Raw genomic sequence first — 55261 nt, forward strand, 5'->3', positions numbered from 1 at the left:
CCCGCTGATCCCCGTCGCACCACGCGACCTGTGCAGCGCCGCGCTCCCGAGGTCGCGCGGCGCTGCACATGGCGCTCGTTGCGACGCCCTACGGCGAGCGGGCTACTTCTTCCCGGTGTAGTCGGCCACGCAGGCGTCGAACTTGTCGGTGAGCGAGAGCGGGTTGTCGATCAGGCCGTCCAGGGCGCACTGCAGCAGCGCCTGGCCGAGGGTGAGGACGTCGTCGACGGGCTGCACGCCGGTGGCGGGCAGGTCGGGCAGGTCGACCTGGGGGAGCGGACCGGAGCCGCCCTTGCCGCCGTCCTTGCCGCCGTCGTCCTTCCCCTCGTCCTTGCCGGGGTCGTTGGCGCCGCCCTGGTCGGTGGGCTCGGGGTCGGTGGTCGGCTCGCTCGGGGCGGGGGCGACGTCGGCCTCCTGCGCGGTGTCCTTGCGGCCCTTGTCCTTGCCCTTGTCGCCGCGGTCGGTGGGCACGACGGGGGTGAGGTAGCCCGCGGCGCGGGTGGAGTCGGGCACGGCGAGGAAGTCGCCGGCCTCGTAGTTCTCCATCAGGTCGAGCACGAGGTCGACGTAGGCCTGGGAGTGGTTGTAGCGGAACACCGCGGCCCGCTGGCCGGCCAGGGTGCTGAGGTCGTCGCTGCCCGAGCAGAGGTAGACGGCGGTCGCCAGGGCGGCGTCGTCGATGTCCTGGGGGTTGCGGGCGCCGTCGTTGTCGCCGTCCACACCCACCGCCGACCACGTGGCCGGGATGAACTGCATCGGGCCGACCGCGCGGTCGAAGACGGTGTCGTTGTCGAGCTGGCCGGCGTCGGTGTCGCTGATCGAGGCCGTGGCGCCCGAGCCGTCGAGGCGCACGCCGTAGATCGGCGGGGTGGCGACACCCTCGGCGTCGAGGGAGGAGGTGCCGAAGCGGCCGTGGTCGGACTCGACGCGACCGATCGCGGCCACGAGCTGCCAGGACAGCCGACAACCCTTGTCGGCGGCGTTGATGACGGTCTCGGCGCGCTGGTAGGCCGCGAGCGCCGAGGCCGGGATGCCGTTGGTGGAGGAGGTCGAGACGATCTGAGCCGCCTCCTCGGCGGTGCCGTCGAACGTGCCGCCCTGCCCGGTGCTGCCGGGCTGGGAGAGTGACGCCGGGGCCTCCAGCGGTGCCGCGGGCACGGCGGTGCCGTCGGGCAGCGTCGGCGTCGGCTCGGGCGCGGCGGTCTGCACCGCGGCGGGCGAGGCGCCGGCCAGCGACGCCGTCCAGGCCGCGGACAGGATGGCCAGCGGCACGAGCGTGCCGGCGCGGTGCAGCCGGGAGCGCGAGCGCCGCGCGGGCGTGGTCGGCACCGAGGTGCTCGTCTCAGGCATGGGTTCTCCTGGGGTGCGCACGGCCGGTGGGCTCCCTTCCCCATGGCCCACCGTGGATCACCGTGTGACCTGTCTAACGGGACAGGCGTGACCAAGGTTACGACAGTGTTGCGGACCCGGACGGGGGAATCCTGAATTCGCGGGGTGGCCCGACCGTGTCCGGAGCGCTCCGCGGGCGCCGCGCACGAGCTCGCAGCGGCCCGCCGTCCCCGGTGTGAGGTGTTCCTCGTCCCGGCCCCACCCCTCCGGCTGTGGATGTTGGAACGGCTCGGCGACAATGGAGGGGTGATCGACGACGCTCCCGCCTCGCAGGCCCTCTTCGACCGGGCGCGCCGGGTGATCCCGGGCGGGGTGAGCAGTCCGGTCCGGGCCTTCAACGCCGTCGGCGGGACCCCGCGCTTCATCGCCCGCGCCGAGGGTCCCTACCTCATCGACGCCGATGGACGCCGCCTGGTCGACCTGGTCTGCTCCTGGGGGCCGATGCTGCTCGGACACGCCCACCCGCAGGTGATCGAGGCCGTGGGCGCCGCTGCCGCCCGCGGCACCTCCTACGGCACGCCCACCGAGCCCGAGGTCGCCCTGGCCGAGGAGATCACCGCCCGGATGCCGGTGGAGCGGGTCCGGTTCACCTCCTCGGGCACCGAGGCCACGATGTCGGCGATCCGCCTGGCCCGCGGCGCCACGGGCCGCGACGTCGTGGTGAAGTTCGCCGGCTGCTACCACGGCCACGTCGACTCCCTGCTGGCCAGCGCGGGCTCGGGCCTGGCCACCTTCGCGGTGCCCGGCACCCCCGGCGTCCCGGAGTCCTCGACCGCCCTGACCCTCGTACTGCCCTACCACGACCGTGACGCCGTCGCTGCGGCCTTCGCCGAGCACGGCGACCGGATCGCGTGCCTGATCACCGAGGCGGCGCCGGGCAACATGGGCGTCATCACCCCCGACCCCGGCTTCAACGCCTTCCTGGCGCAGACCTGCCGCGAGCACGGGGCGCTGTTCATCAGCGACGAGGTGATGACCGGTTTCCGCGCCAGCGCGCAGGGCTACTGGGGCCTGGAGTCGCACGAGGGCTGGACCCCGGACCTGTTCACCTTCGGCAAGGTCATGGGCGGTGGGTTCCCGGCCGCGGCCTTCGGTGGTCGTGCCGACCTCATGGAGCAGCTGGCCCCCCTCGGTCCGATCTACCAGGCCGGCACGCTCTCGGGGAACCCGGTGGCCACCACCGCCGGTCTCGCGACGCTGCAGCTGGCCACGCCCGAGGTGTACGCCCACCTCGACCGGGTGGCCACCACCATCAAGGACGCCGCCTCGGCCGCGCTCGCCGCCGCCGGGGTCGCGCACCAGGTGGCCAGCGCCGGCACGATGTTCTCGATCTTCCTCACCGACGCACCCGTGCGCGACTTCGCCGGCGCCCAGCGCACCGACGTCGCGGCCTACGGCGCGTTCTTCCACGCCATGCTCGAGGCGGGGGTCTACCTGCCGCCCTCGGCGTTCGAGGCCTGGTTCGTCTCCGCCGCCCACGACGACGACGCCGTGCAGGTGGTGCTCGACGCCCTGCCGGGCGCGGCCGCGGCCGCCGCCCGTGCGCAGCAGGGAGGTGCGGCATGAGCACCCCCGGCACGCCCGGCACCCCCGACACCATCGTCCACCTGCTGCGCCACGGCGAGGTGCACAACCCCGAGGGGGTGCTCTACGGCCGGCGCGACGGGTTCCACCTCTCCGCACTCGGCCGGCGGATGGCCGAGCGGGTGGCGGGCGTCCTGGCCGAGCGCGACGTCGTGCACCTGGTCTCCAGCCCGCTGGAGCGGGCCCAGGAGACCGCGGCGCCGCTCGCGGAGGCCACCGGCCTGACGGTCTCCCTCGACGAGCGGGTGCTGGAGTCCACGAGCAAGTTCGAGGGTCAGCAGTTCGGCCACGGCCGCAACGCGCTGCGCAACCCGCTCACCTGGCGCCACCTCTGGAACCCGCTGAAGCCGTCGTGGGGAGAGCCCTACAAGGACCTCGTGGAGCGGATGATGACGGCGGTGCACGACGCCCGCGACGCCGCTCGCGGCCACGAGGCGGTCGTCGTCTCCCACCAGCTGCCGATCTGGACCACCCGGCTGCACGTGGAGAAGCGCTCCTTCCTCCACGACCCCCGCAAGCGCCAGTGCACGCTGTGCTCGATCACCTCCCTGCACTTCTCCGGCGACCGCATCACCCAGGTGTCCTACAGCGAGCCGGCGGGCGACCTGATCCCGGTCGCCGACCGATCGGCCCCCTTCTCGGCGGGCGGCACCACCGAGGACCCCGCCCCGGGGGAGCGATGAGCGCCCGACGCCGGCGCGCCGGTCGGATCGCCGCGGCCGCGCTCGTGCTGGCGGCGCCGGTCGCGCTGACCGGCTGCAGCGACCTCGGCGGCACCGGCGACCAGAACTTCGTCACCGGCGACGGCACGATCGTGGCGATCCCCGCCTCCGAGCGGGAGGCGCCGGTGGAGGCGTCCGGCACGAGCCTGCAGCAGGAGCCGATCGACGTCGCCGACTACCGGGGCCAGGTCGTGGTCATCAACTTCTGGGGCTCGTGGTGCAACCCGTGCCGCGACGAGGCCCCCACGCTGCAGACGGCCTCGCAGGAGTTGGACGCGGTGTTCCTCGGCGCCCAGCTGCGCCCCGACAGCACCGACGCCGCGCTGGCCTTCGAGCGCGAGTTCGGCATCACCTACCCCACCATCGCCGACCAGGGCGCCACGCTGCTGGCGCTGGGCCGCTACGCGCCGCGGGCCAGCCCCGGCACCGCGATCCTCGACCGCGAGGGCCGGGTGGCCGCGGTCATCAACGGCCCCATCACCTCGGTCGTGACGCTCGCCGACCTCGTCGAGGACGTCGCGGGCGATGGCTCCTCCGGTGACTCGTCGGACGGCGCGTCGGGGAGCCCGTCGGAGGGCGCGTCGTCGTGACCTGGTTCCAGGAGCAGGCGCTGTCGGGGTCGCTGGCGCTCGCGCTGCCGGTGGCCCTGCTCGCCGGCCTGGTGTCCTTCTTCAGCCCGTGCGTGATCCCGCTGCTGCCGGGCTACCTCTCCTACGCCACCGGCCTGTCCGGCGCCGACCTCGCCGCCGGTGAGGCCGCCCACCGCCGGGGCCGGATGCTGGCCGGGTCGGTGCTGTTCGTCCTCGGGTTCACCGTGGTCTTCGTGCTCATCGGCGCCACCACCGGCGGTGCCGGGCGCTGGCTGCGCGAGTACCGCGGCGAGATCCAGGTGGGCATGGGGGCGCTGGTGATCGTGCTCGGCCTGGTCTTCGCCGGCCTGCTCCCGATCCTGCAGCGCGAGTGGCGCATCCACCGGCTGCCCGCCGTCGGGCTGGGGGCAGCGCCGCTGATCGGGGCGCTGTTCGCCGTGGGCTGGACGCCGTGCATCGGCCCGACCTACGCGGTGATCGCCACCCTGACGCTCACCGACGCCACCGCCACGCGGGGTGCCCTGCTCTCGGCCGTCTACGCCCTCGGCCTCGGCGTGCCGTTCATCCTGGCCGGCCTGTTCTACCGCCGCACCCTCGGCGCCCTGGCGTGGGTGCGGCGTCACCAGCTGGCGGTGATGCGCACCGGCGGGGCCATGCTCGTGCTGGTGGGGGTCCTGCTGGTCACCGGAGCGTGGGACAGCGCGGTGCAGTGGGTGCAGTTGAAGTTCGTCGGTGGATTCGAGGTGGCGGTATGACCCAGGCTCCGGAACGCCCCGAGGCCAGCGGCGCCCCGGCGCCCGACACCCGGCGCCCGGGCGAGCTGACGGCCCGCGAGCTGCTGCGCTGGACCTGGCGGCAGCTGACGTCGATGCGCACCGCGCTGGTGCTGCTGCTCCTGCTCGCCCTCGCGGCCGTGCCCGGCTCGGTGATCCCGCAGTCGGGGGTCGACGCCCTCGCCGTGTCGCGGTGGAAGGACTCCCACCCCACGCTGACACCGATCTACGAGCGGCTGCAGCTGTTCTCGGTCTACGACTCCACCTGGTTCGCCGCGATCTACCTGCTGCTCATGGTGAGCCTCGTGGGCTGCATCCTGCCGCGACTGCGGGTCTACCTCACCGCCCTGCGCGCCCAGCCGCCGGCCGCCCCCTCGCGGCTCACCCGGCTGCCCGACCACCGCGTGCTGCAGGTCGACGCCGCTCCCGACGTCGTCCTCGACCGGGCCCGGGCGCACCTGCGCTCGGGGCGCTACCGGCTGCGCCGCGACGACGCCGACCCCGCGCGCCGGCACGAGGTCGCGGCCGAGAAGGGCTTCCTGCGCGAGGCCGGCAACCTGCTCTTCCACGCCTCGCTGCTGATCGTCCTGGTGGGCTTCGCGATGGGCGGCATGCTCGGCTACCAGGGCGGGGTGATCGTGGTGCAGGGCCAGACGTTCTCCAACACCTCCAGCGCCTACGACGACTTCGACCCCGGCAGCCTGTTCGGCTCCGAGGACCTGGACCCGTTCCAGTTCACCGTCGACGACTTCACGGTCGACTGGATCACCGAGGGCTCGGCCTTCGGCACCGCCCGCGGCTTCAACGCCCGGCTCTCCTACCGCGACCGGATCGGCGCCCCACAGGACTCCTACGACCTGCGGGTCAACCACCCGCTCACGATCGACTCCACCGACGTCTTCCTCATCGGCCACGGCTACGCGCCCCGCATCACCGTGCGCGACGCCGAGGGGAACATCACCTACTCCGGACCCACCGTCTTCCTGCCGCAGGACCAGACGTTCCTCTCTTTCGGCGTGGTCAAGGCGCCGGGCGGATCGGGCGGCGCGGTGGGGCTCGAGGGCCTGCTCTACCCGACCTTCGCGCTGCAGGGCGGCGACCCGACCACCGTCTTCCCGGCGCTGGGCAACCCGCTGATCTCGATGTCGGTCTTCACCGGCGACCTCGGCCTGGACAACGGCGTGCCCCAGTCGGTCTACGCCCTCGACACCGACAACGCCACCCAGGTCATGCAGCCCGACGACCCGAGCAAGCCGGTGCGGCTGGACCTCGAGCTCGGGGAGACCGAGATGCTGCCCGACGGCCTGGGCTCGGTGAGCTTCGACGGCGTCGACGAGTGGGTGCGCATCCAGATCAGCAAGTCCCCGGGCAAGGAGATCGCCCTGCTCGGCGTCGTCCTGGCGCTGGCCGGACTGCTCGGGTCGCTGTTCGTGCGTCCGCGCCGGGTGTGGGTGCGCACGCGCGACCAGGACGGTGTCACCATGGTGGAGGTGGCGGTCCTCGACCGCTCCGGCGGTGCCGATCTCGGCGAGGTCCTCGACGACCTCGCGGCCGCGCTGAGCGGCCATCCCGATCCCGTCACGCAGGGCACGACCGGGTCCGCGGCGTCGCGCCGCGACCAGAAGGAGGAGGCATGAGCAACGCGGCATGGGAGTCGCTGAGCAACCAGGCCATCGCGGCCGCCGGAGTCGTCTACTTCCTGGCGCTGCTGGTGCACCTGGCCGAGTGGGCCTCGCTGCGCCAGCCCGGCACGAGCCGGGCGGGCCGCAAGGCCGAGGCGCTGGCGCTCAGCACGGCCGGCGGGGTGTCGGACGGGCCGGTCCTGACCAAGGTCGCCGAGCACGGTGCCGGCGACGGGCAGGACGCCGTCGACGAGCACCGGGTGGCGCTGCTGGGCCGGCTCGGCGTGCTCCTCACGATCGTGGCCGCCGGCGTGCACTTCGTGGCGCTGCTGGGGCGCGGCATGGCCGCCGACCCCAACCGCGTGCCGTGGGGCAACATGTACGAGTTCACGATCTCGGGCACCTTCTTCGTGACCGTCATCTACCTCGCGATGCTCAAGCGCCACCAGCTGCAGTGGATGGCTCCGCTCGTGGTCGGCTTCGTCGTCGCCACGCTGATGGTCGCGGTGATCTGGCTGCACGCCGCGGTCGCTCCGCTGCGCGAGGCGCTCAACAGCCCCTGGCTGGTGATCCACGTCGTGTCGGCCGTCATCGCCACCGGCGCGTTCACCGTGGGCGGCATCCTCTCGGGGATGTACCTGGTCAAGGCCCGCACCGGCGAGCGCACCACCGGCCCGCTGGCGCGGGTGCCGTCGCTGGTGGTGCTCGACCGCACGGCCTACCGGATCCACGCCTTCGCCTTCCCGGTGTGGACCTTCGCGGTGCTCATCACCGGCCCGATCTGGGCCCACGAGGCCTGGTCGCGGTACTGGAACTGGGACCCCAAGGAGGTGTGGGCCTTCATCACCTGGGTCGTCTACGCCGCCTACCTCCACGCCCGCGCGACCGCCGGCTGGAAGGGCCGCAACGCCGCGATCCTGGCGCTGGTGGGTCTGGCCACGCTGTGGTTCAACTTCATCGGCATCAACTACTTCTCCACCACCTCGATGCACTCCTACGCCGCTCCGGCGGTCGAGGTCGTGGTCACCGCACCCGCGGTCCCCGGCGGGGCCTGACCCCGCCGAACCCGGCATCGCCGCGAGGGGCGTCCCCGTCACCGGGGGCGCCCCTCGCGCCGTCTCGGGACGTGGCGGGTCGGGTGCAGGCGTCTCGTGACGCTCGCTTCGCTCGCTCCTCGACGACCGTGGGGCCCCACGTTCGTCGAGGAGGCGCCCTGGCGCCGTCACGATCCGCGGTGAGGTGGGGGTCGGCGTCCGGGAAGGTGGTGTGACGGGTGCGGGCGCGTCAGCGCCCGGAGTGTTACTCCTGGCCGTCCTCGGGGTCGCGGTGCTTGCGACGGCGCTTGCGGTCGAGGTCGCGCAGGAAGTCCTCGTCGTCGTCGGGGGCCACGATGCGCGGCGGCTGCGGGCGCCGACGCGGGGCGGCGGAGGGGCCGCGGCGTTCCTGGGCCATGCGGACGAGCAGGTAGATCGCCACGGCCGCGAGGATCAGCACGAACAGCACCTTGAGCACACCTCCACTGTAGGTGGGGCCCTGAAGCCGAACGGGTGGTCGATCCCGGGGTGGGGGCCGGGTCGCTCGCGGGGACTAGGCTGGCGGGGTGAAGGAGTTCGTCGTCTACACCGCCCTGCGCCTGCTGCTCTTCGCCGTCACGTGGGGTGCGGTCTCCGGTGCCTGGGCCCTGGCCGCCGACGACGTGCCGCTGGGCCTGACGTTCCTCATCGCCTTCGCGCTGTCCGGCGTCGGCTCCTACTACGCCCTGCGCCACCAGCGCGAGGCCTTCGCCCAGCGCGTCGAGGCCCGGGCGGCGCGAGCCACCGAGCGCTTCGAGGAGCTCAAGGCGCGCGAGGACGTCGACGACTGAGGCCGACGCCTGGAACCCGCGTCGGGCGCCCTCAGGCCCCGACGACGAGCAGCGGCACCGCGACGCCGACCGCCCACACCAGCTCGGCCACGCCGGTCGACTGCAGCACCGGGATGAGGGCGGGCCCGGTGGCGCCGCCCAGGACCCGCCGCAGCCCGGGGAGCGCCGGGAGCAGGAACACCAGCCCGCACAGCGCCCAGCCGGTGGTGAGCAGCGCGACGCCGCCCACGCAGGCGGCGGCACCCGCGACCATCCCCGCGTAGAGCTGCCGGGTGCGGGCGTCGCCGAGCCGCACCGCGAGGGTGCGCTTGCCGGCGTCGGTGTCGGTCGGGATGTCGCGCAGGTTGTTGACCACGAGGATCGCGCACGCCAGCAGCCCGACCCCGGTGCCGGCGACCCAGGCGGCGGCCGGCAGCTCCTCGAGCTGCACGTAGGTCGTGCCGACCACGGCCACCAGGCCGAAGAAGACGAACACCATCACCTCGCCCAGCCCGAGATAGCCGTAGGGCTTCGCCGTGCCGGTGTAGGCCCAGGCGGCGACCATCGAGACCGCGCCCACGAGCACCAGCCACCACGACGTCGAGACGGCCAGCACCAGTCCGGCCACCCCGGCCACGCCGAAGGCGAGGAACGCCGCGCGCTTGACCGCCGCGGGCGCCGCGACCCCGGAGCCCACGAGCCGCATCGGCCCCACCCGGACGTCGTCGGTGCCGCGCACGCCGTCGGAGTAGTCGTTGGCGTAGTTCACCGCCACCTGCAGCGCCAGGCTCACCACGAGCGCGAGCAGGGCGGCGCCGAGGCCGACCCCGCCCTCGAAGCCGGCCACCCCGGTGCCGGCGAGCACCGGCGCGACCGCGGCCGGGAGGGTGCGGGGACGGGCGCCCTGCACCCACTGAGAAGCCGTTGCCACGTCGCGATTCAAGCACCCGCCCGCCCCGCCCTCGGGGGAGGGCCACCGGGGTGACCGTCGGCGTCGGCGCGCGCACTAGCCTGGGGAGGTGGACCTGCGCGCGTGGCTGGCGGCCGAGGACCCGGCGCCGCTGGTGATCGCGACCTCCGGCTCCACCGGCGCCCCCAAACGGGTCGTGCTCCGGCGCGAGGCGGTGGTGGCCTCGGCCCGCGCGAGCGCGCAGCGGCTCGGCGCGACCGGCCCGTGGGTGCAGCGGCTGCCCGAGGGGTACGTCGCCGGGGTGCAGGTGGCGGTGCGCTCCCTGCTGGCCGGTCGTGCGCCGCTCACCGACTGGCCCGAGCCCGACACCGGCCCGTGGTTCACCAGCCTGGTGCCCACCCAGCTGCACCGCGTGCTGACCGCCGCGCCCGACGACCGTGCGGCCGCCGTCGACCGGGCCGCGCTCGCCCGGGCCCACACGGTCCTGCTCGGCGGCGGGCCGATCGACCCCGCGCTGCGGGCGCGCGCCGAGGCCGAGGGCATCCGGGTCGTGGCCACCTACGGCGCCGCCGAGACCGCGGGCGGCTGCGTCTACGACGGCGTGCCGCTGGCGGGGGTGGAGGTCCGGCTGGGCGAGCGCGGGCGCATCGAGCTGCGCGGTCCGGTGCTGGCCGAGGGCTACGAGGACGACCCGGGGCTCACCGCGGCCCACTTCGTCGACGGCTGGTTCCTCACCAGCGACGCCGGCGAGCTCACGACCACCGCCGAGGGCGGCGTGACGCTGCGCGTGCTCGGCCGGCTCGACGACGTCGTGGTCAGCGGCGGGCTCAACGTGCCGGGCCCCGCGGTCGCCGCGCGCCTGCGCGCGCACCCCGGCGTGGCCGCCGCCGAGGTCCTGGGCGCACCCGACGAGGAGTGGGGCCAGCGGCTGGTGGCCTTCGTGGTGCCGGTCGACTCCCCGCCGTCGTCGACCGAGCTGCGCGACTGGGTGGCCGCCGTGCACCCCCGCGCCTGGGCGCCGCGCCAGGTCGTCGTGCTGCCCGACCTGCCGCTGCTGGCCAACGGCAAGCCCGACCGGCGGGCCCTGCTCGCCGCGGTCGGCGCCGAGGACCCCCGTGGCTGAGCGGCCGGCGGAGGCCGGGCGTCGCGAGCCGCTGGTGCTCGCGGTGCCGATGCGCGCCCGCTTCCGCGGCATCACCACCCGCGAGGTCGTGCTGCTGCCCGCGGCCGACGGCGGGTGGGCGGAGTGGAGCCCGTTCGTGGAGTACGACGACGCCGAGGCCCGGTCCTGGCTCGACGCCGCCCTCGAGGCGGCCGCGCAGGACCGGCCCGCACCCCGGCGCGACCGCGTGCCGGTGAACACCACCGTGCCCGCCGTCGACGCCGCCACCGCCCACGCGATGGTGCGCGCCTCGGGCTGCCGCACCGCGAAGGTGAAGGTCGCCGACCCCGGCCAGACCCTGGCCCAGGACCAGCAGCGGCTCGAGGCCGTGCGCGACGCGCTCGGGCCGCAGGGCCGGGTGCGCATCGACGTCAACGGGTTGTGGGACCTCGACACCGCCGTGGCCGCCATCCCCGTGCTCGACCGGGCCGCCGGCGGCCTGGAGTACGTGGAGCAGCCCACGGCCACGGTGGAGGACCTGGCGCGGGTGCGGCGACGGGTGGAGGTGCCGATCGCGGCCGACGAGTCGATCCGGCGCGCCGAGGACCCCGCGCGGGTGCGGGCGCTGGAGGCCGCGGACGTCGCGGTGCTCAAGGTGCAGCCGCTGGGCGGGGTGCGGGCCTGCCTGCGGGTGGCCGAGGACCTCGGGCTGCCCGTCGTGGTGTCCTCGGCGCTCGAGACCTCCCTCGGCATCGCCGCCGGGGTGGCGCTCGCCGCCGCCCTGCCCGAGCTGCCCCACGACTGCGGGCTGGCCACGGTGAGCCTGTTCCACGACGATGTCGCCGTGCACCCGCTGCGCCCCGAGGGCGGCTCCCTGCCCGTCGGCGTCCCCGCGCTCGACCCGGCCGCGCTCCACCGGCTCGCCGCGCCCGCCGAGCGCCGCGACTGGTGGCTGGCCCGGCTCGCCCGCGTGCAGGCGCTGCCCCCCGTGCGGTGGCGTCCGTGAGCGGCCCGGCATCCCGGCCCGGCACCGGTCCGGCCACCGCCACGGCGCTCGCGCGCGCGGTCGTGCAGGCCCTGCTCGACGCCGGCGTGCGCGAGGTCGTGCTCGCCCCCGGCAGCCGCAACGCGCCGCTGTCGGTGGCCGCGTTCGACGCCGCGCAGGCGGGGCTGGTGCGGCTGCACACCCGCACCGACGAGCGCAGCGCCGCCTTCCTCGCCCTCGGCCTGACCCGCAACCACGCCCGCGCCGCGGTGGTGTGCACCTCCGGCACGGCCGTGGCCAACCTCCACCCGGCGCTGCTCGAGGCCGTGCACAGCGGGGTGCCGATGATCGCGGTCACCGCCGACCGCCCCGCGCGGCTGCGCGGCACCGACGCCAACCAGACCACCGACCAGGTCGGCGTCTTCGGGCCGTTGCTGGCCACGGTCGACCTCGCCGCCCCGGGCGATCTCGCGCTGGGCCCGCCGACGGCCGCCGACACGGCGCCGCGCCACCTCAACGTGCAGCTCGACGACCCGCTGCTCCCGGAGCCGGGCGACCGCTGGGTGCCGCGCGTCCCCGAGCTGCCGGCCGCGCCGTCGAGCAGCGCGCGCCCCGACCCCGCCACCACCGTCGAGCACCCGCTGCTCCCGGGGCCGCGCACCGTCGTCGTCGCCGGCGACGACGCCGGCCCGCAGGCGCGCCGCATCGCCGAGGCCGGCGGCTGGCCGCTGCTCGCCGAACCCTCCAGCGGGGCCCGCACCGGCGAGCACGCCCTGCGCTGCTACCGGCTGCTGCTCACCACCGACCTCGCCGCACGGATCGAGCGCGTCGTCGTCGTCGGACACCCCACGCTGTCGCGCCCGGTGATGCGCCTGCTCACCCGTCCCGACGTCGAGGTCGTCTCGGTGCCCCACCGCGCCGGCTTCGCCCGGCCGTACCCCGTCGCGCTCAGCCACCCCCACCCCTGGCCGGCCGCCACCGACGCACCCGACTGGCTGGAGGAGTGGCGCGAGGCCGACCGGGCCGTCGGTCGACGCCTCGACCGGCTGCTCGCCGCCGAGCCCGGTCTCACCCCCTACGAGGTCGCGGGGGCGGTGCACCGCGCGCTGCCCCGCGACGGCCTGCTCGTCGTGGGCCCCTCCAGCCCCGTGCGCGACCTCGACCTCATGGCCCGCCCCACCGGGGTGGGGGAGCGGCGCAAGGTCGTGGCCAACCGCGGTCTGGCCGGCATCGACGGCCTGGTCTCCACCGCCATCGGGGCCGCGCTGGCCCGCGCCGGCACCAGCCGTGCGATCGCCCTGCTCGGCGACGTCACCTTCCTCCACGACTCCGGCGGACTGGTCCTCGGCCCCGGCCAACCGGTGCCGGACCTCACCCTGGTCGTGGTCAACGACGACGGCGGCTCCATCTTCCACGTCCTCGAGCAGGGCGCCCCCGCCTACGCCGACCGATTCGAGGCCCTCTTCGGCACCCCCCACGGCGTCGACCTCGCCGCCCTCTGCGCCGCCACCCGCACCCCCCACTGGCGGGTCGACAGCCTCCCCGAGCTCGAGCACGCCCTGGCCTCCCCACCCGGCGGACTCGACGTCGTGGAGGTGCGGGTGCGCCGCGACGACCGTCGCGACCTCGACGCCCGGATCCGCGCGCTGGCCTGACCCGGCTCGCTCCGCGTCGGGGGTCGCACCAAGCATGCGGCAGGCGATCCGGCCCGGAACGGCTGCGGAATGCTTGGTGCGACGTCGGACCGGACCCGCGGGATGCGGGAGACTGGGGCGCGTGGAGGTCGCCCTGCTGCTCGTGTCCCTGGCCGTGAGCGTGCTGCTCGTCACCGCGGTCGCGGAGCGCCTGAACCTGCCCGCGCCGCTGCTGCTCATCGTCGTGGGGGTCGCGGCCTCCGCGGTGCCGGGAGTGCTGGAGATCGAGCTGAGCGCCGACGTCGTGCTGCTCGGGCTCCTGCCGCCCCTGCTCTACGCCGCCGCGCTGTCGACGTCGCTGGTGGACTTCAACGCCCAGCGGCGACCCATCCTGCTGCTCTCGGTCGGGCTGGTCATCGCCACGACGCTCGGCGTCGGGGCGGTCGTGCACGCCCTGATCCCCGGCATCGGCTGGCCGGTCGCGTTCGCCATCGGCGCGGTCGTGGCGCCGCCCGACGCGGTCGCCGCCACGGCCATCGCCCGGCGCATCGGCCTGCCCCGCCGGCTCGTGACGATCCTGGAGGGCGAGTCGCTGCTCAACGACGCCACGGCGCTGGTCGCGCTGCGCACGGCCCTGGCCGCCGGCGGCCTGACCGTCGGCCACGGCGCCGAGGAGAGCGCCGGGCACGGCGCCGGTCAGGGGGCCGGGCACGGGGGCTCCGGCGGCATCTCGGTGGGCGAGGTCGCCCTCGACTTCGTCGTCGCCGCCGGCGGCGGGGTGCTGGTCGGACTGCTGGTCTACGCCGTCGTCGGCCGGATCCGGGCCCGCCTCGAGGACCCCGTCATGGACACCGCGCTGTCCCTGGTCGTGCCCTTCGGCACCTACGTCGCCGCGGAGGAGATCCACGCCTCCGGGGTGATCGCCGTCGTGGTCGCCGGGCTGCTGCTCGGCCACCAGGCCCCGGTCCTGCAGAGCGCGCAGTCGCGGATCGCGGAGCGGATGAACTGGCGCACCCTGGCCTTCGTGCTCGAGCACGCGGTGTTCCTGCTCATCGGCCTGCAGGCCGCCGGTCTGGTCGCCGACGTCGGCGACAGCACGCTGGGCACCGGTCGGATCATCGGCGTGTGCGCAGCGGTGCTGTTGGCCGTGATCGTCATCCGGCTGGCCTGGGTGTTCCCCTCCCGGTTCCTCATCGTCAAGCCCACCGCCGACCGCCACACCGGCCTGGTGCCGCCGGTCAGCCACACCTTCCTGCTCGGCTGGGCCGGCATGCGCGGCGTCGTCACGCTCGCGGCGGCCTTCGTGATCCCGGAGGGCACCGAGCACCGCGAGGTGCTGCTGCTCATCGCCTTCACGACCGTGGCCGGCACCCTGCTGCTCCAGGGACTCACGCTGCCGGTGCTCACCCGCCGGCTGCGGGTGGAGCCGCCCGACCCGATGGACGACGCCCTGGCCCGCGCCACGCTGCTGCACCAGGCGGGGCTGGCCGGGGAGGCCAAGCTGGCCGAGCTCGACGTCGCCGACACCCACGGCGTCGTGGAGCTGATCCGCCAGCGCGTCGAGCAGCGCAACTTCGCCGCCTGGGAGCGCCTCGGCACCACACCGGGGGAGGAGAGCCCCAGCGACCTCTACGCCCGGGTGCGCGGGGAGATGATCGACGCCGAGCGGGCGCGGATCCTCGAGATCCGCGCGGGCGGCACCGTGCCCTCGGAGGTCGTCGCCGACGTCCTGGCCCTGCTCGACGTCGAGGAGTCGATGCTCGACGTCGCCACCGAGGAGCGCGCCGAGCTGCGCGAGTCCACGAGCGGACGCCGCCCCGGCGAGCAGTGCGACCACCTGCTGTCCCACCCGGTGGTGGCCACCGCGACCGACGGCACCTGCCCGGGCTGCCTGGAGGAGGGCACCCGCTGGGTCGCGCTGCGCCAGTGCCTGGAGTGCAGGCACATCGGGTGCTGCGACTCCTCACCCGGGCGCCACGCCACCCGCCACTTCCACGACACCGGCCACCCGGTGATGCAGTCCGCCGAGCCGGGCGAGGACTGGCGCTGGTGCTACGCCCACCACCTCACGGCCTGACGGCACCTCAGGCGTCGTCGCCCAGCAGCGCCTGCTCCAGGGTCCGCGCCGGGTGCCCGGTCAGCCGGGCGACGTCGTCGGTGACCTGCGCCACCGACCCGTCCGCGATCGCGGTGTAGGTGCTCACCCACGCCTCGACCTGCCACTCCGGGGCCTCGGGCCAGCCGGCGCGGCGCGAGGCCCGGGCCTGCTCCAGCGTCTCGGGCTCGTAGCGCAGCCGGCTGCCCAGCGCCGCCCCGGCGCGCGCGGCGACCTCGTCCAGCGAGAGCGCCTCCGGGCCGGTGAGGGTGGCGGTGAGGCCGCGGTGGGCGACCGGGTCGCGCAGCACCGCCTCCACCACGTCGACGACGTCGCGTCGCGCCACCGCCGCCACGCGACCCTCCCCGGGGGCGCCGGCCGGGCCGCGCAGCACGCCGTCGGGTCCGGCGAAGTGGGGCAGCAGGTCGAGGTAGAAGTTGTCGCGCAGCACCGTGACGTGCGGGATCAGCTCGTGCAGCTCCGCCTCGGTGTGGGCGTGGTCGTGGGCGAGGGTGAAGGTGGCGCCGGGGCTGGCGCCGGCGAAGGAGAGGTACACGACGTGCCCCACCCCGGCGCGCGCGGCGGCGCGCACGAAGCCGGCCTGCTCCTGCGCGCGGGTGGGCGACTCGTGACCGGAGACGAAGAACAGCACGTCGACCCCGCGCAGCGCCTGCACGGCGGCGTCGGTGTCGCCGTAGCTGCACGGCCGGCTGGCCAGCCCCAGGTCCGGGGCTCGCGCGGGGTCGCGCACCAGGAGCAGCGGAGGGAGGTCGCGTACCCGGCGGGCGACCGCGCCCCCGATCACGCCGGTGCTGCCGGTGAGGGCGATCGTGGCGGCGTCCATCCTGTGATCATGCCGGGCGTGCCGCTGCGCGCGGAAGCCGCCACCGGGGGCCGCGGTGGTGGCACACTCGGCACATGCTGCAGTTCCGGGCCGCCGCATCCAGCCACGTCGGACTGGTGCGCTCCCACAACGAGGACTCCGGGTTCGCGGGGCCCTACCTGCTCGTGGTCGCCGACGGCGTGGGCGGTGCCGCGGCCGGTGAGGTCGCCTCCGCCACCGCCACCTACGTCGCCACGGCGCTGTCGATGCTCAGCAACCCGCCCGGCGACCCGGTCGACCTCCTCGCCACCGCGGTCGACCAGGCCGGCGCCCAGCTGCGCGCCGGCATCGCGACCGACCCCTCCCGCTCGGGGATGAGCACCACCCTCACCGCGATCGCCACCGACGGCACGCGCTGCGCGGTCGCCCAGGTGGGCGACTCCCGGGCCTACCTGCGTCGCGACGACGTCGTCACCCAGCTCACGACCGACCACACCCTCGTGCAGGCGCTGGTCGAGTCGGGCCGGCTCACCGCCGCCGAGGCCCGGGTCTCGCCGCACCGCAACATCGTGGTGCGCGCGCTGGGCGGGCAGTCCCTGCCCGAGCCCGACCTCGCGCTGCTCGAGCTGGCCCCCGGCGACCGGCTGCTGCTGTGCAGCGACGGCCTCAACGACTACACCGAGGACGACGTCATCGCCGACCTGCTCGGACTGCCCGACCGGGAGGAGGCGGTGGCGGCCCTCATCGAGGCCGCGCTGCAGGGCGGCGGGCGCGACAACGTGACCGTGCTCGTGGCCGACGTCGTCGACGCCGATCCGGTCGACAGCCGCGGCACCCTGGTGGGCGCCGTCCGCGACGCCTCCCAGGTGCTCGACCCCACCGCCGTGCGCTGACCGGAGGGCGCCGGGGCCGCGTGGCTAGGGTGAGCGGGTGCGGATCACCAAGTACGGCCACGCCTGCGTCCGGATCGAGCACGACGGCGTGCGCGTCGTGCTGGACCCCGGTGTGTTCACCGAGCCCGAGGCGGTCGACGGCGTCGACGCCGTGCTGATCACCCACGAGCACCCCGACCACCTCGACGTCGAGCGGCTGCGGCGCGCCGACGCCCCGATCCACACCATCGCCGCGGTGGCGACGGCGATCGGTGCCCAGGCCCCGGACCTCGCCGAGCGGGTGCACGTGGTCGCCCCCGGGGAGCGCCTCGACGTGGGGCTGCCGGTGGAGGTGGTGGGGGAGAAGCACGCGGTGATCCACCCCGACTACCCGACGCTCGACAACTCCGGCTACGTCCTCACCTGTGGGGAGCAGCGGGTCTACCACCCCGGCGACTCCCTCACCCTCCCGCCGGGACCGGTGGACCTGCTGCTGGCCCCGATCAGCGCCCCGTGGCTGGCGATCGGGCCGGCGGTGGACTTCGTGCGCGCCGTCGGCGCCCCCCGCACCCTCGGCATCCACGACAAGGTCTACAGCGACCTCGCGCTCGGCATGGTCGACGCCCACATGGCCGCGCTCGTGACGCAGCCGCTGGGGTTGGCCTTCACCCGCCTCGCCGCGGGCACCGACCTGGCCTGAGGCACGACGTCCGGCCGCGCCGCGTCAGGAGTCGAGGGACTCCCGCACCGGGAGGAACTTCGCGGCCGCCTCGGCCAGCTCGGCGGCGGGGTCGGAGTCACCGACGATCCCGCAGCCGGCGAACAGGCGCACGACGTCGCGCTGCTCGCCCACGAGCTCGGCCGAGCGCAGGGCGATGCCCCACTCGCCGTCGCCGCGGGCGTCCATCCACCCCACCGGTGCGGCGTAGCGGCCGCGGTCCATGCCCTCGATCTCGGCGATGGTGTCCACCGCGACGTCGGTGGGGGTGCCGCCCACCGCCGCGGAGGGGTGCAGGGCGGCGGCGAGGGCGAGGGAGGAGGCCGACTCGGCCACCGGCACCACGCCGGTGACGTCGGTGGCCAGGTGCATGACGTTGGGCAGGTGCAGCACGAACGGCGCCTCGGGCACGTTCATCGACGTGCAGTGCGGCCCGAGCGCCTCAGCCACCGAGCGCACGGCGTACTCGTGCTCCTCCAGGTCCTTCGACGACCGCGCCAGCGCGGCCGCCAGGGCGAGGTCGCGCAGGTCGTCGCCGGTGCGGCGGATCGTGCCGGCCAGCACCCGGGAGGTGACCAGGCCGCGCTCGCGCCGCACGAGCATCTCCGGGGTGGCGCCGAACATGCCCTCCACGTGGAAGGTCCAGCAGGTGGGGTAGCGCTCGGTGAGTCGCCGCAGCGGCCACCGCACGTCGATCGGTGCGCCGGCGCGCGCGATGAGGTCGCGGGCCAGGACGACCTTCTCCAGGCGTCCGTCGCCGATGCGCGCCACGGCCTCGGCCACCGCCGCGGCCCAGGCGTCGTCGTCCAGGGCCCCGGGGCCGACGACGAGGTCGACGGGGGCCGGCGGGGCGGCGGTGGGCTGTGGGGCCGTCTCGTGGCGCCCGAGCGTGCCGGCGGCCACGGTGGTGAGCCAGGCGGTGTCGCCCCGGCGCCCGACGACGACCTGCGGCACGACCGCCACCGAGGTGCCGGGTGCGTCGGCGAAGCCGAAGCTGGCGAAGCACACCGGGCCGGTGCCGGGACGGTCGACCTCGTCGCGCACCACCGCGTGGCCGACGAGCTCGGCCCACCACGCGTCGACCGCGGCGAACCGGTCAGGGCCCTGCGAGGTCGTGCGGGCGGCGACGCCCCAGCCCACCAGGCCCTCGCCCCGGCGCAGCCACGCCACCTGGTCGGCGGGCGGCAGCAGGGTGACCAGGGCGGCCAGCGCGTCGGCGTCCAGCGCGACCGTGCGGACGACGAGGGGGGCCTCGTCGGGCACGGCATGCAGGCTCACACCGACGAGCCTACTCAAGGTCGGCATGTCCTTCGGGGCGTGGGTCGGCCTCCGGCCGCCTCCCCCCGGGGTGCGAGACTTCCGGGCATGGCTACCACCCCTGCGGGTACGTCCCTGCCCCTGCGCGGCGTCGTCGGCGGCGTCGCGCTGCTGGCCGTCGTCGGCGGCTTCGCGATCGGTCTGCCGAAGGTGGACTCGGGGCCGGACGGCGGCGCCTCCGTCGCCGCCCTCCCCGACAGCCTGCCGAGCGGCCTGGTGGCGGTGGACACGCTGCAGAGCGGACCCTTCGTCTCCCAGATCGACGTCGTGGCGCTGCGCGACGTCGAGGTGCGCGCCGTCTCCGCGCTCGACGACTTCTACGACTCCTCCAGCGCCTACCGCCTCTACGGGCGCGCCGACGGCAGCGCCCTCGGCGCCGTCACCGTCATCGGCCGCGCGCCGGGACCGTTCCCCGGCGACGCCCTGCCGATCGCGGCCACCGACCCCGCCAACACGGCGCGGCCCTCCGCGCTGGTGCAGCGCGTGGGTGCCGCGATCTGCGAGATCACCTGGGGGCAGGCGGTGCCGGCCGGCCAGACCCCCGACCCGACCCAGCTGCCGCAGCAGGTGCGGTGCCAGCAGGGCACCGACCAGACGGTGCAGTTCTCCGTGGCCGGCCTGACCCTCGCCGAGGTCGAGCAGGTCCTCGCCGCCCTGCCGGGCGGCGAGGGGTCGGCTCAGGACCAGTAGACGACGACGTCGTCGCCCACCTGCACCTGGTCGAACAGGGCGGCGAGGGCGTCGTAGTCGCGCACGTTGACGCAGCCGTGGGACGCCCCGGCGTAGCCGACGCCGGCGAAGTCGCTGGAGTAGTGGACGGCCTGGCCGCCGGAGAAGAACATCGCGAAGGGCATCGAGCTGCCGTAGAGCGAGGACACGTGGTCGCGGCTCTTGTACTCGACGTGGAACAGGCCCTCCCGGGTCGGGGTGTACTCGCTGCCGAAGCGCACGTCGAGGGTGGTGAGCACCCGGCCGTCCACGACCCAGCGCAGCGTGCGGCTGGTCTTGTCCACGCACAGCACCCGACCGGTCTCGCACCGCGGGTCCAGCGGGCCGGGCACGTTCTCACCGAGCCGGTTCTCCAGCTCCTCGGTGGTGGGCTCGGTGGTCATCTCCTCCAACCGGTCCAGCGTGGTGCGGTCGACCACGCCGGTGGCGGCGAATCCGCGCTTGGCCTGGAAGCCGCGCACGGCCTCGGTCGTGACGTCGCCGTAGTAGCCGGTGACGTCGGCGGCGAACCAGTCGATCTGACGCAGTCGCGCCTGGATCTCGCGCACCTGCGGGCCCTCGTCGCCCGGCGAGAACAGGGCGGGTCCGGCGACCGGGCCGGCCGGCTCGGTGGGCTGGGAGGGCTCAGTGGGCTCGGTGGGCTGGGAGGGTTCGGCGGGCTCGGTGGGCTCGGGGGTGGCCGTCCCGCGGTCGCGCGGCCGGTCCCCGTCCTGCGTGCGGGCGCTGGCGGCGCGGGTGACCTCGCGGTCGGAGGACAGCAGGCCGTTCGCGGTGAGGGCCAGCACGGTGCCTCCCAGCACGAGGGCCACCAGCACGGTGAGGGCGAGACGACGGACGGCGGTCATGGTGGGTCCTCCAGGGTTCGGATCGTTGCTCACCCAGGAGACGCCGCCCGGAGGGGTTTGGTTGCCATCACCCCCGGACCTCTACGCTGCGAGGGTGGCCCGCGCCGACCTTGACAAGCAGCCCGCCGACGTCCAGGCGATGTTCGACACCGTCGCCCGCCGGTACGACCTCACCAACGACGTCCTGTCCCTGGGGCAGGACCGCCGCTGGCGCGGGGCCGTCCTGCGGGCCGTCGCGCCGCGGGCGGGCGAGCGGGTGCTCGACCTCGCGGCCGGCACCGGCACCTCCAGCGTGCCGTTCCGGCAGCAAGGTGCGGTCGTCGTGCCCTGCGACTTCTCCCTCGGCATGCTCCGGGTCGGCAAGAAGGCCCGGCCCCAGCTGCCCTTCGTGGCCGGCGACGGCACCCGGCTGCCCTTCGCCGACGGCTCCTTCGACGCCGTCACGATCTCCTTCGGGCTGCGCAACATCGTCGACCCCCTCGCGGGCCTGCGCGAGCTGCGGCGGGTCACCCGCCCCGGCGGCCGGCTCGTGGTCTGCGAGTTCAGCCACCCCACCTGGGCGCCGTTCCGCACGCTCTACGTCGAGTACCTGATGAAGGCCCTGCCCGCAGTGGCCACGGCGGTGTCGAGCTCGCCCGACGCCTACGTCTACCTCGCGGAGTCGATCCGCGCCTGGCCCGACCAGCCCAAGCTGGCCGGCATGATCGCCGAGGCCGGCTGGCACGCCCCGGAGTGGCGCAACCTCTCCGGCGGCATCGTGGCGCTGCACCGCGCCACCGCCTGAGGCTTCCCGGCTCCCCGCGCCCGCGGGACCCCGACGCCGCCCCCATCACGCACCGAGGCCCGCCCCACCGGCAGGTGGGACGGGCCTCGCGGCACGCCGGCGGGGGCGGGAGGGATCGGGGCTCAGTACTGCGCCTGCTGGGCCCGCGCCATCAGTCGCTGGCCCAGGGCCCCGGCCGACTGGGCGTCGAGCAGGTGGGTCTGGGACTCCACCAGCCGCATCAGCGAGCCGTCGGCGCGCATCTGCTCCGAGGACTGCATCAGGATCGTGCCGGAGCCGGTGAAGTCGTACTGGCGCTCCTCGCCCGACTCCCGCCCGAACATCGCGCCCATGCCGGCCATGAACGACTGGGTCATCCAGTTGTAGTCGTAGTGCTGGCACGGCGAGGGGCAGTCGGCCCAGCCGAGCAGCGCGTCGGGGTCGGCGCGGAACGGCGGCTCCACGAAGATCACCGGGCCGTTGGAGGAGGCCAGGAACTTCCCGGTGCCGATCAGGGTGAGGTAGCCGGGGATGATCGACTGCTTGAGCTCCAGGCCTGTCTGGAAGGCCAGCAGGTTGGCGGCCTTGATCGTGAGGTTGCCGCCGTCGAGGTCGAAGGAGTTGATGTCGTTGCCGCGGTCGCCGATCACGAGCTTGCCGTGACCCGAGGCCACCACCCAGTCCTGGGAGTAGATCGGGCTGGAGAAGCGGGCCGCCACCCAGGCGGCGCGGGAGGCGTACTGCGAGACCGCGGCGAACTCGATCTGGCCGTAGTAGGCGATCATCGCGCCCTTGGAGGTGAACCACTCACCGGCCAGGTTGATCGAGAAGGCGTAGGGGTTGATGTTGTCGTCGACCGGCAGGGTGTTCGGGTCGTAGACGGTGGAGCCGGACATCTCGATCATCAGAACTTCTCCTCCGAGGCCTGGACGTAGACCCGGCCGTGGCCGGACAACTGGAGCTGGAAGGCCTCGCCGGAGCCGCGCCCGACGAGGTCGCGGAACCCGACGGCGGCCTTGAGGTCGACGTTGAGGGCCCCGGTGTGGCCGACGTAGGCCTGGGGGTCGACGCCGATCTGCTCGCCGTTGAGCGGCAGCTCGACGGTGCCGCCGTGCGAGAGCAGCGCGACGGTGCCCACACCGCTGATCTTGGAGGTGAACAGCCCCTGGCCGGTCATGGCGCCGGCCACGGCCTGGCGGATGCCGCCTTGGGCGATCATCTCGACCCCGACCGAGAGGTGGGCGTGGTAGGCGAGCAGCCGGCTCGCCTCGACGGTGAGGGTCTCGTTGCCGAGCTCGACGACGGTGACGTGCAGGCCGCGGAAGCCGTAGATGACCTTGCCCTGGCCCTCGGCGACCATGTTCGAGGTGCTCTCGCCGGCGAGGGCGGAGCCGATCATCCCGCCGATGCCCTGGCCCTGACCGGAGATCGGGCGGAAGGTCACCTGGCCCTCGTAGCCGAGCATCGAGCCGCGGCGGGCGATGACCTCGCGGCCCGGGGCGACCTCGGTGCGCACGACCTTGCTGTTGATCTGTTCGAACGACACGCCGCTCACCTCTCCGCCGGCTGGATGTACACGGTGCCCTGGCCCTCGAAGCGCAGGCTGAACGGCTCGCCGCCGCTCTCGCCCATCACGCTGCGCCAGGTGACGCCGGAGACCAGGTTCATCTGCAGGTTGCCGGTGCCGGCGACGTAGGCGTCGGGGTCGACCACCAGCGGCTGGCCCGGCACGACCGCGAGGCCGATCAGCGGCCCGTCGGAGGTGATCGCGCACTGGCCGGTGCCGCTCACGCTCGTGGTGGCCAGGCCCTGGCCGCTGGTCATGCCGCGCAGGCCGGAGAACTGCACGTCGAGCTTGAGGCCGTCGGTGACGGCCAGGATGTGCTCGGACTCGACGGTGAGCTTGTCGTTGGACAGGCCGACGACGGTGACGTCGAGCGCGGACTGGGCGATGTAGACCCGGCCCTGGCCCTGGCACTCCATGAGGTTGATCGACTCACCGGCGACGCGCTGGCGCAGCGCGGCCCGCAGGCCGCCGCCCCCGCCCATGCCGGCGTTCTTGAACGTGACCTGACCGGTGTAGGCGACCATCGAGCCCTGGGCGGCGCGGATGGTGTCTCCGGTCAGATCGGCGTGCAGCATCTTCTTGTGGGCGGACAGACTCGCCATGCGTGCTCCTGATCGTTCCTGATCGGACGGGGTGGGTCCCCGCAGGCTCCCGACGACGGACACTAGCCGCCCTCGGCTGGCTGCTGCATCCCCTGCGCGCACGGCCGGGAAACCCGGGGTGGACGGCGGCCTCCCGGCGCGGGTCACCGGGAGGGGTGGGCCGTCCCACCGGTGCGCGTGCGATCTTGCCCACACCCCCGTGTGACGTTGCCGACGTGGGGTGGCAGGATGAGGCGTCGACACCTCGTGATCTGGTTCACAAGCCGTGGGGCCGGGTCGCGCCGGAGGCGTCGCCGATGTGGAAGGAGCCCCGATGGAGCTGTACACCCCCGTCCTCGCGCTCGCCGCGCTCGCGGCCCTGTTCGCGGTCGGCTCGATCGTGACCAGCGCACTCGTCGGGCCCTCGCGGTACAACCGGGCCAAGCTCGACTCCTACGAGTGCGGCATCGAGCCGACGCCGCAGCCCGTCGGTGGCGGCCGGTTCCCGGTGAAGTACTACATCACCGCGATGCTCTTCATCGTCTTCGACATCGAGATCATCTTCCTCTACCCCTGGGCCGTGCACTTCGACGCGATGAAGCTGTTCGGCCTGGTCGAGATGGTCATCTTCATCGCCACCGTGTTCGTCGCCTACGCCTACGTCTGGCGTCGCGGCGGCCTGGACTGGGACTGATCCCGGGGCACCCCGGCGGACCGCAACCGGATCGAGAGAGGACCACTGGAATGGGTATCGAGGAGAAGCTCCCCAGCGGCGTGCTGCTCAGCACGGTCGAGGGACTCAGCGGCTACATGCGCAAGGCCAGCTTCTGGCCCGCGACCTTCGGCCTGGCCTGCTGCGCCATCGAGATGATGACCACGGGCGGCCCGAAGTACGACCTCGCCCGGTTCGGCATGGAGGTCTTCCGCGCCAGTCCGCGCCAGGCCGACCTGATGATCGTGGCCGGCCGGGTGAGCCAGAAGATGGCCCCGGTGCTGCGCCAGATCTACGACCAGATGCCGAACCCGAAGTGGGTGCTGGCCATGGGCGTGTGCGCCTCCAGCGGCGGCATGTTCAACAACTACGCGATCGTGCAGGGCGTCGACCACGTCGTCCCGGTGGACATGTACCTGCCGGGCTGCCCGCCGCGCCCGGAGATGCTGATCGACGCGATCCTCAAGCTCCACGACCAGGTGCAGAGCACCAAGCTCGGCGCGAACCGGATCGCGGAGATCCAGGCGAACGAGACCGCCGCGCTGCGGGCGCTCCCGACCTCGGACATGAAGGGGCTGCTGCGATGAGCGATCCCACCTCCACCCCCGGCGCCACGCCCGGCGGCGACGCCGTCCCGGTCGCCCCGGGCACCGAGGTCCCCGTCGTCGGGGTGCGCACCGGCATGTTCGGCGTCTCCGGCACCGGCGACACCAGCGGCTTCGGCGGCCTCGTCAGCCCGGTCGTGCTGCCGGGCGCCGCCCCGCGGCCCTACGGCGGCTGGTTCGACGACGTCGCCGACGCCCTCGAGGCCGTCGGCGGCCCGATCGGCGCGGTCGTGCACCGCGGCGAGATCACCTTCCACGTGCGCCGCGAGGACCTGCCCGCCGTGGGCCGCGCCCTGCGCGACGACCCCGCCCTGCGCTTCGAGTTCTGCGCCGGCGTCAACGGCGTGCACTACCCGGGCGACACCGGCGCCGAGCTGCACGCGGTCTACCACTTCACCTCGATGACCTACAACCGCCGGATCCGGGTCGAGGTCACCGCCCCCGACGCCGACCCGCGCATCCCCTCCCTCGCCTCGGTCTACCCGACCCTGGACTGGCACGAGCGCGAGACCTGGGACATGTTCGGGATCGTCTTCGAGGGCCACGCCGCGCTCACCCGGATCCTCATGCCCGACGACTGGCCGGGCCACCCCCAGCGCAAGGACTACCCGCTCGGCGGCATCCCCGTCGAGTACAAGGGCGGCACCATCGCGCCGCCGGACCAGCGGAGGAGCTACCACTGATGAGCACCACCGAGGACCTCTACGCCGGTGCCAACGACACCACCGACGGCAAGGTGTTCACCGTCACCGGGCGTGACTGGGACGAGATCGTGGACGGCCTGGCCGGCGCCGAGGGCGTCGAGGAGCGGGTCGTGGTCAACATGGGCCCGCAGCACCCCTCCACCCACGGCGTGCTGCGCCTGATCCTGGAGATCGAGGGCGAGACGGTGACCGAGGCCCGCTGCGGCATCGGCTACCTCCACACCGGCATCGAGAAGAACATGGAGTTCCGCTCCTGGACGCAGGGCACCACGTTCTGCACCCGGATGGACTACCTCTCGCCCTTCTTCAACGAGGCCACCTACTGCCTGGGCGTCGAGCGGCTGCTCGACATCGAGGACGACGTGCCCGAGAAGGCGCAGGTCATGCGGGTGCTGCTCATGGAGCTCAACCGCATCTCCTCCCACCTGGTGTGCATCGCCACCGGCGGCATGGAGATCGGCGCCCTGACGGTGATGACGATCGGCTTCCGCGAGCGCGAGCTGGTGCTCGACCTGTTCGAGCTCATCACCGGCCTGCGCATGAACCACGCCTTCATCCGCCCCGGCGGCGTGGCCCAGGACCTGCCGCCCGGCGCCCTGGAGGAGATCCGGTCGTTCGTGGCGCTCATGCGCAAGCGACTGCCCGAGTACGCCGCGCTGTGCAACGCCAACCCGATCTTCAAGGCGCGGCTGGAGGGCGTGGGCCACCTCGACCTCGAGGGCTGCCTGGCCCTGGGCCTGTCCGGCCCGGTGCTGCGCAGCACCGGCTACGCCGGGGACCTGCGCAAGACCCAGCCGGACTGCGGCTACGAGGACTACGACTTCGACGTCCAGACCTGGGACACCGCCGACGCCTACGGCCGCTTCCGCATCCGGCTCGCCGAGATGTGGGAGTCGCTCAAGATCGTCGAGCAGGCCGCCGACCGCCTCGCCGGTCTCGACGGCGCGCCGGTCATGGTCGCGGACAAGAAGATCGGCTGGCCCAGCCAGCTGGCGGTCGGCAGCGACGGCATGGGCAACTCCCTCGACCACATCCGCCACATCATGGGCGAGTCGATGGAGGCGCTGATCCACCACTTCAAGCTCGTCACCGAGGGCTTCCGGGTGCCGGCCGGCCAGGCCTACGTCCCGATCGAGAGCCCCCGCGGCGAGCTCGGCGCGCACGTCGTCTCCGACGGCGGCACCCGGCCGTTCCGGGTGCACTTCCGCGACCCCAGCTTCACCAACCTGCAGGCGACCAGCGTGATGAGCGAGGGCGGCCAGGTGGCCGACGTCATCGTCGCGATCGCCTCGATCGACCCCGTGATGGGAGGCGTCGACCGATGACGGCCACGAACCCGCCCGAGGCGGTGGAGACCACGCTCTCGGAGACCACGTGGAGCGAGCTGCGCGAGATCGCCGCCCGTTACCCCGAGGCCCGCTCGGGCCTGCTGCCGATGCTGCACCTGGTGCAGTCCGCGCAGGGCCGGGTGACGCCCGAGGGCATCGAGGCGTGCGCCGAGATCCTGGGCATCACCCCGGCCGAGGTCAACGGCGTGGCGACCTTCTACACGATGTACAAGCGCAAGCCGGTGGGGGAGTACCACGTCGGCGTCTGCACCACCGCGCTGTGCGCCGTCATGGGGGGCGACGAGATCCTCGCCCGCCTCCAGGACCACCTCGGCGTCGGCAACGACGAGACCACCGCCGACGGCAAGGTGACCCTCGAGCACATCGAGTGCAACGCCGCGTGCGACTACGCGCCGGTGATGATGGTCAACTGGGAGTTCCTGGACAACCAGACGCCGGACTCCGCCGTGCAGGTCGTCGACGACCTGCGCGCCGGCCGCCCGGTCACCTCCACCCGCGGTCCGCGGGTGTGCACCTGGCGGGAGGCCGAGCGCGTGCTCGCCGGCTTCCCCGACGGACGGGCCGACGAGGGCCCGTCGGGCGGACCGGCCACCCTGGCCGGGCTCGCCATCGCGCGCGAGCGTGGCTGGACCGCGCCGACCGCGCCCGAACTCACCGCCCCTGAGTCGGCACAGGAGGCCACCGATGCCTGACACCCTGACCCCGGTCCTCTCCAACACCTGGGACGCCCCGCAGTCCTGGAAGCTCGCCACCTACGAGGCGCAGGGCGGCTACGCCGCGCTGCGCACCGCCCTGGGCATGGCCCCCGACGACCTCATCACGATGGTCAAGGAGTCGGGTCTGCGCGGCCGCGGGGGCGCGGGCTTCCCCACCGGGATGAAGTGGTCCTTCATCCCGCAGGACAACCCCAAGCCCAAGTACCTCGTCGTCAACGCCGACGAGTCCGAGCCGGGCACCTGCAAGGACATCCCGCTGATGATGGCCAGCCCCCACACGCTGGTCGAGGGCGTCATCATCAGCTCCTACGCCATCCGTGCGAACCACGCCTTCATCTACATCCGCGGCGAGGTGCTCCACGTCGTGCGGCGGGTGCAGGCCGCGGTCGCGGAGGCCTACGCCGCCGGTCACCTCGGCAAGAACATCCACGGCTCGGGCTACGACCTCGACGTCGTCGTGCACACCGGCGCCGGCGCCTACATCTGCGGCGAGGAGACCGCCCTGCTGGAGGGCCTGGAGGGCCGTCGCGGCCAGCCCCGGCTGCGCCCGCCGTTCCCGGCGGTGGCCGGGCTCTACGCCAGCCCGACGGTGATCAACAACGTCGAGTCGATCGCCTCGGTGCCGTGCATCGTGAGCAACGGCGCCTCGTGGTTCTCCTCCATGGGCACCGAGAAGTCGGCCGGCATGACGCTCTACTCGCTCTCGGGCCACGTCAAGCGCCCCGGTCAGTACGAGGCGCCGCTCGGCATCACGCTGCGCGAGCTGCTCGATGTCGCCGGCGGCCTGCGCGAGGGCTCGGAGCTGAAGTTCTGGACCCCCGGCGGGTCCTCCACCCCGATCCTCACCGCCGAGCACCTCGACGTCCCGCTGGACTACGAGGGCGTCGGCGCGGCCGGCTCGATGCTCGGCACCAAGGCGCTGCAGATCTTCGACCAGACCACCTCGGTGGTGCGCGTCGTGCTGCGCTGGACCGAGTTCTACAAGCACGAGTCCTGCGGCAAGTGCACCCCGTGCCGCGAGGGCACCTGGTGGCTGGTGCAGACCCTCAAGCGCCTCGAGCGCGGCGAGGGCCAGCCTGGCGACATCGAGACCCTGCTCGACCTGTGCGACAACATCCTCGGGCGCTCCTTCTGCGCCCTCGGCGACGGCGCCACCAGCCCGATCGCCTCCGCGATCAAGTACTTCCGTGAGGAGTTCGAGGCCGGGATGCACACCCCTGCTGCGGAGCTGTTCCCCTACCGCGCCTCCACCGCCTACGCCGCGACGGTGAGCGCATGACCACCCCCGCCGAGACCGGGGTCGACCTGGTCAGCGTCACCATCGACGGCATCGCCGTGCAGGTGCCCAAGGACACCCTGGTGATCCGGGCCGCCGAGCAGGTCGGGGTCGCGATCCCGCGCTTCTGCGACCACCCGCTGCTGGCCCCGGTCGGCGCGTGCCGGCAGTGCCTGGTCGACGTCCCCGACGCCGGCAACGGGCGCGGCTTCCCCAAGCCGCAGGCCTCGTGCACCCTCCCGGTCGCCGACGGCATGGTGGTCAACACCCAGCTCACCAGCCCGGTGGCGGAGAAGGCCCAGCACGGGGTGATGGAGTTCCTGCTCATCAACCACCCGCTGGACTGCCCCGTCTGCGACAAGGGCGGCGAGTGCCCGCTGCAGAACCAGGCGATGAGCAACGGCCAGGGCGAGTCCCGCTTCTCCAGCGGCCAGGCCGGGGTCAAGCGCACCTTCCCCAAGCCGATCAACCTCAGCCCCCAGGTGCTGCTCGACCGCGAGCGCTGCATCGTGTGCCAGCGCTGCACCCGCTTCGCCGCCGAGATCCCGGGCGATCCCTTCATCGCCCTGGTCGAGCGCGGGGCGCAGCAGCAGATCGGCATCGCCGAGGACGCCCCGTTCCTGTCCTACTTCTCCGGCAACACGATCCAGATCTGCCCGGTCGGCGCGCTGACCTCGGAGTCCTACCGGTTCCGGTCCCGCCCCTTCGACCTCGTCTCCACCCCCGGCGTCGCCGAGCACGACGCCTGCGGCGCCGCGATCCGCGTGGACCACCGCCGTGGCACGGTCATGCGGCGCCTGGCCGGCCACGACCCCGAGGTCAACGAGGAGTGGATCACCGACAAGGACCGCTTCGCCTTCACCTACGCCACCCAGGACGACCGCCTCACCTACCCCCAGGTGCGCGACGAGGACGGCGAGCTGCGGCCGGCGTCGTGGCCCGAGGCGTTCGCCGTCGCGGCGCAGGGCCTGCACGCGGCCCGGGCCGCCGGCGGCGTCGCGGTGCTCACCGGCGGTCGGCTGACGGTCGAGGACGCCTACTCCTACAGCAAGTTCGCCCGCGTCGGGCTCGGCACCAACGACATCGACTTCCGCGCCCGGCCGCACTCGGCCGAGGAGGAGGCGTTCCTGGGCCGTCACGTCGTCGGCACCGCCCCGGCCGGGGGCGGCGTCACCTACGCCGACCTCGAGGCCGCCGGCACCGTCGTGCTCGTGGGCCTGGAGCCCGAGGACGAGGCCGGCACCCTGTTCCTGCGGCTGCGCAAGGCGGTGCTGCACCACGGCACCTCCGTCACCGCGATCGCGCCCTTCACCACCCGCGGCCTCGGCAAGCTCCACGCCACCGTGGTGCCCACCGCGCCCGGCGCGGAGCCGGCCGCCCTGGCCGACCTCACCGGCCTCGGCGCCGGCGACGTCGTGCTGGTCGGGGAGCGGCTCGCGGCCGTGCCCGGCGGCCTGAGCGCCGTCGTCGCGCTCCTCGAGCGCACCGGCGCCCGCGTGGGCTGGGTGCCGCGGCGCGCGGGCGACCGTGGTGCCCTCGAGGTCGGCTGCCTGCCCTCCCTGCTGCCCGGCGGCCGCCCGGTCGCCGACGCCGCCGCCCGCGTCGACGTCGCCACCGCCTGGGGCGTCGACGGCCTGCCGGCCACCCCGGGCCGCGACGCCGAGGCCATCGTGGCCGCCCTGGCCTCGGGCGAGCTCGGCGGCCTGGTGATCGCCGGCGTCGACCCCGCCGACACCCCCGACCCCGCCGCCACCCGCGCCGCGATCGAGGCCGCCGGCTTCGTCGTGGCCCTGGAGCTGCGGGCCACCGACGTCACCCGCGCCGCCGACGTCGTGCTCCCGGTCGCCCCCGTGGTGGCCAAGGAGGGCGCGTTCGTCACCTGGGACGGCCGGGTCCGGCCCTTCGAGGCGGCCGTGCCGAGCCCGTCGGCGCTGCCCGACACCCGGGTGCTGGCCGGCATCTCCGAGGAGCTCGCGGCCCTCGGCGACGCCGCCCCGCTCGGCTTCCGCACCGTCGCCCAGGCCCGGGCCGAGATGACCGAGCTCGGCCCCTGGGACGGCGAGCGGGTGCCCTTCGTCCCCGTGCCCGCCGAGGGGCCCGGGTCCGTCGGCGACGGCCCGGTGCTCGCCAGCTGGAAGCTCATGCTCGACCTCGGGTCGATGCAGGACGGCGACAAGCACCTCGCCGCCACGGCCCGCCCGGCCACCGCGGTGGTCTCCCGCGCGGTCTTCGACGCCGTGGGCGGCGTCGTCACCCTCACCGGCGACCGCGGCTCGGTCACGCTGCCCGCCGAGGTCGCCGACGACCTCGCCGACGGCGTCGTCTGGGCCCCGGCCAACTCCACCGGTCAGGGCCTGCTCACCGACCTCGCCGGCCCGGGCTCCCGGGTCACCGTCACCGGAGGCAACCTGTGATGCTCCCCGTCCTCCCGCTCGCCGCGGACACCGAGCTGGCCGCCTTCGGCCAGGACACCTGGTGGATCCTGACCATCAAGGTTTTCGCGATCTTCCTCGTGCTCGTGCTGCTCACCCTGTTCAACATCTGGGCCGAGCGCCGCGTGGTGGCCCGCATGCAGCACCGCATCGGCCCGAACGTGCACGGGCCCTTCGGCCTGCTGCAGTCGCTGGCCGACGGTGTGAAGCTGATGTTCAAGGAGGACATCCTCCCCAAGGCCGCCGACAAGGTGGTCTTCATCCTCGCCCCGATCATCGCGGCGGTGCCGGCGTTCGTGACCTTCGCGGTGATCCCCTTCGGTCCCGAGGTCACGATGTTCGGCGAGCGCACCCCGCTGCAGCTCACCGACATGCCCGTGGCGGTGCTGTTCGTGATGGCGGTCGCCTCGATCGGCATCTACGGCATCGTGCTCGGCGGCTGGTCGAGCGGCTCCACCTACTCCCTGCTCGGCGGCCTGCGCTCGAGCGCCCAGATGATCTCCTACGAGGTCGCGATGGGCCTGGCGCTGGTGGCGGTGTTCCTCTACGCCGGCTCGATGTCGACCTCGGAGATCGTCGCGGCCCAGGAGGACCTCTGGTTCGGCCTGATCCTGATCCCGTCCTTCGTGATCTACGTGATCGCGATGGTGGGGGAGACCAACCGCGCCCCCTTCGACCTCCCCGAGGCCGAGGGCGAGCTGGTCGGCGGCTTCCACACCGAGTACTCCTCGATCAAGTTCGCGCTGTTCTTCCTCGCCGAGTACATCAACATGGCCACCGTCTCGGCGCTGGCCACGACGCTGTTCCTCGGCGGCTGGCGCGCGCCCTTCTGGATCGACAAGGTCTGGGCGGGCGCCAACGAGGGCTACGTGCCGGTGATCTGGTTCTTCGGCAAGGTGCTGTTCTTCATCTTCTTCTTCATCTGGCTGCGCGGCTCGCTGCCCCGACTGCGCTACGACCAGTTCATGGCCTTCGGCTGGAAGCGCCTCATCCCGATCGCGCTGGTGTGGATCGTCGCGGTCGCCACGCTGCGGGCCGCCAAGCTCGAGGGCTGGCTGGAGGGCGACTCCCTGCGCATCGTCATCGGGGTGCTCGCCGCGATCCTGCTGGTGCTCTTCTTCGTCGGCGGCACCGGTGGCGCCGCCGACACCGAGGACGCCGAGGTCGACCTCACCCCGCGCGAGGGCGGCTTCCCGACCCCGCCGATGCCGAGCACCGGTGCGGTGCGCGGCGCCGCCGCCCCGCTGGTGTTCGCCAGCCCGCCGACCCCCGCCCGCGTCGCAGGAGAGGACGCCTGATGGCCGACCAGCCCGAGACCAAGACGCTCAAGGAGCAGCTCTGGGACCCGATCGCCGGCTTCGGCGTGACGTTCCGGACGATGTTCCGCAAGGTCGTCACCGAGCAGTACCCGTTCGAGAAGCTCCCCACCGCGCCGCGCTTCCACGGCCGCCACCAGCTCAACCGCTGGCCCGACGGCCTGGAGAAGTGCGTGGGCTGCGAGCTGTGCGCCTGGGCCTGCCCGGCCGACGCGATCTACGTCGAGGGTGCCTCCAACGACGACGCCGCGGGCGAGCGGTACAGCCCCGGGGAGCGCTACGGCCGCGTCTACCAGATCAACTACCTGCGCTGCATCCTGTGCGGGCTGTGCATCGAGGCCTGCCCCACGCGCGCGCTGACGATGACCAACGAGTACGAGCTGGCCGACGACAACCGCACCGACCTCATCTACGAGAAGTCCGACCTGCTCGCCCCGCTGCTGCCGGGCATGGAGCAGCCGCCCCACCCCATGCTGCTGGGCGAGGACGAGTCGGCCTACTACCGCGGCGCCACGGGCGCCGCGCCGGCCACCCCGGCCGCCGGCGGAGCGGGGGAGGGCCGGTGACCGCCTTCTGGATCCTCAGCCCGCTCATGGTCGCGGCCGCGCTCGGCATCCTGTTCGTGCGCAAGGCCGTGCACGCGGCGCTCCTGCTGGCCGTGGTGATGATCAGCCTCGCGGTGCTCTACCTCAACCTGGAGGCGCCGTTCCTGTTCGCGGTGCAGATCATCGTCTACACCGGCGCCATCCTGATGCTCTTCCTCTTCGTGCTGATGCTCGTCGGCGTCGACGCCGCCGACTCGGTGGTCGAGACGATCAAGGGCCAGCGCGTGCTGGCCGCCGTCACGGGCCTGCTGCTCGGCCTGCTGCTCGTGCTCAGCCTGGGCCAGCTGGTGCTCGGCGACCCGGTCGGCCTCGAGGAGGCCAACACCGGCGGCAACATCCAGGCGGTCGCGAACGTGCTGTTCTCCCGCTACATCCTGGCCTTCGAGGTCACCAGCGCGCTGCTGATCACCGCCGCCGTCGGGGCGATGGTGCTGGCCCACCGCGAGCGGCTCACCCCGCGTCGCACCCAGGCCGACCTCGCCGCCCAGCGGGTGCGCGACTTCACCGAGAAGGGCACGCCGCTCGTGCCGCTCCCGGCCCCCGGCGTCTACGCCCGCCACAACGCCGTCGACACCCCCGCGCTGCTGCCCGACGGCACCGCCGCGGAGTCCTCGGTGCCGCGCGTCCTCGCCGCCCGCGGCACGGTGCGCTCGGCGCCGGCGCTGGCCGACGACATCGACGAGCTGCGCCGTCAGCTCGGGCTGCGCGACGGCGGCCCGTCCCTCGCGCCCACCGCCGAGGACGGGGAGGCCCCGGCCGAGGCCCCCGGCGACACCCCCGGCGACACCCCCGGTCAGGAGGGCCGGTCCTGATGGACGACGTCACCCCCTACATCGTGCTGTCCTCGATCCTGTTCACCATCGGGGCCGTGGGCGTGCTGGTGCGCCGCAACGCCATCGTGGTGTTCATGTGCGTGGAGCTGATGCTCAACGCCTGCAACCTGGCGCTGGTGGCCTTCGCCAAGCAGCACGGCAACCTCGACGGTCAGATCGCCGCCTTCTTCGTGATGGTCGTGGCCGCCGCCGAGGTCGTGGTCGGACTCGCGATCATCATGACCATCTTCCGGACCCGTCGCTCGGCCTCGGTCGACGACGCGAGCCTGCTGAAGTTCTGAAGGGCTAGAACATGTTGCTCACCGAAGCCGCGGAGCCGCTGGTGCCCGTGGTCGCCCCCCTCGAGGCCTCGGGCGTCTCCAGCCTGCTGTGGCTGGTCATCGCCCTCCCGCTCGCCGGTGCCGCGATCCTGCTGCTCGGCGGACGTCGCACCGACCGCTGGGGCCACCTGCTCGGCACCGCCACGACCCTGGGCTCCTTCGTGCTCGCGGTCGTGCTCTTCCTCGACCTGCAGGGTCGTGAGGAGTCGGAGCGCCAGATCGTCCAGCGCCTCTACGACTGGGTGCAGGTCGGCGGCCTCGACGTCGGCATGGACCTGCTGCTCGACCCGCTCTCGGTGCTCTTCCTGCTGCTCATCACCGGTGTCGGTTCGCTGATCCACATCTACTCCATCGGCTACATGGAGCACGACGACCGGCGCCGTCGGTTCTTCGCCTACCTCAACCTGTTCGTGGCGGCCATGCTGATGCTGGTCCTCTCGGAGAACTACCTCGGCCTGTTCCTGGGCTGGGAGGGCGTGGGTCTGGCCTCCTACCTGCTCATCGGGTTCTGGCAGCACAAGGACTCCGCCGCGGCGGCCGCCAAGAAGGCCTTCGTGGTCAACCGGGTCGGCGACATGGGCATGGCGATGGCACTGTTCCTCGCCTTCACGACCTTCGGCTCCACCTCGTTCTCGGTGATCAGCGCCCACGCCGACCAGGCCTCGGAGACCACGCTGACCTGGCTGGGGGTGCTGCTGCTCATCGGTGCCTGCGGCAAGTCCGCGCAGGTGCCGCTGCAGACCTGGCTGCTGGACGCCATGGAGGGCCCGACCCCGGTCTCGGCGCTCATCCACGCCGCCACGATGGTCACCGCGGGCGTCTACCTCGTGACCCGCTCCAACTTCGTGTTCGAGAACGCGCCGGCCGCCCAGACCGCCGTGGTCGTCGTCGCGGTGGTCAGCATCCTGTGGGGTGCGGCGATCGGATGCGCGAAGGACGACATCAAGAAGGCGCTGGCCGGCTCCACGATGAGCCAGATCGGCTACATGATGCTCGCCGCCGGTCTCGGCGTCGCGGGCTACGCCTACGCGATCTTCCACCTCATCACCCACGGCTTCTTCAAGGCCAACATGTTCCTCGGCGCCGGCTCGGTGATGCACGGCATGGACGACGACGTCGACATGCGCCACTACGGCGCGCTGCGCAAGGCCATGCCGGTCACCTTCGCGACCTTCGCCCTGGGCTACCTCGCGATCATCGGGTTCCCCGGCTTCTCCGGGTTCTGGTCCAAGGACAAGATCATCGAGACCGCCCTGGCCGAGAACTGGGTCGTCGGCATCGCGGCCCTGGTGGGCGCCGGCGTGACGGCGTTCTACATGACGCGCCTGATGATCATGACCTTCTTCTCCACCAAGCGCTGGCAGCCCGAGGTGCACCCGCACGAGTCGCCGAAGGTGATGACCTTCCCGCTGATCGTGCTCGCCGCGCTGTCGGTGCTCGGCGGCGTGCTGATCCTCGGCGACTGGATCAAGGACTGGCTGGCGCCGGTCGTCGGCAAGGAGGAGCACCACGAGCCGCCGATCCCGATCTGGGCGATCACCGGCATCACCGTGCTCGTCGTCGCCGCCGGTGTGGCGCTGGCCTTCCGCATCTTCCAGCAGGGCGAGGTGCCCGCCACCGCCCCCGAGGACGTCTCGCCGTTCACGCGGGCCGCGCGGCGCGAGCTGTACGGCAACGAGATCAACGAGGCGCTGGTGATCGGCCCCGGTCGCCGGCTCACCTCCACCCTGCTGGCGGTCGACGACGGCGGCGCCGACGGCGGCTTCCGCGGCCTCGCGCAGATCGTGCGCGGCGTGGGGCTCCAGGTCCGACGCCTGCAGAGCGGCTACGTGCGCTCCTATGCGCTCTCGCTGCTGATCGGCGTGGTCGTCCTCGTGGCCGCGATGCTGGCGGTGAACCTGTGAGGATCCCGCACCCCCACGCCCTGTTCGTCCCGGCCGCACGGGCTCCGCGCCCGCTCGGCCACGCTCCCTCCGGGATGGTCCGCTGATGCTCTCCGCACTCCTGCTCGTCCCGCTGCTCGGGGCGCTCGCCGTCGCGCTGCTCCCCGCGGCGCACTCCCGCTCGATCGCGATCGGCGCCTCGGCTGGCACCCTCGGCCTCGGCATCGCCGCCCTGACCCGGTACGACACCGGCGCCGGGGGCTACCAGCTCAGCGAGACCGTGAACTGGATCGAGCCGCTGGGCGTGCACTACGCCCTGGGCCTGGACGGCCTGGGCCTGCTCATGGTGCTGCTGACCGTCGTGCTCGTGCCCGTGGTGATCGTGGCCGGGTGGGCCGAGGGCGAGGCGAACCCGCGCAGCTACTACGCCTGGGTGCTGGCCCTGGAGGGGCTGAGCCTGGCGGTCTTCCTCGCCACCGACGTGTTCCTCTTCTACGTCGTCTTCGAGGCCACCCTGATCCCGGCCTACTTCCTCATCGGCGGGTTCGGCGGCGCCAAGCGCGCCTCGGCCGCCCTGAAGTTCCTCATGTTCCAGCTGGGCGGCGGTCTGGTGCTGCTGGCCTCGGTGATCGGCCTCTACGTCGTCTCGGCCCAGCAGGGCGAGGCGTCCTACCTGCTCACCGACCTGCAGGGCCTGGACCTGGCCACCGACACCGGCCGGTGGCTGTTCGTCGGCTTCTTCATCGCCTTCGCGATCAAGGCGCCGCTGTTCCCGGTGCACACCTGGCTGGCCGACACCACCGAGCAGGCGACGCCGGGCACCTCGGTGCTGCTGGTCTGCGTGCTCGACAAGATCGGCACCTTCGGCATGCTGCGCTTCTGCCTGGGCCTGTTCCCCGAGGCCTCGCAGTGGGCGACCCCGGTGGTCGTCACCCTCGCCGTCGTCTCGATCATCTACGGCGCCTTCGTGGCGATCGGCCAGGACGACCTGCTGCGGCTGATCGGTCTGACCTCGCTGAGCCACTTCGGCTTCATCACCCTGGGCATCTTCGTCTTCAGCAGCCAGGGCGGGTCGGGCGCGATCCTCTACATGGTCAACCACGGCCTCGGGACCGCACTGCTGTTCCTCGTCGCGGGCTACCTCATCCAGCGTCGGGGCACCGCCTCGATCCGCGAGATGGGCGGCCTGGAGAAGACCACTCCGGTGCTGGCCGGCCTGTTCCTCGTCGCCGGCCTGGCCACCCTCGGCCTGCCGGGCCTGAGCCCGTTCGTCTCGGAGTTTCTCGTGCTGCTCTCGGCCTTCGACTACCACTGGTGGGTGGGCGCGCTGGCGGTCACCGGCATCGTGCTCGCCGCGATCTACGTGCTCTGGGCCTACCAGCGCATCATGACCGGACCCCGCGACGACGCCGCCGGGACGCCCGACGCCACGACCCGCGAGTGGGTCGCGGTGGCGCCGCTCGTGGCCGCGCTCGTGTTCTTCGGCTTCTACCCCCAGCCGCTGCTGGACGCCAGCAACCCGTACGTGGACGACCTGATGCAGATCGTGGGTGTCACCGACGACCAACCGACCGTCCCCCTGGGCGGCGCCGGAGAGGCGGGCAACTGACATGGAGTTCGTGAAGCCGAGCATCGAGTACTTCGAGCTCTCGCCGCTGTTCGTGCTCTTCGGGGCGGCGTGCCTCGGCGTGATCGTGGAGGCCTTCGCGGCCCGCGAGCAGCGCCACCGCCTCCAGGTCACGCTGTCCACCGTCGCCGTCGGCGCCGCCCTCGTGCTCACGGTCCTGGTCGGGCTCGACCTCCCGGAGACGGCGAGCGCCCGCGGCATCCTCGCCGCCGAGGGCTCGGTCGCGGTCGACGGCCCGACGGTGTTCCTGTGGGGCACCGTGCTGGTCTTCGCCCTGGCCGGGATCGCCCTGTTCGCCGAGCGTCGGCTCGAGGCCGGCGTCCCGGCCTTCGCCGGTCAGGCGGCCGCCCTGCCGGGCTCCGAGGCCGAGCGCGAGGCGTCGACGAAGGGCCTCTCGCACACCGAGGTCTACCCGCTGCTGATGTTCGCGGTCACCGGCATGCTGCTCTTCCCCGCCTCCGGCGACCTGCTCACGATGTTCGTGGCCCTGGAGGTCCTGAGCCTGCCGCTGTACCTGCTGTGCGGTCTGGCGCGGCGGCGCCGCCTGCTCAGCCAGGAGGCCGCGCTGAAGTACTTCCTGCTCGGCGCCTTCTCCTCCGGGTTCTTCCTCTACGGCGTGGCGCTGGTCTACGGCTACGCCGGCACCATGGACCTGGGCGGCATCGCCACCGCGGTGCAGAACAACACCCAGGACCGCGTGCTGCTCCTGCTCGGCATCGCGATGCTCTCGGTGGGCCTGCTGTTCAAGGTCGGCGCCGTGCCCTTCCAGGCATGGACCCCCGACGTCTACCAGGGCGCGCCCACCGCGGTCACCGCCTTCATGTCCGCGGCCACCACGGTGGCGGCGTTCGGCGCGATCGCGCGGGTCTACTACGTCGCCTTCGGTGCGGGCCGCTGGGACTGGCAGCCGCTGCTGTGGGTGGTGGCGATCCTGACCATGCTGGTCGGCTCGATCGTGGCCGCCGTGCAGACCGACGTGAAGCGCATGCTGGCCTACAGCGCCATCGCGCACACCGGCTTCCTGCTCGTCGGTGTGCTCGGGGTGCAGGCCGGTGCCGACCTCGGGCCGGACGAGATCACCTCCACGCAGGCCATCCTGTTCTACCTGGTCACCTACGGTGTCGCCTCGATCGGCACGTTCGCCCTGGTCACGATGGTGCGCGACGGCGGCGGCGAGATCACCGCGCTGGACCGCTGGGCGGGCCTGGGCCGCCGGGCCCCGTGGGTGGCCGGCACCTTCGTGCTCTTCCTGCTCTCGATGGCCGGCATCCCGCTCACCGGCGGGTTCATCGGCAAGTGGTCGGTGTTCACCGTCGCGATGTCGTCCGGCGCCTGGCCGGTCGTGCTGGTCGCGATCGCCTCCAGCATCATCGCGGTGTCCTTCTACGTCCGCCACGTGCGCACGATGTTCTTCACCGAGCCCGCCGAGGGGGTCGAGGGCGCCTCGGTCACCGCGGCCTCCCCGCTCACCACGGCGACGGTGGCGGTGTGCGCCGTGGCGACCGTCGTCCTGGGCGTCGTGCCCGGCCCCCTGCTCGACCTCGCCGGCCATGCGGGAGACTTCATCAGGTGACCACCGCCTCCCCCGCCGAGCTCGCGCTCCCCATCGACGACGCGGCCCTCGCCACCCGCTTGCGTGAGCGGATGGCCGCCGTGGAGTCCGCGCTCTTCGAGCACGCCACCAGCCCCTCGCCCTACGTCACCGAGGCCGCCCGGCACCTGCTGTCGGCCGGGGGCAAGCGGTTCCGGCCGCTGCTGGTGCTGCTCGCGGCGGAGGCCGGCCCGCACGCCGACGCCTCGGAGGTCCTCACCGCGGCCTGCGTCGTGGAGATCACCCACGTCGGCTCGCTCTACCACGACGACGTCATGGATGAGGCGGCGCTGCGCCGGGGGGCCGACTCCGCGAACTCGCGGTGGGACAACCACGTCGCGATCCTCACCGGCGACTGGCTGTTCGCGAAGTCCTCCGAGCTCACCGCCCAGCTCGGCCCCGACGCCGTGCGCATCCAGGCCGAGACCTTCACGCGGCTGGTGGAGGGCCAGATCCTCGAGGGCGTCGTGCCGGAGGGCGACCCGCTGCAGCACTACCTCGCGGTCGTGGCCGGCAAGACCGGCTCGCTGATCGCCACCTCGGCGCGCTACGGCGCCCGCTTCGGCGGCGCGAGCCGCGAGGTCGAGGGGGCGCTCACCGCCTACGGCGAGATCGTCGGGTCGGCCTTCCAGCTCTCCGACGACATCCTCGACATCGCCTCCGACTCCGAGGAGTCCGGCAAGACCCCCGGCACCGACCTGCGTGAGGGGGTGCCGACCCTGCCGGTGCTGATGGCCCAGGCCTCCACCGACCCCGCCGACGCCCGGCTGCTGGAGCTGCTGGCCGGCGACCTCACCGACGACGCCCGCCACGCCGAGGCGCTCGCGCTGCTGCGCGTGCACCCGGCGCTGGCCCAGGCCCGTGCCTACGTCGTCGACCAGGCCCAGCGCGCCAAGGCGCTGCTGGAGGTGCTGCCCGCGGGGTCGGTGCGCCAGGCGCTGGAGGACTTCGCCGACGTCGTCGCGCTGCGCACCGCCTGAGGCCGCCGGTGCCCGGGCCGGGCGCCGGCCTCACACCGCCAGGCTCGCCTCGGCGCTGACCTGCAGCGCCCGCCGGTGGTGCCGCAGCGCCTCGAGGGTGAAGATCACCAGCGCCGCCCACACCAGCGTGAACCCGATCCAGCGCCCGGTCGTCATCGTCTCGTCGAACACCGTCAGTCCCAGCAGGAACTGCAGGACCGGGGCGAGGTACTGCAGCAGCCCGAGGTTGACCATCGAGACGCGTACGGCCGCCGCCCCGAACAGGATCAGGGGGATCGCGGTGACCAGCCCGGTGGTCGGCAGCAGCAGTGCGTGGTCGAGCCCGTGGTCGAAGGCCGTGCCGTCACCGCGCAGGGTGAGGGCCAGCAGGAACACCGCCGCGAACGGCGCGATGAGCAGGGTCTCGAACGTCAGCGACTCCACCGGCTCGACCCCGGCGGCCTTCTTGGCCAGCCCGTAGGTGCCGAAGGAGAACGCGAGGACCAGCGCGATCCACGGGGGGCGGCCGTAGTCGACGGTCAGCACCACCACGGCCAGGCCGCCCACCCCCAGCGCCGCCCACTGTGCGGGCCGCAACCGCTCGCGCAGCACGACCACCCCCATCAGCACGGTCACGAGCGGGTTGATGAAGTAGCCCAGCGAGGTCTCCACCACCCGGCCGCTGTTGACGCCGTAGATGTACATCGCCCAGTTCGAGGTGATCGTGAGGGCGGCCAGCGCCAGCAGACTCCGGGTGCGGCGGTCGGCGGCCAGCGCCCGCAGCTGGGCGGTGCGCCGCGTGAGCGCCACCAGCGCGAGCATCACCAGCACCGACCACAGCACGCGGTGCGCGAGGATCTCCACCGGCCCGGAGGGTTCCAGCAGCGGCCAGTACAGCGGGAACGCCCCCCAGATGAGGTAGGCGGCCACGCCGTAGGCCAGGCCGCCGCGCGCGGAACTCGAGGTCACCCGGTGAGCCTAGGGCGTGGCGGTCGCGGGTGCGCGCGGGTTCGGGACGCGGCGGCCGGCGTCCACGCCCCGAGAGCCGTCAGAGCCTAGGGTTTGTCTGACAGTCGGGGTGGGCACCACCTTCCCGACCACCCCGAGAACCGACGAAAGTGAGACGACATGCGAGTCCTGCGCCCTGTGGCCCTCGCCCTGGTGCTGGCCCTGGTGGCCCTGCTCCCGTTCAGCGCCGGCGCCCAGGCCGTGTCCACCTCGGACCGCCCCGCCGTCAGCGCCAAAGCCGTGAAGGTCGGCACCAAGATCATCAAGAAGAACGGCAAGCTGTTCATGGTCGGCCGCGTGACGCCGGCCAAGGGCCCGGTGACCATCCAGAAGGCCACCAAGTGCAACGCCGCGAAGGGCACCTGCAACTTCAAGTTCTTCGCCAAGACCAAGGTCAACAAGAAGGGCAACTACCGGATCCGCGTCTACGCCCCGCAGCGCGGGTCGTGGGCCTGGCGCGCCAAGGTGGGCGCGTCGTCCAGCTCGATCTGGGTGACCTGCAAGCAGCGCAGCGGCACCTCGCAGTGCCCGACCCCCTGATCCCGGGTCCCTCCTGCTGATGCCGGGCCCCGGCGGACATCACGTCCGCCGGGGCCCGGTGCCGTTCCGGGGGCCCGCCTACCGCGCCGTGGCGACCTCGCGCACCACGGCCCCGAGCACCTGGGCGGCCTCGGCGAACCGGTCGCGATCGGCCCCGGCGAAGCCGGCGCGCAGGTAGGGCCCGGTCGGCTCCGCCGGGAACCACTCGTCGCCGGCGGCGAGCAGCACGTCCTGCTGCTCGCACCGTCGCACCACCTCGGCCGGGTCGGTGCCGTCGGGGAGCCGCAGCCACAGGTGGATCCCCCCGACGGGCCGATGCGCCACCTCCACCTCGGGGGCGTGCGTCGTCAGGGCCTCCAGGAGCTCGTCGCGCCGCACCCGCAGCCCCGCACGCAGCGTGCGCAGGTGGCGCGCCCACCCCGGCTGGGTCACGACGTCCAGGGCGGCGGCCTGCAGCACCCCGCTCACGTACATCGTCTGCGCGGCCCGGTCGGCTAGGATGCGGTCGCGGGCCGGTCCGCGCGCCACGATCGCGCCGACCCGCAGGGCGGGGGAGACCGACTTGGTGAGCGTGCGCAGGTACACCACGTGGCCGTCGTCGTCGTGGCCCACCAGCGGCCGCGGGTCCACGTCGATGGCGAGGTCGTGGGCCCAGTCGTCCTCCACGAGGAAGCAGCCGTGCCGTCGCACGGCGGCCAGCACCGCCCGGCCGGTCTCCTCGCTCCACCGGCCCCCGGTGGGGTTGGCGAAGGTGGGCTGGGCGTAGAAGGCACGGGCACCGCTGGTGGCCAGGGCGTGGTCGACCACGTCGGGGTCGGGGCCGTCCGGACCGCTGGGCACCGGCACCAGCCGGACACCGGTCTGCGCGGCGGCCAGCAGGGCGCCCCAGTAGGTGGGCGACTCGATCACCAGGGCCCCGCCCGACCCCACGAGCGTCCGGAACACCGAGCCCAGCGCGCCCTGGAGGCCGGCGACCACCAGGGCGTCCCGCTCGCCGGGCGGGGTGACGCCGGGCCGTGCGTGGCGCCCGGCCTCGCGGGCGAACCAGGCCCGGAGCTCGGGCAGGCCGGCCGGCGGCATCCGCTGCACGGCGGCGTCCCCGCGCGACGCGCGGGCGAGCGCGGCCCGGACCAGCCGCTCGGGGAGCAGTGCGGGGTCGGGGTAGCCGCCGCGCAGCTCCACGGCGTCCGGTCGGCCGCTGCGCTGCGGCGAGGCCAGCCCGGGCAGCAGCGCCGGCCGCGCGCCGAGGGCGGCGGTCTGCCACGCCAGGTCGGCGGTGCGCGGGACGGGGGCGGTGAGGGTGAAGGTGCCGACACCGGGTCGGCTCTCCACCAGGCCCTGGGCGACCAGGTGCTGCACCGCCTTGTGCACCGTCACCGGGCTCACGCCGTGCTGGGCCACCAGGGCGCGCGACGAGGGCAGCCGGGTCCCCGGCGGGGCGTCCGCCACCCAGGAACGCAGTCGCTCGACCAGTCGCCCCGCGCTATCCTGGTTCATGACGAGACAGAGTAGCGCTACTGCCCTCGGAGCGCCTCCGCTACCGTCCCCGCGTGGTCTGGCCTGGGGGTTCGTGGGGGTCCTCGCGTTCTCCTTCTCGGTGCCGTTCACCCGGCTCGCGGTGCAGGGCGGCCTGCCGCCGCTGTTCGTCGGGGCCGGCCGCGCCGTCGTCGCGGCCGTGCTGGCCGCGGCGGCGCTCGCGCTCACCCGCCAGCGGCTCCCGCGCGCCCGGCAGTGGGTCCGGCTGCTCGTCGTGGCCGGCGGGGTGGTCGCGGGGTTCCCGCTGCTCACCTCCCTCGCCCTCGACCGCGTGCCGGCCGGCCACAGCGCCGTGGTGATCGGGCTGCTGCCGGCGGCCACGGCCGCGACGGTCGTGCTGCGGACGCGCGAGCGGGTGGCGGCCCGCTTCTGGGTGGCCGCCGGGGCGGGCGCGGTCGCGGTCGCCGGTGTCACCGCCGCCGGCTCCGGGCTGCCCCAGGGCGCGGGAGCGGCGGACCTGCTGCTCGTGGGCGCGGTCCTCGCCGCGGCGCTGGGCTACGCCGAGGGCGGGCTGCTGGCGCGCGAGCTCGGCGCCTGGCAGACCGTGTCGTGGGCCCTGGTGCTCGCCTCGCCCGCGATGCTCGCCGTCACCGTCGTCGCGCTCCTCGGTCCGGCCACCGCCGACGATCGCTGGTCGGCGGTCCCGGCGTCGGCCTGGGCGGCCTTCGCCTACCTCGCGGCGGTGTCGATGTACCTCGGCTTCTTCGCCTGGTACCGGGGCCTCGCGCTGGGGCCGATGGCCCAGGTGAGCCAGGTCCAGCTGCTGCAGCCGGTGCTCAGCCTGGTCTGGGCGACCCTGCTGCTCGGCGAGCACCTCGCTCCCGCCACCGTCGTCGGCGGCGCGGTGGTCATCGCCTGTGCGCGCAGCGCGGTGCGGGCCCGGCAGGCGCCGCCCGCCCGTCCCGCGCCCGGACGCACGACCGCGGAGCCCCCGGTGGCCCGGTGACTCCGCGGTCGGTGCGGTGCGGTGCAGTCGGTGCTGGGCGGCGTCAGACCGTCCAGGTGTCGCCGGCGTGGAGCAGGGCGGTGAGGCGGTCGTCCTGGCTGCCCTCGACGGCGCCCTGCGCCCGCTGCACCTGGTCGCGGGTGAGGTCGTCGTAGGTCGGGCGCTGCACCTGGCGGAAGATGCCGATGGGCGAGCGGTGCAGCACGCCGGCGTCGGTGAGCCGGCTCAGCGCGAACGCGGTGGTGGGGTCCTCGGCGTGGGCGTCGTGCACCAGCAGGGCGTCGGTGCCGACCTCGGCGACGTCGACCACCCGCACGCCGCCGGTGGCGGCGTCCCGGACGACGCCCTTGGCGGGCAGGCCGTCCTCGCCCGGCGCGCCGAACCGGATCGGCTCGCCGTGGGTGAGCGGGATGATCGCCTCGGCCTTGGTGTCGTTGTCCTTGATGGAGTCGAACGCGCCGTCGTTGAAGATCGGGCAGTTCTGGTAGATCTCCACCAGCGACGTGCCGCGGTGGGCGGCGGCCGCGGCGAGCACCGAGGTGAGGTGCTTGCGGTCGGAGTCGATGGTGCGGGCCACGAACGACGCCTCCGCGCCGAGCGCGAGCGACACCGGGTTGAAGGGGTGGTCGACCGAGCCCATCGGGGTGGACTTGGTGACCTTGCCGGCCTCGCTGGTGGGGGAGTACTGGCCCTTGGTGAGGCCGTAGATCCGGTTGTTGAACAGCAGGATCGTCATGTTGACGTTGCGGCGCAGCGCGTGGATCAGGTGGTTGCCGCCGATGGACAGCGCGTCGCCGTCGCCGGTGACGACCCACACCGAGAGGTCCTCGCGGGCGGTGGCCAGACCGGTGGCGATCGACGGCGCCCGGCCGTGGATCGAGTGCATCCCGTAGGTCTCGAGGTAGTACGGGAAGCGGCTGGAGCAGCCGATGCCGGAGATGAACACGATGTTCTCCCGGCGCAGGCCCAGGTCGGGCAGGAAGGACTGCACGGCCTTGAGCACGGCGTAGTCGCCGCACCCGGGGCACCAGCGCACCTCCTGGTCGGAGGAGAAGTCCTTCCCGCTCTGCGGGGTGTCGGTCGTGGGAACCAGCTCGGTGCCCGAACGCAGGGCCGGCAGGCCCAGGTCGATGTTCGTCATCGCACGCCCTCCTCGGCGTCGGTGGATCCGGTGGCGGCGGTGAGGTCGACGGTGATGCCCTCGGCCTCGGCCACGAGGTTGCCGATCGCCTCGGCGAGGTCGGCGGCCTTGAGCGGCAGGCCGCGCACCTGGTTGTAGCCGATGGCGTCGACCAGGTACTCGGCGCGCAGCAGCTTGGAGAGCTGGCCGAGGTTCATCTCGGGCACCAGGACCTTGTCGTAGCGCTTGAGGATGTCGCCGAGGTCGTTCGGGAACGGGTTGAGGTGGCGCAGGTGCACCTGGGCGACGTGGTAGCCGGCCTTGCGGACCCGGCGGCAGCCGGCGCCGATCGGGCCGTAGGTGGAGCCCCAGCCGATCACCAGCACCTTGGCCTCGCCGGACGGGTCGTCGACCTCGAGCGGGGGCAGCGAGGCGGCGATGGCCTCGATCTTGGCCTGGCGGGTGCGGACCATGCGGTCGTGGTTGGCGGGGTCGTAGGAGATGTTGCCGTGACCCTCGCCCTTCTCCAGTCCGCCGATGCGGTGCTCCAGGCCGGGGGTGCCGGGCACGGCCCACGGGCGTGCCAGGGTCTCCTCGTCGCGCAGGTAGGGCCAGAACTCGTCGGGGGTGCCGTCGGTCGACTTCTCCGAGGCGTGGTTGGGCTCGGTGGCGAAGGCCGGGTCGATGGCCGGCATCTCCGCCAGCGTCGGGATGCGCCACGGCTCGGACCCGTTGGCGAGGTAGCCGTCGGAGAGCAGCACGACGGGGGTGCGGTGGGTGACCGCGATGCGGGTCGCCTCCACCGCGGCCATGAAGCAGTCGCCGGGGGACTGGGGCGCGATGACGGCCAGCGGCGCCTCGCCGTTGCGGCCGTACATCGCCTGCAGCAGGTCGGCCTGCTCGGTCTTGGTGGGCAGACCGGTGGAGGGGCCGCCGCGCTGGACGTCGACGACGACCAGCGGCAGCTCGGTCATGACCGCCAGGCCGAGGAACTCCGACTTCAGCGCGACGCCGGGGCCGGAGGTGGTGGTGACGCCGAGCGCGCCACCGAAGGCCGCGCCGATGGCCGAGCCGATGCCGGCGATCTCGTCCTCGGCCTGGAACGTGGTGACGCCGAAGCCCTTGTGCTTGCTCAGCTCGTGCAGGATGTCGGAGGCCGGGGTGATCGGGTAGGACCCGAGGAAGACCGGCAGCCCCGAGCGCACCCCGCCCGCGATGAGGCCGTAGGCCAGCGCGAGGTTGCCGGTGATGTTGCGGTAGGTGCCCTCGGGCAGCTTGGCGGGCTTGATCTCGTACTGCACCGCGAAGGCCTCGGTGGTCTCACCGAAGTTCCAGCCCGACTTGAACGCGGTGATGTTGGCGTCGCGCACCGCGGGGTTCTTGGCGAACTTGGCGCCCAGGAACGTCTCGGTGTGCTCGGTGGGGCGGCCGTACATCCAGGACAGCAGGCCCAGGGCGAACATGTTCTTCGCCCGGGCGGCGTCCTTGCGGGAGAGCCCGAACTCCTTGACGGCCTCCACGGTCATGCCGGTGAGGTCGACCGGGTGGACCGCGAAGTCGCCCAGCAGCGACCCGGCGTCGCCCAGGGACTCCAGCGGGTTGGCCTCGTAGCCGGCCTTGGCGAGGTTGCGGGCCGTGAAGTCGTGGGTGTCCACGATCACCGTCGCGCCCTTGGGCAGGTCGGGCAGGTTCGCCTTGAGCGCGGCCGGGTTCATCGCGACCAGCACGTCGGGCGCGTCGCCGGCGGTGAGGATGTCGTGGTCGGCGAAGTGCACCTGGAACGACGAGACGCCCGGCAGGGTGCCCTGGGGGGCCCGGATCTCGGCCGGGAAGTTGGGGAGCGTCACGAGGTCGTTGCCGAAGACGGCCGACTCCTGCGTGAACCGGTCGCCGGTGAGCTGCATGCCGTCACCGGAGTCTCCTGCGAACCGGATGATCACCCGGTCCAGCTGCTTGACCTGCTTGGCCACTGTTCCACCTTCGTCGCGCTGCCCGCGTCGTCGCGGGCGTGAGTGGGTCCCGGGTCGTCCCGGCAGTCAAAAGTAGAACGCGTTCTAGACACCTGTCCAGGGCGGCGCCCTCCGCTCCACGATAACGACCGACCGTCGCCCGAGGGGGTCGTCCTGCCACTCGGATGGCGCCGGGAGTGACCGATCCCACTGGTCTAGACCGGATCGTGGCGACTGAGTGTGTCGATTCGACTGCGTTACCAATGTTGATTAGCCTGATCGAGTTAAGTCCGCGGGTGGCCCATGGCCGCCCCGACCCCCAGGAGCTTCGACCATGAAGAAGACCCAGCGGCTGGCCGCCGTCGCGGCGCTCTCCGCGCTGGCGCTGACGGCCTGCACCTCCACCGGTGGCAACGAGTCCGGCACCGACGTGCGCGTCGTCGCCTTCTCCGTGATGGAGAACGCCAACGAGCCGGTGTTCGAGGACTTCAAGGCCACCGACGCCGGTGCCGACGTGAACTTCGTGCCCAGCTACGGCCCCTCCGGCGACCAGAGCCGCTCGGTCGTGAACGGCGCCGACGCCGACGTCGTCCACTTCTCCCTCGAGACCGACGTCACGCGTCTGGTCGACGCCGGCCTGGTGGACCAGAACTGGAAGGACACCCCCACGAACGGCATCGCGACGTCCTCGGTCGTGGTGTTCGTCGTGCGCAAGGGCAACCCCGAGAACATCCAGGGCTGGGACGACCTGGTCAAGCCCGGCATCGAGGTCGTGACCCCGAACCCCGGCTCCTCCGGCTCGGCGCGGTGGAACATCCTCGCCGCCTGGGCGCACGTCGCCGGCAACGGCGGCACCGAGGAGCAGGCCAAGACCTTCGTCTCCGACCTGCTCGCCAACACCCCGGCCCTGCCCGCCTCCGCCCGTGACGCGACCTCGGCCTTCGAGGAGGGCGACCAGGACGTCCTGCTCAGCTACGAGAACGAGGCGGTCATCGCCAAGCAGAACGGCGTCGACGTCGACTACATCGTGCCCGACGACACCCTGCTGATCGAGAACCCCGCCGCGGTCACCACCGAGGCCTCCGACGCCGGCAAGGCGTTCCTCGAGTTCATGACCAGCCCCGAGGCGCAGGCCGACTACGCCCAGGCCGGCTTCCGGCCCGTGATCGACGGCGTCGACTTCGGCGACGTCGAGGGTGCCAACGACCCGACCGACCCCTTCCCGGTGCCCCCGACGCTGTTCACCATCGACGACACCTTCAACGGGTGGGGCGAGGCCGCCGACACGTTCTTCGCCGACGGCGAGGACGGCGGTCCGGTCGGCATCATCACCCAGCTGATCGCCGACTCCGGCTCCGACGCCCAGGAGTGACGTCGGCTGTGACCACTCTCGACGCCGCTCCCGCCCGCCCGGCGCGTACCCGGGCGAGCGGGGGCGGCCAGCCCCTCGGCGGGGGTTCGGCCCTCGCCCTCGGCCTGGCGATGATCTGGTTCAGCCTGCTCGTGCTCATCCCGCTGACCGCGATCGTGATCAGCGCCTCCGAGCGCGGGTTCGGCGGGTACTGGGACACCATCACCGCGCCGCAGACCCTCGCCGCCGTCCGCCTGACGGTGGGCCAGGCGCTGTTCGTGACCGCGATCAACGTCGTGATGGGCACGATCATCGCCTGGGTCCTCGTCCGTGACCGCTTCTTCGGCAAGCGGGTGCTCGACGTCATCATCGACATCCCGTTCGCCCTGCCCACGATCGTCGCCGGTCTGGTGCTGCTCGGCCTCTACGGTCCCGACAGCCCCCTCGGCCTGGACTGGGCCTACTCCTCCAAGGCCGTCTTCCTCGCGCTCGCCTTCGTCACCCTGCCCTTCGTGGTGCGCACGGTGCAGCCGGTGCTGGCCGAGCTCGAGGGCGACGTCGAGGAGGCCGCGGCCTCCCTCGGCGCCTCCAAGGCCACCATCGTGCGGCGGATCATCCTGCCCAGCCTCACTCCGGCCATCGCGGCGGGCGCGGCGCTGAGCTTCGCCCGCGCGATCGCGGAGTACGGGTCGCTGGTGCTGCTCTCGGGCAACAAGCCCTTCAGCACCGAGGTCGTCTCCGTGCGCGTGCTCACCTTCATCGAGAACGGCAGCACCTCCTCGGCGGCCGCCCTGGCGAGCCTGATGCTCCTGGTGGCGCTGGTGGTCATCGTCGCCCTTGACCTGATCCAGCGGCGGGTGAGTCGCCGTGGCTGACCTGATCCAGAAGCCCGACACGCGCTCGCGCGACCCCCACGCCACCCCGACCCCGACCCGGCGCTCGCCGGTGGCCCGGGTGCGGCAACGCTGGGCGCGGCTGGTGGCCCTGCTCGCCCTGCTGCGGCGCGACCCCGCCGAGGCCGGCCGGCTGTTCGTCGCCTGGGTGCGGCGCAACGCGATGCGGTGGCTGCTGCGCTACCTCGCCCTGGGCTACGTCTTCTTCCTCGTGGCCTGGCCGGTGGCGCTCGTGGTCAAGGAGGCCTTCGCCGACGGCGTCAGCGGCATGCTGTCGATCTTCGGCGACGAGCAGGTCGTCCACGCCCTCACCCTCACCGCCCAGGTGGCGGTGCAGGCCGTGATCATCAACCTGGTCTTCGGCGTCACGATCTCGCTGCTGCTGGTGCGCTACCGGTTCCCCGGCAAGCGGCTGCTCTCGGCGCTGATCGACGTCCCGCTCTCGGTCTCGCCGGTGGTCGTGGGCCTCTCGCTGCTGCTGGTCTACAACGGCCGCGACGGGTTCTTCGGCACCTGGCTGGAGGAGAACGGCGTCCAGATCATCTTCAGCGGGCCGGGCATCATCATGGCCACCTGCTTCGTGGCGCTCCCGCTGGTCATCCGCGAGGTCGTGCCGGTCCTCCAGGAGATCGGCGACGAACAGGAGCAGGCCGCCCGCAGCCTCGGGGCCAGCGGCCGGCAGACCTTCTGGCGCATCACCCTGCCGAGCATCAAGTGGGCCGTCGTCTACGGCGTCGTCCTCAGCCTCGCCCGCAGCCTCGGCGAGTTCGGCGCCGTCAAGGTCGTCTCGGGCAACTACCTCAACCAGACCCAGACCGCGACGCTGGTCGTGGAGGAGCAGTACCAGAGCTTCGAGAAGGCCTCGGCCTACTCGGTCTCCTTCGTGCTGGCCTTCGTGAGCGTGCTGTGCATCGTGGTCGTGTCGTTCCTGCGTCCCAAGGAGCACTCGTGAGCATCGATGTCACCCACGTCTCGAAGCGCTTCGGCGACTTCGTGGCCCTCGACGACGTCAGCGTCTCGCTGCCGACCGGTCAGCTCACCGCGCTGCTCGGCCCGTCGGGCGGCGGCAAGTCCACCCTGCTGCGCATCATCGCCGGCCTCGACACCGCCGATTCCGGCACGATCTCCATCGAGGGTCGTGACGCGACGAAGCTGCCGCCGCAGAAGCGCAACGTCGGCTTCGTCTTCCAGCACTACGCGGCCTTCAAGCACCTGAGCGTGGAGAAGAACGTCGCGTTCGGCCTGGAGATCCGCAAGCGCCCCAAGGCCGAGGTGAAGGCCAAGGTCGCCGAGCTGCTGGACCTGGTGCACCTGAGCCAGTTCGGGCACCGGCTGCCCAGCCAGCTCTCCGGCGGTCAGCGCCAGCGCATGGCGCTGGCCCGGGCGCTCGCCGTGGAGCCCACGGTGCTGCTGCTCGACGAGCCGTTCGGCGCGCTGGACGCCAAGGTCCGCAAGGAGCTGCGCGACTGGCTGCGCCGGCTGCACGACGAGGTCCACGTCACGACGATCTTCGTGACCCACGACCAGGAGGAGGCCCTCGAGGTCGCCGACGAGATCGTGGTGATCAACCAGGGCCGGGTCGAGCAGGTCGGCAGCCCCGACCAGCTCTACGACGACCCGGCCAACGACTTCGTCATGGGCTTCCTCGGGGAGGTCACCACCCTCGGCGGTCAGCGGCTGCGCCCGCACGACATCGAGGTCGACACCACCCCGGGCCGGGCAGGTGCGCTGCCCGGGACGGTGGTGCGCCACCTGCGGGTCGGCTTCGAGGTGCGCCTCACGGTGGCCGTGGACGGCGCGGAGTCCGACGTCGACGTCGTCCTCACCCGCACCCACGCCCGCTCCCTGGGGGTGGACGAGGGCGCCCGGGTGTGGCTCACCCCCGCCGCCGGCGCCACCACGGTGCCGGTGCTCGCCAAGCGCTGAGTCACCGCGACGCTGTCCGTCGTCCCCCGGCGACCACCAGGCAGCGGCAGGGGGAGGGTCGGTCAGCGGTAGTTGACGAACTGGACGGCGAAGTCCCAGTCCTGGCCCTTCACGAGGGCGATGACGGCCTGGAGGTCGTCGCGCTTCTTGGAGGACACGCGCAGCTCGTCGCCCTGCACCTGCGCCTTGACGCCCTTGGGGCCCTCGTCGCGGATGAGCTTGCCGATCTTCTTGGCGTCCTCGCTGGAGATGCCCTCCTTGAGCGTGATGCCGATCTTGGACTGCTGGCCCGAGGCCCGCGGCTCGGAGGCGTCGAGGACCTTGAGGCTGACGTTGCGCTTGATCAGCTTCTCCTTGAACACGTCGAGCACGGCGCTGGCGCGGTCGTCGGCCGAGGCGGTGATCTCGATGGCGTGCTCGCCCTTCCACTCGATGGTGGCGCCCGTGCCCTTGAAGTCGAAGCGGGTGGCGACCTCGCGGGCGGTCTGGCCCAGGGCGTTGTCGACCTCCTGGCGGTCGAGCTTGCTCACGATGTCGAAGGACGAGTCGGCCATGGCGGTGCTGCTCCTGAGGGGGTCGTGGTGGATCGGGCTGCCCGGTGAGCCCACGTCGAGCCTAGAGCGTCGGGCGATTCACAGGCGGGGCCGGTGCTGCGCTATCGTCTCCGGTGCGCCCGGAAGGCCTCGGCTCTTCCGGAGGACACCCGGCAGGTTGCCCGAGCGGCCAAAGGGAGCTGACTGTAAATCAGCCGGCACAGCCTACAGTGGTTCGAATCCACTACCTGCCACCGCAGCGGCCCTCCGACGCCCGGAGGGCCGCGGGTGTTTTTGCGGGGGCCGCGACCGGCCGTCCCTCAGTCGGGTGCGGCGAGGTAGGTGCCGGCCAGCCGCGCGATCTCGGCGACGGCGTCGGCGCGGGAGAGCGCGGCGGGCTGGTCGAGCACCCACCGCACCGCGAGCTGCTCCACGGCGAGCACCACCACCCAGGCGCGCTGCTGGCGCAGGGTCGCATCGTCGACGCCGAGCCCGGCCAGGTAGGCGCCCGCGAGCTGGATGACCCGCTGCTCCAGCGCCCGGCGCTGGCGGGCGAGGTGGGCCGCGGGGAGCTCCTCGGTGACGACGCGCAGCACGGCGGCGTCGGCCTCGAGCGCGGCGAGCAGGGCGTCGGCGACGGCATGGCCCATGGCCGGGCCCGTGGCACCGATCCGGTCGGCCAGGGCGGCGGCCACGCGCTCGGCGACCTCGTCGCTCCACCGGTCGAGCACGACGTCGAGGATCGCGGCCTTGTCGGGGAAGTACTGGTAGAGCGAGCCGGGGCTGACGCCGGCGGCGTCGGCGACCTTGTTGGTGGTGAAGCCGTCGTACCCGTGGGCCACGAGCACGTCGCGGCCGGCGGCGACCAGGCGCTCGACCATCGCGCGGGAGCGGGCCTGCCGCGGCGTCTTCCTCATGGAACGCGAATTGTAGGCGAGTAAACGCTCGCCTCATGCTGCGACCATGGCCGTCCTCCCGATGTCCCCCTCGCCCTCCTCCCACCCCGCCCACCCCGCGCGCCACCGCGAGGCCGAGCCCCGCAACCGGCGGCTCGGCCGGGCGCTGCGCGCCGTCGCCCGGGTCGAGGAGGTGGACGAGTCGCTGCTCGCGGAGATCGGGGCCGCCTTCGGGCGGGTGGACGGCCCCGGTGCCCGGTTGGCGGAGGCCATGCGTCGTCCGGCCGGGGACCCGCAGCGGGTGACCCACGCCCGGCTCGACCGCGCGCTGCGCGACGGCGCGGAGCCGGGCGACCCGGAGGCACTGGTGGCCTTCCTGGCCACCGTCGAGGCGACGCCGGCGTGGGTCGACCCCGCCCTGCTCGCCCGGGGCCAGCGGGTCTACCACCGCTTCGGGCAGAACGCCGCCGACGTGCTGCTGCAGCTCTCGCTCATCGGGGGCTACCGGTTCGGCGGGCCCACCGACCTGCTGGTGGCCACCGGCGGGCTGCACGGCGACGCGACCGTGCGCCGGCTCGCCGAGACGCAGTACTGGGCCACGACGCTGTCGCGTCCCGGGGGCCTCGAGCGTGACGGCGAGGCATGGCGGCTCACCGTCCACGTCCGTGCGATGCACGCGCTCGTCAACGCGACCTTCGCCCCGCGGTGGGACGTGGCGCGGTGGGGGCAGCCGATCAACCAGGCCGACCAGGCCGCCACCCTGGGCCTGTTCGACGCCGTGGTGCTGCTGGGCGTGCGGGCGCTCGGGGTGCCGGTGAGCCGGGAAGACTCCCGGGCGGTGATGCACCTGTGGCGCTACGTCGGCTGGTTGCTGGGGGTGGAGGACCGCTTCCTCGTCGCCACCGAACGCGAGCGGCACCGGCTCAACTACCACCTGCTGCTGGCCCAGGCCGACCTCACGCCGGCCGGCCCCCTGCTCGCACAGGCGGTGGTGGACGCGCAGCGCGACCTGCACTACCCGGACCGGGCGCGGTGGCGCGGCTGGTGGGCCCGCGAGCGGATGCTGAGCATGCTCACCGTCTTCCTCGGTCCGCAGAGCATGCGCGAGCTCGGCCTGCCGCGGCGCCCGCCGTGGGCGCATCCGCTGACGATCGCGACCAACCTGTGGCGCTACCGCACCCCCTGGGGGCGCCGTGGCCTCGACGCGTGGGGCACGCGGGTGCGCGAGCGCGTGATGGCGCGCTACTTCGGGCCCGACGGCGCCGCCCGGTCGGTCGGCGCGCTGCCGGAGGGGTCGGCCGTCTCATGAGGTGAGAAATTCCGGGCCGGACTGAACCGTAGGGGCCCCGTGATCCGTACCACCCGGTGTCGCGGCTCGCCGAGCCGCCCCGACTCGGAAGGCAGATCCATGCGCCTGGTTCCCTCAGCTCTGGCCGGTAAGCGCCCCAGCGCCCCGATGATCGTCTCCACGGCCGCGCTCGTCGTGGCCCTGGGTGGCACCTCCTACGCCGCCACCCAGATCCGCACCGCGGACATCGCCGACAACGCCGTGACCTCGGCCAAGATCAAGGACGGCGCGGTCAAGACCAACGACCTCGCCAAGGGCGTCATCAAGTCCGGTCCGCAGGGCCCGCAGGGCGACGCTGGTCCCCGCGGCCCGAAGGGCGACACCGGTGACACCGGTCCCGCCGGCGTGGGCCGCTGGGCCCTGATCAACCCGGCCGGCCAGATCGCGGCGCAGTCCGGCGGCTTCGAGATTCTCGCGGCCTACCCGACGCTGCCCGACTCCAACCCGACGGACGCGATCGACGACACCCTGCGCGCCAACGGCAACGTCTACCTCGACGCCAACGAGCCGCTCGGCAACAACGGCCTGATCGCCACGATCATGCTGCAGAACACCACCGAGCTCGACGTGATGGGCGCCCCGGGCTTCGGCAACACCAACGGTCGCGCCGCCGGTGCCGACGCCAACCCCGAGTTCTCCGGTGAGATCTCGGTGAGCCGCTGCACGAACTTCACTCCGGCCCCGCCGAACGCCGTCACCAACTGCGCGCCGACCAACGCGCGCAACGCCGAGGCCTTCGTCGTGAGCCCGCGCAACAGCGACGGCTCGGTGACCGTCGACGGGTCGCGCAAGTGGTTCTACGTCGTCATCACCGGCGACTCGA

The 55261-nt window shown here is 73.2% G+C and carries 53 protein-coding genes and 1 tRNA gene (1 of these 54 cut by a window edge); 39 read left to right on the forward strand and 15 right to left on the reverse strand.

The window, feature by feature from the left end; all coding sequences use genetic code 11:
• Nucleotides 1-102: 102 nt before the first annotated feature.
• Nucleotides 103-1350, reverse strand: coding sequence for a lytic murein transglycosylase (locus ACERUJ_RS09470; protein WP_370248271.1), 1248 nt, complete (start codon nt 1348-1350; stop codon nt 103-105).
• Between the two features lie 285 nt (nt 1351-1635).
• Here ACERUJ_RS09470 and hemL point away from each other — a divergent pair, with 285 nt between their 5' ends.
• From hemL to ccsB, 6 genes are read left to right on the forward strand one after another with little or no spacing between them, the layout of a single operon-like run.
• Entirely contained in the window at nt 1636-2955 is a 1320-nt protein-coding gene (gene hemL / locus ACERUJ_RS09475; protein ID WP_370248272.1) for a glutamate-1-semialdehyde 2,1-aminomutase, read from the forward strand.
• Entirely contained in the window at nt 2952-3656 is a 705-nt protein-coding gene (locus ACERUJ_RS09480; RefSeq protein ID WP_370248273.1) for a histidine phosphatase family protein, read from the forward strand. Before hemL ends, ACERUJ_RS09480 begins: the two co-directional genes overlap by 4 nt.
• Nucleotides 3653-4285 (forward strand): TlpA family protein disulfide reductase, encoded by a 633-nt coding sequence (locus tag ACERUJ_RS09485; RefSeq protein ID WP_370248274.1) that lies wholly within the window; start codon nt 3653-3655, stop codon nt 4283-4285. Before ACERUJ_RS09480 ends, ACERUJ_RS09485 begins: the two co-directional genes overlap by 4 nt.
• Complete coding sequence (locus ACERUJ_RS09490) at nt 4282-5040, forward strand: cytochrome c biogenesis CcdA family protein (RefSeq protein WP_370248275.1); 759 nt, start codon at nt 4282-4284, stop codon at nt 5038-5040. The genes ACERUJ_RS09485 and ACERUJ_RS09490 overlap by 4 nt, the downstream gene beginning before the upstream one ends.
• The gene (locus tag ACERUJ_RS09495; protein WP_370248276.1) at nt 5037-6695 is read left to right on the forward strand and encodes a cytochrome c biogenesis protein ResB; all 1659 of its coding nucleotides are present in this window, start codon (nt 5037-5039) and stop codon (nt 6693-6695) included. The genes ACERUJ_RS09490 and ACERUJ_RS09495 overlap by 4 nt, the downstream gene beginning before the upstream one ends.
• Nucleotides 6692-7735 carry a c-type cytochrome biogenesis protein CcsB gene (ccsB, locus tag ACERUJ_RS09500; protein ID WP_370248277.1) on the forward strand — a complete coding sequence of 348 codons (1044 nt, stop codon included), beginning with the start codon at nt 6692-6694 and terminating at the stop codon, nt 7733-7735. Before ACERUJ_RS09495 ends, ccsB begins: the two co-directional genes overlap by 4 nt.
• Before the next feature lie 244 nt (nt 7736-7979).
• On the opposite strand, the gene ACERUJ_RS09505 is transcribed toward ccsB, so the two are convergent.
• Nucleotides 7980-8192, reverse strand: coding sequence for a hypothetical protein (locus ACERUJ_RS09505; protein WP_370248278.1), 213 nt, complete (start codon nt 8190-8192; stop codon nt 7980-7982).
• Between the two features lie 88 nt (nt 8193-8280).
• Here ACERUJ_RS09505 and ACERUJ_RS09510 point away from each other — a divergent pair, with 88 nt between their 5' ends.
• A complete protein-coding gene (locus tag ACERUJ_RS09510; RefSeq protein WP_370248279.1) occupies nt 8281-8544 on the forward strand; it encodes a DUF4229 domain-containing protein in 264 nt (87 codons plus the stop codon).
• A 31-nt stretch (nt 8545-8575) separates the two neighbouring features.
• Here ACERUJ_RS09510 and ACERUJ_RS09515 read toward each other — a convergent pair whose 3' ends face one another.
• Complete coding sequence (locus tag ACERUJ_RS09515) at nt 8576-9454, reverse strand: 1,4-dihydroxy-2-naphthoate polyprenyltransferase (protein WP_370248280.1); 879 nt, start codon at nt 9452-9454, stop codon at nt 8576-8578.
• A gap of 88 nt (nt 9455-9542) precedes the next feature.
• Here ACERUJ_RS09515 and ACERUJ_RS09520 point away from each other — a divergent pair, with 88 nt between their 5' ends.
• The 4 genes from ACERUJ_RS09520 (at nt 9543) to ACERUJ_RS09535 (ending at nt 15231) form a co-directional block, all read left to right on the forward strand.
• On the forward strand, nt 9543-10556 hold the full coding sequence (locus ACERUJ_RS09520) for an AMP-binding protein (RefSeq protein ID WP_370248281.1): 1014 nt from the start codon (nt 9543-9545) through the stop codon (nt 10554-10556).
• Nucleotides 10549-11541 (forward strand): o-succinylbenzoate synthase, encoded by a 993-nt coding sequence (locus ACERUJ_RS09525; RefSeq protein ID WP_370248282.1) that lies wholly within the window; start codon nt 10549-10551, stop codon nt 11539-11541. The genes ACERUJ_RS09520 and ACERUJ_RS09525 overlap by 8 nt, the downstream gene beginning before the upstream one ends.
• Nucleotides 11538-13175 carry a 2-succinyl-5-enolpyruvyl-6-hydroxy-3-cyclohexene-1-carboxylic-acid synthase gene (gene menD / locus ACERUJ_RS09530; protein ID WP_370248283.1) on the forward strand — a complete coding sequence of 546 codons (1638 nt, stop codon included), beginning with the start codon at nt 11538-11540 and terminating at the stop codon, nt 13173-13175. Before ACERUJ_RS09525 ends, menD begins: the two co-directional genes overlap by 4 nt.
• 121 nt (nt 13176-13296) lie before the next feature.
• Nucleotides 13297-15231 carry a cation:proton antiporter gene (locus ACERUJ_RS09535; RefSeq protein WP_370248284.1) on the forward strand — a complete coding sequence of 645 codons (1935 nt, stop codon included), beginning with the start codon at nt 13297-13299 and terminating at the stop codon, nt 15229-15231.
• A 7-nt stretch (nt 15232-15238) separates the two neighbouring features.
• Here ACERUJ_RS09535 and ACERUJ_RS09540 read toward each other — a convergent pair whose 3' ends face one another.
• Nucleotides 15239-16093, reverse strand: a complete 855-nt coding sequence (locus ACERUJ_RS09540; protein WP_370248285.1) for an NmrA family NAD(P)-binding protein — start codon at nt 16091-16093, stop codon at nt 15239-15241.
• A 74-nt stretch (nt 16094-16167) separates the two neighbouring features.
• On the opposite strand from ACERUJ_RS09540, the gene ACERUJ_RS09545 reads away from it, so the two are divergent.
• Nucleotides 16168-16965, forward strand: a complete 798-nt coding sequence (locus ACERUJ_RS09545) for a PP2C family serine/threonine-protein phosphatase (RefSeq protein ID WP_370248286.1) — start codon at nt 16168-16170, stop codon at nt 16963-16965.
• Nucleotides 16966-17002: 37 nt separating this feature from the next.
• The gene (locus ACERUJ_RS09550; protein ID WP_370248287.1) at nt 17003-17644 is read left to right on the forward strand and encodes an MBL fold metallo-hydrolase; all 642 of its coding nucleotides are present in this window, start codon (nt 17003-17005) and stop codon (nt 17642-17644) included.
• Nucleotides 17645-17668: 24 nt separating this feature from the next.
• Here the strand turns inward: ACERUJ_RS09550 and ACERUJ_RS09555 are convergent, their stop codons facing one another.
• Nucleotides 17669-18967, reverse strand: coding sequence for an isochorismate synthase MenF (locus tag ACERUJ_RS09555; protein WP_370248288.1), 1299 nt, complete (start codon nt 18965-18967; stop codon nt 17669-17671).
• Between the two features lie 60 nt (nt 18968-19027).
• On the opposite strand from ACERUJ_RS09555, the gene ACERUJ_RS09560 reads away from it, so the two are divergent.
• Nucleotides 19028-19669: a hypothetical protein gene (locus ACERUJ_RS09560; protein WP_370248289.1), complete on the forward strand. Its 642-nt coding sequence runs from the start codon at nt 19028-19030 to the stop codon at nt 19667-19669.
• Here the strand turns inward: ACERUJ_RS09560 and ACERUJ_RS09565 are convergent.
• Nucleotides 19657-20553: a L,D-transpeptidase family protein gene (locus tag ACERUJ_RS09565; protein WP_370248290.1), complete on the reverse strand. Its 897-nt coding sequence runs from the start codon at nt 20551-20553 to the stop codon at nt 19657-19659. The genes ACERUJ_RS09560 and ACERUJ_RS09565 overlap by 13 nt on opposite strands.
• A 94-nt stretch (nt 20554-20647) precedes the next feature.
• Here ACERUJ_RS09565 and ACERUJ_RS09570 point away from each other — a divergent pair, with 94 nt between their 5' ends.
• Nucleotides 20648-21337, forward strand: a complete 690-nt coding sequence (locus ACERUJ_RS09570) for a demethylmenaquinone methyltransferase (protein WP_370248291.1) — start codon at nt 20648-20650, stop codon at nt 21335-21337.
• Between the two features lie 122 nt (nt 21338-21459).
• Here ACERUJ_RS09570 and ACERUJ_RS09575 read toward each other — a convergent pair whose 3' ends face one another.
• Genes ACERUJ_RS09575 through ACERUJ_RS09585 form a run of 3 tightly spaced genes read right to left on the reverse strand, consistent with a single transcriptional unit; the run spans nt 21460 to nt 23485 of the window.
• Nucleotides 21460-22221: an AIM24 family protein gene (locus tag ACERUJ_RS09575; RefSeq protein ID WP_370248292.1), complete on the reverse strand. Its 762-nt coding sequence runs from the start codon at nt 22219-22221 to the stop codon at nt 21460-21462.
• Nucleotides 22221-22862 (reverse strand): AIM24 family protein, encoded by a 642-nt coding sequence (locus ACERUJ_RS09580; protein WP_370248293.1) that lies wholly within the window; start codon nt 22860-22862, stop codon nt 22221-22223. Before ACERUJ_RS09580 ends, ACERUJ_RS09575 begins: the two co-directional genes overlap by 1 nt.
• Nucleotides 22863-22867: 5 nt before the next feature.
• Nucleotides 22868-23485, reverse strand: a complete 618-nt coding sequence (locus tag ACERUJ_RS09585) for an AIM24 family protein (RefSeq protein WP_370248294.1) — start codon at nt 23483-23485, stop codon at nt 22868-22870.
• Nucleotides 23486-23798: 313 nt separating this feature from the next.
• Here ACERUJ_RS09585 and ACERUJ_RS09590 point away from each other — a divergent pair, with 313 nt between their 5' ends.
• The 15 genes from ACERUJ_RS09590 (at nt 23799) to ACERUJ_RS09660 (ending at nt 40413) form a co-directional block, all read left to right on the forward strand.
• The gene (locus tag ACERUJ_RS09590; protein WP_370248295.1) at nt 23799-24158 is read left to right on the forward strand and encodes an NADH-quinone oxidoreductase subunit A; all 360 of its coding nucleotides are present in this window, start codon (nt 23799-23801) and stop codon (nt 24156-24158) included.
• A 50-nt stretch (nt 24159-24208) separates the two neighbouring features.
• Complete coding sequence (locus ACERUJ_RS09595) at nt 24209-24763, forward strand: NADH-quinone oxidoreductase subunit B family protein (protein WP_370248296.1); 555 nt, start codon at nt 24209-24211, stop codon at nt 24761-24763.
• Complete coding sequence (locus ACERUJ_RS09600) at nt 24760-25464, forward strand: NADH-quinone oxidoreductase subunit C (RefSeq protein WP_370248297.1); 705 nt, start codon at nt 24760-24762, stop codon at nt 25462-25464. Before ACERUJ_RS09595 ends, ACERUJ_RS09600 begins: the two co-directional genes overlap by 4 nt.
• A complete protein-coding gene (locus ACERUJ_RS09605) occupies nt 25464-26810 on the forward strand; it encodes an NADH-quinone oxidoreductase subunit D (protein ID WP_370248298.1) in 1347 nt (448 codons plus the stop codon). The genes ACERUJ_RS09600 and ACERUJ_RS09605 overlap by 1 nt, the downstream gene beginning before the upstream one ends.
• Nucleotides 26807-27526 carry an NADH-quinone oxidoreductase subunit NuoE gene (gene nuoE / locus ACERUJ_RS09610; RefSeq protein WP_370248299.1) on the forward strand — a complete coding sequence of 240 codons (720 nt, stop codon included), beginning with the start codon at nt 26807-26809 and terminating at the stop codon, nt 27524-27526. Before ACERUJ_RS09605 ends, nuoE begins: the two co-directional genes overlap by 4 nt.
• Nucleotides 27519-28829 carry an NADH-quinone oxidoreductase subunit NuoF gene (gene nuoF / locus ACERUJ_RS09615; RefSeq protein ID WP_370248300.1) on the forward strand — a complete coding sequence of 437 codons (1311 nt, stop codon included), beginning with the start codon at nt 27519-27521 and terminating at the stop codon, nt 28827-28829. The genes nuoE and nuoF overlap by 8 nt, the downstream gene beginning before the upstream one ends.
• The gene (locus tag ACERUJ_RS09620; protein WP_370248301.1) at nt 28826-31240 is read left to right on the forward strand and encodes an NADH-quinone oxidoreductase subunit G; all 2415 of its coding nucleotides are present in this window, start codon (nt 28826-28828) and stop codon (nt 31238-31240) included. The genes nuoF and ACERUJ_RS09620 overlap by 4 nt, the downstream gene beginning before the upstream one ends.
• Nucleotides 31240-32556 carry an NADH-quinone oxidoreductase subunit NuoH gene (gene nuoH, locus ACERUJ_RS09625; RefSeq protein WP_370248302.1) on the forward strand — a complete coding sequence of 439 codons (1317 nt, stop codon included), beginning with the start codon at nt 31240-31242 and terminating at the stop codon, nt 32554-32556. The genes ACERUJ_RS09620 and nuoH overlap by 1 nt, the downstream gene beginning before the upstream one ends.
• Entirely contained in the window at nt 32556-33140 is a 585-nt protein-coding gene (gene nuoI, locus ACERUJ_RS09630; protein ID WP_370248303.1) for an NADH-quinone oxidoreductase subunit NuoI, read from the forward strand. The genes nuoH and nuoI overlap by 1 nt, the downstream gene beginning before the upstream one ends.
• On the forward strand, nt 33137-33991 hold the full coding sequence (locus ACERUJ_RS09635) for an NADH-quinone oxidoreductase subunit J (protein WP_370248304.1): 855 nt from the start codon (nt 33137-33139) through the stop codon (nt 33989-33991). The genes nuoI and ACERUJ_RS09635 overlap by 4 nt, the downstream gene beginning before the upstream one ends.
• Nucleotides 33991-34293: an NADH-quinone oxidoreductase subunit NuoK gene (gene nuoK / locus ACERUJ_RS09640; protein ID WP_370248305.1), complete on the forward strand. Its 303-nt coding sequence runs from the start codon at nt 33991-33993 to the stop codon at nt 34291-34293. The genes ACERUJ_RS09635 and nuoK overlap by 1 nt, the downstream gene beginning before the upstream one ends.
• An 11-nt stretch (nt 34294-34304) precedes the next feature.
• On the forward strand, nt 34305-36236 hold the full coding sequence (gene nuoL, locus ACERUJ_RS09645; protein ID WP_370248306.1) for an NADH-quinone oxidoreductase subunit L: 1932 nt from the start codon (nt 34305-34307) through the stop codon (nt 36234-36236).
• An 85-nt stretch (nt 36237-36321) separates the two neighbouring features.
• Complete coding sequence (locus ACERUJ_RS09650) at nt 36322-37824, forward strand: NADH-quinone oxidoreductase subunit M (RefSeq protein ID WP_370248307.1); 1503 nt, start codon at nt 36322-36324, stop codon at nt 37822-37824.
• A gap of 1 nt (nt 37825) precedes the next feature.
• Nucleotides 37826-39415 carry an NADH-quinone oxidoreductase subunit NuoN gene (gene nuoN / locus ACERUJ_RS09655; RefSeq protein WP_370248308.1) on the forward strand — a complete coding sequence of 530 codons (1590 nt, stop codon included), beginning with the start codon at nt 37826-37828 and terminating at the stop codon, nt 39413-39415.
• Between the two features lie 71 nt (nt 39416-39486).
• Nucleotides 39487-40413, forward strand: a complete 927-nt coding sequence (locus ACERUJ_RS09660) for a polyprenyl synthetase family protein (RefSeq protein WP_370248350.1) — start codon at nt 39487-39489, stop codon at nt 40411-40413.
• Between the two features lie 30 nt (nt 40414-40443).
• Here the strand turns inward: ACERUJ_RS09660 and rarD are convergent, their stop codons facing one another.
• The gene (gene rarD / locus ACERUJ_RS09665; RefSeq protein ID WP_370248309.1) at nt 40444-41361 is read right to left on the reverse strand and encodes an EamA family transporter RarD; all 918 of its coding nucleotides are present in this window, start codon (nt 41359-41361) and stop codon (nt 40444-40446) included.
• Nucleotides 41362-41520: 159 nt separating this feature from the next.
• Here rarD and ACERUJ_RS09670 point away from each other — a divergent pair, with 159 nt between their 5' ends.
• Nucleotides 41521-41940, forward strand: a complete 420-nt coding sequence (locus ACERUJ_RS09670) for a hypothetical protein (protein ID WP_370248310.1) — start codon at nt 41521-41523, stop codon at nt 41938-41940.
• Between the two features lie 78 nt (nt 41941-42018).
• Here the strand turns inward: ACERUJ_RS09670 and ACERUJ_RS09675 are convergent, their stop codons facing one another.
• Nucleotides 42019-43437 (reverse strand): PLP-dependent aminotransferase family protein, encoded by a 1419-nt coding sequence (locus ACERUJ_RS09675; protein ID WP_370248311.1) that lies wholly within the window; start codon nt 43435-43437, stop codon nt 42019-42021.
• Here ACERUJ_RS09675 and ACERUJ_RS09680 point away from each other — a divergent pair.
• Entirely contained in the window at nt 43436-44422 is a 987-nt protein-coding gene (locus tag ACERUJ_RS09680; protein ID WP_370248312.1) for a DMT family transporter, read from the forward strand. The genes ACERUJ_RS09675 and ACERUJ_RS09680 overlap by 2 nt on opposite strands.
• 43 nt (nt 44423-44465) lie before the next feature.
• Here ACERUJ_RS09680 and ACERUJ_RS09685 read toward each other — a convergent pair whose 3' ends face one another.
• Nucleotides 44466-45563 carry a 2-oxoacid:ferredoxin oxidoreductase subunit beta gene (locus ACERUJ_RS09685; RefSeq protein ID WP_370248313.1) on the reverse strand — a complete coding sequence of 366 codons (1098 nt, stop codon included), beginning with the start codon at nt 45561-45563 and terminating at the stop codon, nt 44466-44468.
• The gene (locus ACERUJ_RS09690) at nt 45560-47512 is read right to left on the reverse strand and encodes a 2-oxoacid:acceptor oxidoreductase subunit alpha (RefSeq protein ID WP_370248314.1); all 1953 of its coding nucleotides are present in this window, start codon (nt 47510-47512) and stop codon (nt 45560-45562) included. The genes ACERUJ_RS09685 and ACERUJ_RS09690 overlap by 4 nt, the downstream gene beginning before the upstream one ends.
• Before the next feature lie 313 nt (nt 47513-47825).
• Here ACERUJ_RS09690 and ACERUJ_RS09695 point away from each other — a divergent pair, with 313 nt between their 5' ends.
• From ACERUJ_RS09695 to ACERUJ_RS09710, 4 genes are read left to right on the forward strand one after another with little or no spacing between them, the layout of a single operon-like run.
• Nucleotides 47826-48863, forward strand: coding sequence for a sulfate ABC transporter substrate-binding protein (locus ACERUJ_RS09695; RefSeq protein WP_370248315.1), 1038 nt, complete (start codon nt 47826-47828; stop codon nt 48861-48863).
• 8 nt (nt 48864-48871) lie between these two features.
• Nucleotides 48872-49717, forward strand: a complete 846-nt coding sequence (gene cysT / locus ACERUJ_RS09700; RefSeq protein ID WP_370248316.1) for a sulfate ABC transporter permease subunit CysT — start codon at nt 48872-48874, stop codon at nt 49715-49717.
• Nucleotides 49710-50687, forward strand: coding sequence for a sulfate ABC transporter permease (locus ACERUJ_RS09705; protein WP_370248317.1), 978 nt, complete (start codon nt 49710-49712; stop codon nt 50685-50687). The genes cysT and ACERUJ_RS09705 overlap by 8 nt, the downstream gene beginning before the upstream one ends.
• Nucleotides 50684-51661, forward strand: coding sequence for a sulfate/molybdate ABC transporter ATP-binding protein (locus tag ACERUJ_RS09710; protein WP_370248318.1), 978 nt, complete (start codon nt 50684-50686; stop codon nt 51659-51661). The genes ACERUJ_RS09705 and ACERUJ_RS09710 overlap by 4 nt, the downstream gene beginning before the upstream one ends.
• 62 nt (nt 51662-51723) lie before the next feature.
• On the opposite strand, the gene ACERUJ_RS09715 is transcribed toward ACERUJ_RS09710, so the two are convergent.
• Nucleotides 51724-52215, reverse strand: coding sequence for a YajQ family cyclic di-GMP-binding protein (locus ACERUJ_RS09715; protein WP_370248319.1), 492 nt, complete (start codon nt 52213-52215; stop codon nt 51724-51726).
• 151 nt (nt 52216-52366) lie between these two features.
• Here ACERUJ_RS09715 and ACERUJ_RS09720 point away from each other — a divergent pair.
• Nucleotides 52367-52448 (forward strand) — tRNA-Tyr (locus ACERUJ_RS09720).
• A 66-nt stretch (nt 52449-52514) separates the two neighbouring features.
• Here the strand turns inward: ACERUJ_RS09720 and ACERUJ_RS09725 are convergent.
• Nucleotides 52515-53111 carry a TetR/AcrR family transcriptional regulator gene (locus tag ACERUJ_RS09725; RefSeq protein ID WP_370248320.1) on the reverse strand — a complete coding sequence of 199 codons (597 nt, stop codon included), beginning with the start codon at nt 53109-53111 and terminating at the stop codon, nt 52515-52517.
• 46 nt (nt 53112-53157) lie between these two features.
• Here ACERUJ_RS09725 and ACERUJ_RS09730 point away from each other — a divergent pair, with 46 nt between their 5' ends.
• Both ACERUJ_RS09730 and ACERUJ_RS09735 read left to right on the forward strand, forming a co-directional pair.
• Complete coding sequence (locus tag ACERUJ_RS09730) at nt 53158-54399, forward strand: oxygenase MpaB family protein (protein WP_370248321.1); 1242 nt, start codon at nt 53158-53160, stop codon at nt 54397-54399.
• A 99-nt stretch (nt 54400-54498) separates the two neighbouring features.
• Nucleotides 54499-55261 carry the 5' portion of a hypothetical protein gene (locus ACERUJ_RS09735; RefSeq protein WP_370248322.1) on the forward strand. The gene runs 32 nt beyond the window's last position, so the window shows 763 of its 795 coding nt (coding positions 1-763); its start codon is at nt 54499-54501; the stop codon falls past the right edge of the window.

The organism is Nocardioides sp. (genome assembly GCF_964228225.1).
In the GTDB taxonomy this organism is placed as follows: Bacteria; Actinomycetota; Actinomycetes; order Propionibacteriales; family Nocardioidaceae; genus Nocardioides.

Bases quoted from the DNA above. Each gene is read 5' to 3' on its own strand.
- nuoN (WP_370248308.1), top strand. From the start codon at position 37,826: ATGGAGTTCGTGAAGCCGAGCATCGAGTACTTCGAGCTCTCGCCGCTG.
- nuoH (WP_370248302.1), top strand. From the start codon at position 31,240: ATGCTCCCCGTCCTCCCGCTCGCCGCGGACACCGAGCTGGCCGCCTTC.
- ACERUJ_RS09595 (WP_370248296.1), top strand. From the start codon at position 24,209: ATGGGTATCGAGGAGAAGCTCCCCAGCGGCGTGCTGCTCAGCACGGTC.
- ACERUJ_RS09560 (WP_370248289.1), top strand. From the start codon at position 19,028: ATGGCTACCACCCCTGCGGGTACGTCCCTGCCCCTGCGCGGCGTCGTC.
- nuoK (WP_370248305.1), top strand. From the start codon at position 33,991: ATGGACGACGTCACCCCCTACATCGTGCTGTCCTCGATCCTGTTCACC.
- ACERUJ_RS09695 (WP_370248315.1), top strand. From the start codon at position 47,826: ATGAAGAAGACCCAGCGGCTGGCCGCCGTCGCGGCGCTCTCCGCGCTG.
- nuoE (WP_370248299.1), top strand. From the start codon at position 26,807: ATGACGGCCACGAACCCGCCCGAGGCGGTGGAGACCACGCTCTCGGAG.
- ACERUJ_RS09585 (WP_370248294.1), bottom strand. From the start codon at position 23,485: ATGGCGAGTCTGTCCGCCCACAAGAAGATGCTGCACGCCGATCTGACC.
- ACERUJ_RS09650 (WP_370248307.1), top strand. From the start codon at position 36,322: ATGCTCTCCGCACTCCTGCTCGTCCCGCTGCTCGGGGCGCTCGCCGTC.
- ACERUJ_RS09660 (WP_370248350.1), top strand. From the start codon at position 39,487: ATGGCCGCCGTGGAGTCCGCGCTCTTCGAGCACGCCACCAGCCCCTCG.
- nuoL (WP_370248306.1), top strand. From the start codon at position 34,305: ATGTTGCTCACCGAAGCCGCGGAGCCGCTGGTGCCCGTGGTCGCCCCC.
- ACERUJ_RS09575 (WP_370248292.1), bottom strand. From the start codon at position 22,221: ATGATCGAGATGTCCGGCTCCACCGTCTACGACCCGAACACCCTGCCG.
- nuoF (WP_370248300.1), top strand. From the start codon at position 27,519: ATGCCTGACACCCTGACCCCGGTCCTCTCCAACACCTGGGACGCCCCG.
- nuoI (WP_370248303.1), top strand. From the start codon at position 32,556: ATGGCCGACCAGCCCGAGACCAAGACGCTCAAGGAGCAGCTCTGGGAC.
- ACERUJ_RS09485 (WP_370248274.1), top strand. From the start codon at position 3,653: ATGAGCGCCCGACGCCGGCGCGCCGGTCGGATCGCCGCGGCCGCGCTC.
- ACERUJ_RS09685 (WP_370248313.1), bottom strand. From the start codon at position 45,563: ATGACGAACATCGACCTGGGCCTGCCGGCCCTGCGTTCGGGCACCGAG.
- ACERUJ_RS09545 (WP_370248286.1), top strand. From the start codon at position 16,168: ATGCTGCAGTTCCGGGCCGCCGCATCCAGCCACGTCGGACTGGTGCGC.
- ACERUJ_RS09470 (WP_370248271.1), bottom strand. From the start codon at position 1,350: ATGCCTGAGACGAGCACCTCGGTGCCGACCACGCCCGCGCGGCGCTCG.
- ACERUJ_RS09675 (WP_370248311.1), bottom strand. From the start codon at position 43,437: ATGAACCAGGATAGCGCGGGGCGACTGGTCGAGCGACTGCGTTCCTGG.
- ACERUJ_RS09730 (WP_370248321.1), top strand. From the start codon at position 53,158: ATGGCCGTCCTCCCGATGTCCCCCTCGCCCTCCTCCCACCCCGCCCAC.
- ACERUJ_RS09715 (WP_370248319.1), bottom strand. From the start codon at position 52,215: ATGGCCGACTCGTCCTTCGACATCGTGAGCAAGCTCGACCGCCAGGAG.
- ACERUJ_RS09495 (WP_370248276.1), top strand. From the start codon at position 5,037: ATGACCCAGGCTCCGGAACGCCCCGAGGCCAGCGGCGCCCCGGCGCCC.
- ACERUJ_RS09680 (WP_370248312.1), top strand. From the start codon at position 43,436: ATGACGAGACAGAGTAGCGCTACTGCCCTCGGAGCGCCTCCGCTACCG.
- ACERUJ_RS09605 (WP_370248298.1), top strand. From the start codon at position 25,464: ATGAGCACCACCGAGGACCTCTACGCCGGTGCCAACGACACCACCGAC.
- ACERUJ_RS09620 (WP_370248301.1), top strand. From the start codon at position 28,826: ATGACCACCCCCGCCGAGACCGGGGTCGACCTGGTCAGCGTCACCATC.
- ccsB (WP_370248277.1), top strand. From the start codon at position 6,692: ATGAGCAACGCGGCATGGGAGTCGCTGAGCAACCAGGCCATCGCGGCC.
- ACERUJ_RS09725 (WP_370248320.1), bottom strand. From the start codon at position 53,111: ATGAGGAAGACGCCGCGGCAGGCCCGCTCCCGCGCGATGGTCGAGCGC.
- ACERUJ_RS09565 (WP_370248290.1), bottom strand. From the start codon at position 20,553: ATGACCGCCGTCCGTCGTCTCGCCCTCACCGTGCTGGTGGCCCTCGTG.
- ACERUJ_RS09670 (WP_370248310.1), top strand. From the start codon at position 41,521: ATGCGAGTCCTGCGCCCTGTGGCCCTCGCCCTGGTGCTGGCCCTGGTG.
- ACERUJ_RS09555 (WP_370248288.1), bottom strand. From the start codon at position 18,967: ATGCCGACCTTGAGTAGGCTCGTCGGTGTGAGCCTGCATGCCGTGCCC.
- ACERUJ_RS09600 (WP_370248297.1), top strand. From the start codon at position 24,760: ATGAGCGATCCCACCTCCACCCCCGGCGCCACGCCCGGCGGCGACGCC.
- ACERUJ_RS09480 (WP_370248273.1), top strand. From the start codon at position 2,952: ATGAGCACCCCCGGCACGCCCGGCACCCCCGACACCATCGTCCACCTG.
- ACERUJ_RS09590 (WP_370248295.1), top strand. From the start codon at position 23,799: ATGGAGCTGTACACCCCCGTCCTCGCGCTCGCCGCGCTCGCGGCCCTG.
- ACERUJ_RS09540 (WP_370248285.1), bottom strand. From the start codon at position 16,093: ATGGACGCCGCCACGATCGCCCTCACCGGCAGCACCGGCGTGATCGGG.